The sequence below is a fragment of the Rhodococcus sp. C1 genome, assembly GCF_020809065.1.
Lineage (GTDB): Bacteria > Actinomycetota > Actinomycetes > Mycobacteriales > Mycobacteriaceae > Rhodococcus_F > Rhodococcus_F qingshengii.
On record NZ_CP078080.1, the window covers coordinates 5,345,215 to 5,402,885 of the forward strand.

Annotated in this window: 52 protein-coding genes; 23 read left to right on the forward strand and 29 right to left on the reverse strand. The window is 62.9% G+C overall.

Annotation, left to right across the window (positions count from 1 at the left end; translation table 11 throughout):
* Positions 1–17 precede the first annotated feature (17 nt).
* The 3 genes from KTR60_RS24595 to KTR60_RS24605 all read right to left on the reverse strand — a co-directional run bounded on the left by KTR60_RS24595 (position 18) and on the right by KTR60_RS24605 (position 3,222).
* Positions 18–1,196 (reverse strand): acyl-CoA dehydrogenase family protein, encoded by a 1,179-nt coding sequence (locus KTR60_RS24595; RefSeq protein ID WP_003940250.1) that lies wholly within the window; start codon positions 1,194–1,196, stop codon positions 18–20.
* A 171-nt stretch (positions 1,197–1,367) separates the two neighbouring features.
* Complete coding sequence (locus KTR60_RS24600) at positions 1,368–2,237, reverse strand: alpha/beta fold hydrolase (RefSeq protein WP_019745379.1); 870 nt, start codon at positions 2,235–2,237, stop codon at positions 1,368–1,370.
* 76 nt (positions 2,238–2,313) lie between these two features.
* Positions 2,314–3,222 (reverse strand): IclR family transcriptional regulator, encoded by a 909-nt coding sequence (locus tag KTR60_RS24605; protein WP_003940451.1) that lies wholly within the window; start codon positions 3,220–3,222, stop codon positions 2,314–2,316.
* A 138-nt stretch (positions 3,223–3,360) separates the two neighbouring features.
* On the opposite strand from KTR60_RS24605, the gene KTR60_RS24610 reads away from it, so the two are divergent.
* From KTR60_RS24610 to KTR60_RS24620, 3 genes are all read left to right on the forward strand, one after another.
* On the forward strand, positions 3,361–4,236 hold the full coding sequence (locus tag KTR60_RS24610; RefSeq protein ID WP_003940045.1) for a TIGR03619 family F420-dependent LLM class oxidoreductase: 876 nt from the start codon (positions 3,361–3,363) through the stop codon (positions 4,234–4,236).
* Between the two features lie 32 nt (positions 4,237–4,268).
* Entirely contained in the window at positions 4,269–4,760 is a 492-nt protein-coding gene (locus KTR60_RS24615; protein ID WP_003939809.1) for a nuclear transport factor 2 family protein, read from the forward strand.
* Between the two features lie 129 nt (positions 4,761–4,889).
* Positions 4,890–6,137, forward strand: a complete 1,248-nt coding sequence (locus KTR60_RS24620; protein ID WP_007729446.1) for an Nramp family divalent metal transporter — start codon at positions 4,890–4,892, stop codon at positions 6,135–6,137.
* A gap of 56 nt (positions 6,138–6,193) precedes the next feature.
* On the opposite strand, the gene KTR60_RS24625 is transcribed toward KTR60_RS24620, so the two are convergent.
* Positions 6,194–7,789 (reverse strand): acyl-CoA synthetase, encoded by a 1,596-nt coding sequence (locus KTR60_RS24625; RefSeq protein ID WP_058226583.1) that lies wholly within the window; start codon positions 7,787–7,789, stop codon positions 6,194–6,196.
* Positions 7,790–8,159: 370 nt separating this feature from the next.
* Between KTR60_RS24625 and KTR60_RS24630 the strand changes: the two genes are divergently transcribed.
* Both KTR60_RS24630 and KTR60_RS24635 read left to right on the forward strand, forming a co-directional pair.
* The gene (locus tag KTR60_RS24630) at positions 8,160–9,098 is read left to right on the forward strand and encodes a 3-oxoacyl-ACP reductase (protein WP_007729451.1); all 939 of its coding nucleotides are present in this window, start codon (positions 8,160–8,162) and stop codon (positions 9,096–9,098) included.
* A 27-nt stretch (positions 9,099–9,125) separates the two neighbouring features.
* The gene (locus tag KTR60_RS24635; protein ID WP_007729453.1) at positions 9,126–9,869 is read left to right on the forward strand and encodes an SDR family NAD(P)-dependent oxidoreductase; all 744 of its coding nucleotides are present in this window, start codon (positions 9,126–9,128) and stop codon (positions 9,867–9,869) included.
* A gap of 21 nt (positions 9,870–9,890) precedes the next feature.
* On the opposite strand, the gene KTR60_RS24640 is transcribed toward KTR60_RS24635, so the two are convergent.
* On the reverse strand, positions 9,891–10,796 hold the full coding sequence (locus tag KTR60_RS24640; RefSeq protein ID WP_003940342.1) for an amidohydrolase family protein: 906 nt from the start codon (positions 10,794–10,796) through the stop codon (positions 9,891–9,893).
* Positions 10,797–10,921: 125 nt separating this feature from the next.
* Here KTR60_RS24640 and KTR60_RS24645 point away from each other — a divergent pair, with 125 nt between their 5' ends.
* The 3 genes from KTR60_RS24645 (at position 10,922) to KTR60_RS24655 (ending at position 13,666) form a co-directional block, all read left to right on the forward strand.
* The gene (locus tag KTR60_RS24645) at positions 10,922–11,449 is read left to right on the forward strand and encodes a nuclear transport factor 2 family protein (protein ID WP_065351435.1); all 528 of its coding nucleotides are present in this window, start codon (positions 10,922–10,924) and stop codon (positions 11,447–11,449) included.
* A 4-nt stretch (positions 11,450–11,453) separates the two neighbouring features.
* Positions 11,454–12,587, forward strand: coding sequence for a 12-oxophytodienoate reductase (locus KTR60_RS24650; protein WP_228401345.1), 1,134 nt, complete (start codon positions 11,454–11,456; stop codon positions 12,585–12,587).
* Positions 12,588–12,667: 80 nt separating this feature from the next.
* The gene (locus tag KTR60_RS24655) at positions 12,668–13,666 is read left to right on the forward strand and encodes an MDR family oxidoreductase (RefSeq protein ID WP_065351436.1); all 999 of its coding nucleotides are present in this window, start codon (positions 12,668–12,670) and stop codon (positions 13,664–13,666) included.
* A 5-nt stretch (positions 13,667–13,671) separates the two neighbouring features.
* Here the strand turns inward: KTR60_RS24655 and KTR60_RS24660 are convergent, their stop codons facing one another.
* Positions 13,672–14,223, reverse strand: a complete 552-nt coding sequence (locus KTR60_RS24660; protein ID WP_054188389.1) for a ribonuclease H family protein — start codon at positions 14,221–14,223, stop codon at positions 13,672–13,674.
* A 45-nt stretch (positions 14,224–14,268) separates the two neighbouring features.
* Between KTR60_RS24660 and KTR60_RS24665 the strand changes: the two genes are divergently transcribed.
* The 3 genes from KTR60_RS24665 (at position 14,269) to KTR60_RS24675 (ending at position 16,499) form a co-directional block, all read left to right on the forward strand.
* On the forward strand, positions 14,269–15,222 hold the full coding sequence (locus KTR60_RS24665) for a DNA-3-methyladenine glycosylase family protein (protein ID WP_042448519.1): 954 nt from the start codon (positions 14,269–14,271) through the stop codon (positions 15,220–15,222).
* A 17-nt stretch (positions 15,223–15,239) separates the two neighbouring features.
* On the forward strand, positions 15,240–15,890 hold the full coding sequence (locus KTR60_RS24670; RefSeq protein ID WP_003940212.1) for a pyridoxamine 5'-phosphate oxidase family protein: 651 nt from the start codon (positions 15,240–15,242) through the stop codon (positions 15,888–15,890).
* A 111-nt stretch (positions 15,891–16,001) separates the two neighbouring features.
* Positions 16,002–16,499 (forward strand): hypothetical protein, encoded by a 498-nt coding sequence (locus KTR60_RS24675; protein ID WP_003940625.1) that lies wholly within the window; start codon positions 16,002–16,004, stop codon positions 16,497–16,499.
* Positions 16,500–16,506: 7 nt separating this feature from the next.
* Here KTR60_RS24675 and KTR60_RS24680 read toward each other — a convergent pair whose 3' ends face one another.
* The 5 genes from KTR60_RS24680 to KTR60_RS24700 form a co-directional block, all read right to left on the reverse strand.
* On the reverse strand, positions 16,507–16,896 hold the full coding sequence (locus KTR60_RS24680; RefSeq protein ID WP_003940184.1) for an ArsR/SmtB family transcription factor: 390 nt from the start codon (positions 16,894–16,896) through the stop codon (positions 16,507–16,509).
* Between the two features lie 60 nt (positions 16,897–16,956).
* Positions 16,957–18,153 (reverse strand): acetyl-CoA C-acetyltransferase, encoded by a 1,197-nt coding sequence (locus KTR60_RS24685; RefSeq protein WP_064114110.1) that lies wholly within the window; start codon positions 18,151–18,153, stop codon positions 16,957–16,959.
* Positions 18,154–18,193: 40 nt separating this feature from the next.
* Positions 18,194–18,646 (reverse strand): MaoC family dehydratase, encoded by a 453-nt coding sequence (locus KTR60_RS24690; RefSeq protein WP_003940415.1) that lies wholly within the window; start codon positions 18,644–18,646, stop codon positions 18,194–18,196.
* A gap of 67 nt (positions 18,647–18,713) precedes the next feature.
* Positions 18,714–19,460 carry a GntR family transcriptional regulator gene (locus tag KTR60_RS24695; RefSeq protein WP_042448526.1) on the reverse strand — a complete coding sequence of 249 codons (747 nt, stop codon included), beginning with the start codon at positions 19,458–19,460 and terminating at the stop codon, positions 18,714–18,716.
* A gap of 31 nt (positions 19,461–19,491) precedes the next feature.
* Positions 19,492–20,643, reverse strand: coding sequence for an acyl-CoA dehydrogenase family protein (locus KTR60_RS24700; protein ID WP_003940468.1), 1,152 nt, complete (start codon positions 20,641–20,643; stop codon positions 19,492–19,494).
* Positions 20,644–20,843: 200 nt separating this feature from the next.
* On the opposite strand from KTR60_RS24700, the gene KTR60_RS24705 reads away from it, so the two are divergent.
* From KTR60_RS24705 to KTR60_RS24715, 3 genes are read left to right on the forward strand one after another with little or no spacing between them, the layout of a single operon-like run.
* Positions 20,844–21,719, forward strand: a complete 876-nt coding sequence (locus KTR60_RS24705) for an HpcH/HpaI aldolase/citrate lyase family protein (protein WP_228401346.1) — start codon at positions 20,844–20,846, stop codon at positions 21,717–21,719.
* Complete coding sequence (locus KTR60_RS24710; protein WP_030537188.1) at positions 21,716–22,714, forward strand: MaoC family dehydratase; 999 nt, start codon at positions 21,716–21,718, stop codon at positions 22,712–22,714. Before KTR60_RS24705 ends, KTR60_RS24710 begins: the two co-directional genes overlap by 4 nt.
* Positions 22,715–22,745: 31 nt before the next feature.
* Positions 22,746–23,966, forward strand: coding sequence for a CoA transferase (locus tag KTR60_RS24715; RefSeq protein WP_064114217.1), 1,221 nt, complete (start codon positions 22,746–22,748; stop codon positions 23,964–23,966).
* A gap of 66 nt (positions 23,967–24,032) precedes the next feature.
* On the opposite strand, the gene KTR60_RS24720 is transcribed toward KTR60_RS24715, so the two are convergent.
* On the reverse strand, positions 24,033–25,190 hold the full coding sequence (locus tag KTR60_RS24720) for an acyl-CoA dehydrogenase family protein (RefSeq protein WP_003940617.1): 1,158 nt from the start codon (positions 25,188–25,190) through the stop codon (positions 24,033–24,035).
* A 195-nt stretch (positions 25,191–25,385) separates the two neighbouring features.
* Here KTR60_RS24720 and KTR60_RS24725 point away from each other — a divergent pair, with 195 nt between their 5' ends.
* From KTR60_RS24725 to KTR60_RS24745, 5 genes are all read left to right on the forward strand, one after another.
* Complete coding sequence (locus KTR60_RS24725; protein WP_174519483.1) at positions 25,386–26,849, forward strand: MFS transporter; 1,464 nt, start codon at positions 25,386–25,388, stop codon at positions 26,847–26,849.
* Between the two features lie 134 nt (positions 26,850–26,983).
* A complete protein-coding gene (locus tag KTR60_RS24730; RefSeq protein ID WP_064114216.1) occupies positions 26,984–28,114 on the forward strand; it encodes a thiolase family protein in 1,131 nt (376 codons plus the stop codon).
* A 54-nt stretch (positions 28,115–28,168) separates the two neighbouring features.
* Positions 28,169–28,933 (forward strand): SDR family NAD(P)-dependent oxidoreductase, encoded by a 765-nt coding sequence (locus KTR60_RS24735; RefSeq protein WP_064074255.1) that lies wholly within the window; start codon positions 28,169–28,171, stop codon positions 28,931–28,933.
* 41 nt (positions 28,934–28,974) lie between these two features.
* Complete coding sequence (locus tag KTR60_RS24740) at positions 28,975–30,630, forward strand: class I adenylate-forming enzyme family protein (RefSeq protein ID WP_167349881.1); 1,656 nt, start codon at positions 28,975–28,977, stop codon at positions 30,628–30,630.
* A 53-nt stretch (positions 30,631–30,683) separates the two neighbouring features.
* Entirely contained in the window at positions 30,684–31,589 is a 906-nt protein-coding gene (locus KTR60_RS24745) for an NAD(P)H-dependent flavin oxidoreductase (protein WP_202427117.1), read from the forward strand.
* Here the strand turns inward: KTR60_RS24745 and KTR60_RS24750 are convergent.
* From KTR60_RS24750 to KTR60_RS24775, 6 genes are read right to left on the reverse strand one after another with little or no spacing between them, the layout of a single operon-like run.
* A complete protein-coding gene (locus KTR60_RS24750) occupies positions 31,586–32,482 on the reverse strand; it encodes a LysR family transcriptional regulator (protein ID WP_003939949.1) in 897 nt (298 codons plus the stop codon). The two genes, KTR60_RS24745 and KTR60_RS24750, sit on opposite strands and share 4 nt — an antisense overlap.
* 3 nt (positions 32,483–32,485) lie before the next feature.
* Complete coding sequence (locus tag KTR60_RS24755; RefSeq protein WP_007729501.1) at positions 32,486–33,388, reverse strand: LysR family transcriptional regulator; 903 nt, start codon at positions 33,386–33,388, stop codon at positions 32,486–32,488.
* A gap of 30 nt (positions 33,389–33,418) precedes the next feature.
* Positions 33,419–34,231, reverse strand: a complete 813-nt coding sequence (locus KTR60_RS24760) for an enoyl-CoA hydratase/isomerase family protein (protein ID WP_030537193.1) — start codon at positions 34,229–34,231, stop codon at positions 33,419–33,421.
* Positions 34,228–34,989, reverse strand: coding sequence for a crotonase/enoyl-CoA hydratase family protein (locus KTR60_RS24765; protein WP_065351440.1), 762 nt, complete (start codon positions 34,987–34,989; stop codon positions 34,228–34,230). Before KTR60_RS24765 ends, KTR60_RS24760 begins: the two co-directional genes overlap by 4 nt.
* Before the next feature lie 37 nt (positions 34,990–35,026).
* The gene (locus tag KTR60_RS24770) at positions 35,027–36,073 is read right to left on the reverse strand and encodes an MBL fold metallo-hydrolase (RefSeq protein ID WP_228401347.1); all 1,047 of its coding nucleotides are present in this window, start codon (positions 36,071–36,073) and stop codon (positions 35,027–35,029) included.
* Complete coding sequence (locus KTR60_RS24775; protein ID WP_075834441.1) at positions 36,070–37,629, reverse strand: long-chain-fatty-acid--CoA ligase; 1,560 nt, start codon at positions 37,627–37,629, stop codon at positions 36,070–36,072. The genes KTR60_RS24770 and KTR60_RS24775 overlap by 4 nt, the downstream gene beginning before the upstream one ends.
* Before the next feature lie 187 nt (positions 37,630–37,816).
* On the opposite strand from KTR60_RS24775, the gene KTR60_RS24780 reads away from it, so the two are divergent.
* Positions 37,817–38,761 (forward strand): LysR family transcriptional regulator, encoded by a 945-nt coding sequence (locus tag KTR60_RS24780; RefSeq protein ID WP_042923979.1) that lies wholly within the window; start codon positions 37,817–37,819, stop codon positions 38,759–38,761.
* Here KTR60_RS24780 and KTR60_RS24785 read toward each other — a convergent pair.
* Positions 38,695–39,585: a LysR family transcriptional regulator gene (locus KTR60_RS24785; RefSeq protein ID WP_042923977.1), complete on the reverse strand. Its 891-nt coding sequence runs from the start codon at positions 39,583–39,585 to the stop codon at positions 38,695–38,697. The two genes, KTR60_RS24780 and KTR60_RS24785, sit on opposite strands and share 67 nt — an antisense overlap.
* Positions 39,586–39,767: 182 nt before the next feature.
* Here KTR60_RS24785 and KTR60_RS24790 point away from each other — a divergent pair, with 182 nt between their 5' ends.
* Positions 39,768–41,438: a chitobiase/beta-hexosaminidase C-terminal domain-containing protein gene (locus KTR60_RS24790; RefSeq protein ID WP_007729525.1), complete on the forward strand. Its 1,671-nt coding sequence runs from the start codon at positions 39,768–39,770 to the stop codon at positions 41,436–41,438.
* 50 nt (positions 41,439–41,488) lie between these two features.
* Here KTR60_RS24790 and KTR60_RS24795 read toward each other — a convergent pair whose 3' ends face one another.
* Positions 41,489–42,679 (reverse strand): acyl-CoA dehydrogenase family protein, encoded by a 1,191-nt coding sequence (locus KTR60_RS24795; RefSeq protein ID WP_042448558.1) that lies wholly within the window; start codon positions 42,677–42,679, stop codon positions 41,489–41,491.
* A gap of 310 nt (positions 42,680–42,989) precedes the next feature.
* Here KTR60_RS24795 and KTR60_RS24800 point away from each other — a divergent pair, with 310 nt between their 5' ends.
* Positions 42,990–44,210, forward strand: a complete 1,221-nt coding sequence (locus KTR60_RS24800) for an acetyl-CoA C-acetyltransferase (RefSeq protein ID WP_007729531.1) — start codon at positions 42,990–42,992, stop codon at positions 44,208–44,210.
* A 5-nt stretch (positions 44,211–44,215) separates the two neighbouring features.
* Here the strand turns inward: KTR60_RS24800 and KTR60_RS24805 are convergent, their stop codons facing one another.
* The 5 genes from KTR60_RS24805 to KTR60_RS24825 all read right to left on the reverse strand — a co-directional run bounded on the left by KTR60_RS24805 (position 44,216) and on the right by KTR60_RS24825 (position 49,918).
* Positions 44,216–45,412, reverse strand: coding sequence for a CaiB/BaiF CoA transferase family protein (locus KTR60_RS24805; RefSeq protein ID WP_058226591.1), 1,197 nt, complete (start codon positions 45,410–45,412; stop codon positions 44,216–44,218).
* A 72-nt stretch (positions 45,413–45,484) separates the two neighbouring features.
* On the reverse strand, positions 45,485–46,225 hold the full coding sequence (gene fabG / locus KTR60_RS24810; protein WP_003940214.1) for a 3-oxoacyl-ACP reductase FabG: 741 nt from the start codon (positions 46,223–46,225) through the stop codon (positions 45,485–45,487).
* 42 nt (positions 46,226–46,267) lie between these two features.
* The gene (locus KTR60_RS24815; RefSeq protein ID WP_007729538.1) at positions 46,268–47,434 is read right to left on the reverse strand and encodes an acyl-CoA dehydrogenase family protein; all 1,167 of its coding nucleotides are present in this window, start codon (positions 47,432–47,434) and stop codon (positions 46,268–46,270) included.
* Between the two features lie 120 nt (positions 47,435–47,554).
* The gene (locus tag KTR60_RS24820) at positions 47,555–49,075 is read right to left on the reverse strand and encodes an acyl-CoA synthetase (RefSeq protein WP_003940405.1); all 1,521 of its coding nucleotides are present in this window, start codon (positions 49,073–49,075) and stop codon (positions 47,555–47,557) included.
* Between the two features lie 45 nt (positions 49,076–49,120).
* Positions 49,121–49,918 (reverse strand): enoyl-CoA hydratase, encoded by a 798-nt coding sequence (locus tag KTR60_RS24825; RefSeq protein ID WP_003939812.1) that lies wholly within the window; start codon positions 49,916–49,918, stop codon positions 49,121–49,123.
* Between the two features lie 109 nt (positions 49,919–50,027).
* On the opposite strand from KTR60_RS24825, the gene KTR60_RS24830 reads away from it, so the two are divergent.
* Positions 50,028–51,458, forward strand: a complete 1,431-nt coding sequence (locus tag KTR60_RS24830) for a coniferyl aldehyde dehydrogenase (RefSeq protein ID WP_228401348.1) — start codon at positions 50,028–50,030, stop codon at positions 51,456–51,458.
* 36 nt (positions 51,459–51,494) lie between these two features.
* Here KTR60_RS24830 and KTR60_RS24835 read toward each other — a convergent pair whose 3' ends face one another.
* From KTR60_RS24835 to KTR60_RS24850, 4 genes are read right to left on the reverse strand one after another with little or no spacing between them, the layout of a single operon-like run.
* Positions 51,495–53,417, reverse strand: coding sequence for an SEC-C domain-containing protein (locus KTR60_RS24835; RefSeq protein WP_228232246.1), 1,923 nt, complete (start codon positions 53,415–53,417; stop codon positions 51,495–51,497).
* A 35-nt stretch (positions 53,418–53,452) separates the two neighbouring features.
* Entirely contained in the window at positions 53,453–55,345 is a 1,893-nt protein-coding gene (locus KTR60_RS24840) for an SEC-C domain-containing protein (RefSeq protein ID WP_228401349.1), read from the reverse strand.
* Positions 55,346–55,363: 18 nt separating this feature from the next.
* On the reverse strand, positions 55,364–56,041 hold the full coding sequence (locus tag KTR60_RS24845; protein WP_192712196.1) for a GAP family protein: 678 nt from the start codon (positions 56,039–56,041) through the stop codon (positions 55,364–55,366).
* A gap of 49 nt (positions 56,042–56,090) precedes the next feature.
* Positions 56,091–57,644: an acetolactate synthase large subunit gene (locus KTR60_RS24850; protein WP_228401350.1), complete on the reverse strand. Its 1,554-nt coding sequence runs from the start codon at positions 57,642–57,644 to the stop codon at positions 56,091–56,093.
* Positions 57,645–57,671: the final 27 nt, after the last annotated feature.

Genomic DNA, 57,671 nt, shown 5'->3' on the forward strand with positions numbered 1-57,671 from the left:
CGAAAGTATTTGTGGGACTAGATCATCGAGCGGTGGATACCCTGCGGTTCGCCGCCGAGCTGCGAGAGCGTCGACGCATGGAAGATGGAGCCAGGTACATGGATCGCGTGCGCGAGACCGGCATGAGCGTCACGCCAGAACCGCTGCATCGGCGTGTTCAACTGCAAAGCCCCACCACCGGAACGAGCAAAGATCTCGTCCACCGCACGCACCGCCCGCCACGCAGCAGCAGTCTGCGTACGCCGACCGATCGCACGAAGCTCGAACGAAACTTCCTGCCCCTTCTCCGTCATGTCCCAGAAACGATCCACCGTCTCCAAGATCGCAGCCCGAGAAGCAGCGATCTCGGCCGCCGCCTCACCGATCGCGAACAGCACGTACGGATCTTCCTTGATCGGAACACCACTGACCGTCACACGCTCACGCTGCGCCGCCATGTTGCACGCCAACGCACCCTCGGCGATACCGATCAACGACGAGGTGATCCCCAACGGGAAAATGCACGAGAACGGGAACTTGTACAACGTCTCCGTACGACCCGCTTCCTTCCACGCCGTCCCGTCGTACACCTTTCCGGCGTCGATCGTGCGGTAAGTCGGCAGGAACGCGTCCTTGACGATCAGATCCTTCGACCCCGTTCCGCGCAGGCCCACGACATTCCAGCTGTCCTGGTCGATGTCGTAATCGGAGCGCGGCAGCAGTACGTGCAGGTGCTTCGGCGGCATCAACGGCTTGCCGGACTCGTCACCGACCATCGCGCCGATCATGATCCAGTCACAATGATCGGTACCCGAGGAGAACGACCAACGACCGTTGAGGATGTACCCACCCTCGACCGGCCTCGCCACGCCCATCGGCGCATACGGTGACGCCATCCACGTATCGGGATCGGTTCCCCACACCTCTTCCTGAGCCTTGCGGTCGAAGAACGCAAGCTCCCACGGATGCACACCGACGATGCCGCTGACCCAGCCCGTGGCACCGTCCATCGCGCCGATAGCCATTGCCGTCTCGGCGAATTCACGCGGATGCGCCTCGAGGCCTCCGAACTCCTTCGGCTGGAACATCCGGATGACGCCGGAGTCGCGCAAGCGCTTCGCGCTGCCGTCCGTCAAGCGCATCAGCTTGTCGCCCTCGACCCCGTCGGCGCGGATCTCGTCGGCGAACTGTGAGATGTTGTCCAGAACCTGACCCATGATTTTTCCGGCTTTCTGGTTTCGCTACCCGGCGAGTGCCTGGGCAGAATGAAAATCTGTTGGTGAAACGGTGGCAGGTAGCCCACCGAAGTGCAGAAACGCTTCCCGGTGAGTGGGAGCACCCCTGTGCGCCTTTTTGGTAGTGGGGGCTACCAAAAAGGCGCACGGGCCTTACTTGCCTTCTGGACGCGTCAGAAATGCCAGAACGGACGCGACCCAGGCGTCGCGAGCTTCGATCATCGTCCAGTGTCCGCAGTTGGGGAAGATGTGAACTTCGCCGTTGGGGATGTCGCGCATCGGCAGAATCGCCATGTCCACGGGGCTGACGCGGTCGTCGCGTCCCCAGGTCAACAGCGTCGGCGCCTTGATCTTGTTCAGCTGCGCCCAGTACGGCACGGCGGTCGACGCAGCGGCAGCCGCGCCCATGGCGGCCATGGCCTTGCTGCTGTACATACGACGGGCGATCTCGAGCGTCGTCGGCTCGGTGGCCAGGGCCCAACGCTCTTCGATGAGCTGCTCGGTGACGACGGCACGGTCGAAGACCATCGAATGCAACCAGCGGACCAGGGCTTCGCGGGTGGGGTTGTCGGTGAACTCCATGAGGAGTTTGATGCCTTCACCGGGCCCCGGCGAGAAGGTGTTCTTTCCCATGCCGCCGATGGTGACGAGCTTGCTCACCCGGTGCGGCTCGTCGATCGCGACCTTGGTGGCGACGATGCCGCCCATGGAGTTACCGATCATGTGGACCGGGCCGAGGCCGAGGCCGTCGAGGAACATCCCGACCGACGCCTGCGCCATCATCATGGGATGGTCGGGGCCGGGATCGCTGACGCCGAATCCGGGAAACTCGAGAACGTAGCAGTGGAAGTGCTCCGCGAAGTCCGCGAGAACGCCGCGGTAGTTACGCCAACCGGTGACGCCGGGGCCCGATCCGTGCAGCAGCAGGAGCGGCGGGCCGTCGCCGGCTTCGTGGTACCGGAGCACACCGAGATCGGTCTGCAGTTCCTTCAGAGTTCCCTCGTAGCTCAGTTCAGTCGTCATGGTCCGAACGGTGCCATCAGTACCGCTGAGCTGCTATGACTCGTCCCGATCAGCGAGACAAGTCGATCAAAATACGTCAGATCCAGTGGTCGGACGACGCTGCCAGCAGGCGATCCATCGTCTCCGCCGAGAACGTATTGGTCGGAACGGGAGGCGTTTTGCGGCCGCGGCGAGGAGCACCCAGTTCGGGGTACAGCGTCCGTGAGACCTCGCGAGCCGCGTCGACGACCAGCGGAGCAACTCGCTCGAGCTGAGCGGTCCGCATGTCACCACACAACGCGATGCTGCCGACGGGACCCTCGTGTCCGCGAATTGCCGAAGCCACACAAGCGACTCCACGCGCCGACTCCCCGCGTTCGAAGGCCAGTCCCCGACGCTGACGGATGCGGTTCAGTTCCTGGTGGAGCACAGCGACGTCGGTGATCGTGTTCTCGGTACAGCGGGGAAGAGAAGACCCGAACAGAGCGTCGACGCGCTCGGGGTCGATCCACGCCAGCATCGCCTTGCCACCAGCCGTCGAATGAGCGAGCACTCTGCCGCCGACGCGGGACGGGAGCGCCGCGGCGAATCGTCCGCCGACCTTGTCGAGATAGACGCTCTCGCGTCCGTCGAGCACCGACAGGTGAACGACCATGCCGGTCTGCAGGTGCAGTTCGTGCAGAAGCGGTGCAGCGGCTTCGCGGATCTGGCTGTGGCCGCCGTCGCCACCACCGAGGCCGAGCGCGCGACGCCCGAGGCAGTAGCCGAACGATGCGTGATCGACCCAGTCCAGCTTGACCAGCTGATCGAGAATGCGGTGGACCGTGGAGCGCGGCAACTGAGTACGGCACGCGACCTCTTCCAGCGTCAGCCGCGCGGCGCGGCCGTCGAAGGCGTCGAGAATCAGTGTCATCCGCTCGACCATCGACGGCGGCAGATCCTTCTTGGGTTGCCCACCGGCAGTCTGGACGGTGGACAGTGTGTCGTTCATGTCAACAATGGTCATGGACGCCTCCCGAAAACTGGAATTGATTCTACCGACTATAACCCAGGTCACAGTTTCTGGAAAGTGAATCGATCTTTTCGATCCCGATCAGCGGTAATTCACCTGCCACCGGGCGAGTGGGGACGCTATAAACGCCCGATGCACCTGGGAATCGTCACACCGGTCCTGATTCAGCACCCGAGCACGCGCTCGGAGTGGGAGGCAAGTGCTGACATCGGCGAGATCGCCACAGTGGCCGCCACGGCGGATCGACTCGGTTTCCATCATCTGACCTGCAGTGAACACGTGGCGGTCCCCGAGGAGATTGCCGCCGAGCGCGGCGGAACCTACTGGGATCCGCTCGCCACCCTTGGTTTTCTCGCCGCGCGTACATCAAGAATCCTGCTGGCGACCCAGGTGCTGGTGTTGGGCTACCACCACCCCCTCGAGATCGCCAAGCGTTACGGAACGCTTGATCGCGTCAGCAATGGACGCCTGATACTCGGCCTCGGGGTGGGGACTCTGAAACAAGAATTCGATCTCATAAATGCTCCATTTGCCGACCGAGGAGCGCGCGCTGACGATGCCTTGGCCGCACTTCGGGCATCACTGTCGACGCCGACTCCGGAGTATCACGGCGAGTTCTACGACTACTCCGGATTTGTCGTCGAACCCCACGCCGTCCAGAAACGGGTGCCGCTGTGGATCGGCGGCCGGACCAAGAGATCGCTGCGCCGGGCCACCACACACGGCGACGGGTGGGTGCCGTTCGGGCTGCGATTCTCCGAACTGAAGGAAATGCTCGACGCCACGACGCTCCCCGACGGATTCGACGTGGTGCTTCCCGCCGGTGCGCCGCTCGATCCTCTCGGCAATCGCGAATCCACCCTTCGCGCCTTGACTCGCGTCCGTGACGCCGGGGCGACCATCGCCAGCTGCTCGGTCGGCGCTCGAAGCGTCGAGCACTACTGCGAACAACTCGAAGAACTTCACCGAATCGCCCTCGCCGAGGGCTTTTCTTTCACCACTTCCTGATTCCCCGACAATTCAATGCAAAGGACGTACCGATGACCGACTCGACCGCCCTGATCGAATCCCTGCTCGCCCGAGTGGAATTGCTCGAGGACAAGCTCGCGATCACCGAACTGCTGACCACATACAGCCCTGCCGTCGACAGCGGATCAGCCGACGAGGTCGCGAACCTGTGGCTCGAGGACGGCGTCTACGACGTCGATACCGGTGCGATGCACGGCCGCGGCGAACTGCGCGCGATGGTTCACAGCGCCTCACACCAGAACTGGATCATGAACGGCGCGGCCCACATGATGACACCCGCGCACATCCGCATCGACGGCAACAAGGCCGTCGCGACCTGCCATTCGCAGTTGGTCATCAAAGACCCCGAGAACCCGACGGGATTCAAGGTCCTCCGCATCACCGCGAACCGCTGGGAACTGATCAAGACGGACGGCGAGTGGAAGGTCGAACTGCGTACCAACGCCCTCCTCGACGGCCGACCCGAGGCTCGCGCTCTCCTGGCTGCCGGCGTGACGGCCTAACCGGCCTGTGCGCGGTTAGGGACCCTCTGCGGTCGCTGACCGCGCACAGCTGTTGAAAGTTCGGCTCCCCGAACTCTATAGTTCACTTATTCGAACCAACAGGTCCGAGTACGTGTGACCAGGAGACCGATGAGCACCAGTACGCAAGAGCCGACGACTCCGCGCCGACGACCCACGGGGAGATCCATCGCCCTGCTCGGTCCGGCGTTCGTCGCGGCAATCGCGTACGTCGATCCGGGCAACGTCGCCGCCAACCTCACCGCCGGCGCCAAGTACGGCTACCTCCTCATCTGGGTACTCGTACTCGCCAACGCGATGGCCGTCCTCGTGCAGTATCTGTCCGCGAAACTCGGTCTCGTCTCCGGCAGATCCCTGCCCGAAATGCTGGGTCAGCGCCTGCGTAAGAACAACCGCCGCGCCTTCTGGCTCCAGGCCGAGATGATGGCGATCGCGACCGACGTCGCCGAAGTCATCGGCGGCGCCATCGCACTCAACCTGCTCTTCAACATCCCGCTCTTCCTCGGCGGACTGATCACCGGATGCGTGTCGATGGTCATCCTGACGATCCAAAGTCGGCGCGGACAGCGCACTTTCGAGTTCGTGGTCATGGGATTGCTGGCCATCATCACCATCGGCTTCCTGACCGGGCTCGCCTTCACCGACGTCTCCGGCAGCGAGGCCGTCGCCGGACTGGTCCCCCGCTTCGAAGGAACCGAGACCGTACTGCTCGCCGCCAGCATGCTCGGAGCAACGGTCATGCCGCACGCGATCTACCTTCACTCCGCATTGGCACGTGATCGCCACGGCCACATCAAACCCGGCCCACGGTTGCAGCGATTACTCAAAGTCACCCGTTGGGATGTCGTCGTCGCGTTGATCATCGCCGGTGGCGTGAACATCGGCATGCTGCTGCTGGCCGCTTCGGCGCTGCGCGGAGTACCCGGCACCGACACCATCGACGGCGCGCATGCCGCGATCGAGAATTCGCTCGGCCCGGGCGTAGCCGTGGTGTTCGCGATCGGCCTCCTCGCCTCCGGACTCGCGTCGACCTCCGTGGGATGCGCGGCCGGCGCCGAGATCATGCACGGTCTTCTGGCCATTCGGATTCCGGTGATCACACGCCGGATCGTCACGCTCGTCCCGGCGCTGATCGTGCTCGGACTCGGCGTCGACCCGACGCTGGCGCTCGTGCTCAGCCAAGTGGTCTTGAGCCTGTGCATCCCCTTCGCGATCATCCCACTGGTGCGAATGACCTCGGACCCCGAACTCATGGGCGACGCTCGCAATGCCCCGCTCACGACCGTCGCGGCGTGGATTGCGGCGGGCTTGATCGTTGCACTCAACGTCGCTCTGCTGGTTCTGACGGTGACAGGCTAGAGCACCGGAGCCACCCAACGCGTCCCTCACAAACGCGCTGGACGGCTCCGGCCGGACTAGGAGACTTGCTCGGCGAGAGTGGCCTTGGCCCAGCGATAGTCGGCCTTTCCGCTGGGAGAACGCCTGATCGACGGAACGTTCATGACGGTGCGCGGCACTTTGTACCGAGCGACCTGCGACGCGCAATGCTCACCGATCTCGGCAGCGTCCGGGACGTCGAAGCCTTCGCGGGTCGTGATGACCGCAGCGACGCGCTCACCGAACTTTGCATCCGGAATTCCCGCGACCAAAGCGTCGAGCACCGCCGGGTGACTCTTGAGCGCCTGCTCGACCTCTTCCGGATACACCTTCTCCCCGCCGGTGTTGATGCACTGAGAACCACGCCCCAGCAGGACGATCGAGCCGTCGGCTTCCACGCGTCCGACGTCGCCGAGCACCGACATCCGCACCCCGTCGATCACCGGGAACGTAGCCGCGGTCTTGACCGGATCATTGAAGTAGCCGACCGGCACGTGACCACTGCGAGCGATGTAACCGGTCTCGGGCGATCCCGGCTCCAGCGGCCGCATCCTTTCGTCCACGACGCGGGTCTCGTCGCGAGCGGCGATGCGCATCAGGCCGTCTTGACCGATCTCCAGATTGCCGTCGACGCCCGACTCCGAGGAGCCGAATCCGTCGCGGATCACCAGGTTCGGAAGCATCGACTTGAGCTGCTCCCGCAGTGAGAGCGAGAACAAGGCTCCGCCGGACGAGACCATTCCGACCGTGCTGAGGTCGTAATCTGCTGCGTTTGCTGCCAATTCGTCTGCGAGCGGACGTGCCATCGCGTCTCCGACGACGGTGATGGAGACGGCCTTCTCACTTCCGGCGAGCTGCAGCGTCGTCTTCGCGTCGAACCGCGCCATGAGAATTGCGTTGGCGCCCATGAAGAATCCGGTGAACAGCGAGTACGACGCCGCACCGTGCATCAGGGGTGCGGTACTGAGCATGTTCATCGCGGGGACGTTCGGCACCGCGGCGAACAGAGCCTCGGCGGTCGTGTGCGGCGGACCGAACGGATTTCCGCCGGTGAGCGCCGCGAAGTAGAAGTCTTCATGACGCCACATGACACCCTTGGGCATCCCTGTCGTGCCGCCGGTGTAGATGACAAAGAGGTCGTCGTTGCTGCGGGGCGCGAAGTCACGAGTAGCGGGCTGCTCCGCGGCGGCGTCGGCGTATCCAACGACGTCGACACCTTCGATGTCGCGGACCACGGACTTGCCGACGACAACGACGTGCTTGATGCCGGGCGCGGCCGGGAGAACCGTCTCCACCACCGGAGCGAACTCCTCGTCCACGATCAGTGCTACCGACTGCGAATCGTTGTACAGGTAGGTCAGTTCGGCGTCGACGTAGCGATAGTTGACGTTGATCGGGACCGCACGAATCTTGAGGCAGCCGAGCAAACTCTCGACGAACTCGATGCTGTTGCGCATGTGCAGAGCAACGTGATCGCCGGGCCCGACACCGACGCTCGCCAGGTGGCGGGCGATGCGATTCGAGCCCTCGTCCAGCTCGACGTAGGTGCGACGACGACCATCGCACACGAGCGCCGTGCGGTCCGGAATCAGATCCGAGATGCCCTCGTACAGATCTGCCAAATTCAGTGACACTGCTGGTGCCTTCCTTGATGTCCGGCCCGGTGAATTCGGGGCCGACCGTACTGCGTTTTCGGTGGGAACTATCCGACCCTGGAGCCGACGAATGCGGCCGAGAACTGAGCGGATCGGTGGTGACGCAAACGCGTACGCGGTGGGATCGCCGCGTCGCCCCAAGGTGGCATGCAGCGCTCGTGACCCAGATCACCGCTCCCGCTGAGTGAGACTCCTCCTCAGTCGGCCAAACTTCTGTTCAAAACTAGAACTAATTCTGATTTCGCTCGAATGATTTTTTCGGAACCGACTACCGAACTCTCGACTTCAAATTAGAATGAATACTAATTCTGCAAGACGTACCCGACCGCCCGGATCGAAGGAGCACGACATGACGCAATCACTGAGCTTGGAAGGCAAAGTTGCCGCCGTCACCGGCGCCGGCGCCGGCCTGGGTCGCGCCGAAGCACTCGGACTCGCGGCTGCCGGTGCAGCCGTCATCGTCAACGACATGGGTGCAGCGGCCAACGACGTGGTCGACGAGATCAAGGCCGCAGGTGGACAGGCACTCGCCATCACCGGCGACGTCTCCGACTGGTCGCTCGGCGGGCGCATCATCGAAGAGGCTGTCAAGAACTTCGGATCCTTCGACATCCTCGTCAACAATGCAGGCATCCTGCGCGACAAGATGATCTTCAACCTGACCGAATCCGATTGGGACGACGTCATCCGTGTGCACCTCAAGGGCCACGCCGCCACCTCGCACGCAGCCGCAGTCCACTGGCGCGCAGCCAGCAAGGCAGCCGACGCACCGGTCTACGGCCGCATCATCAACACCTCTTCCGAGGCCTTCCTCTTCGGCAGCGCCGGACAGCCCAACTACTCGGCAGCCAAGGCCGGCATCACCGCTCTGACGCTCTCGAGCGCAGCAGGTCTCTCCCGCTACGGCGTCCGCACCAACGCGATCTGCCCCCGCGCGCGCACCGCCATGACGGCAGAAGCCTTCGGCGAGAACAACACCGGCGTCGTCGGCCTCGATCCGCTTGCACCCGAGCGCGTCGCGACCCTGGTCAGCTACCTCGCATCCCCCGATTCCGACGAGATCAACGGACAGGTCTTCGTCGTCTACGGCAAGATGGTGGCGTTGATGGAAGCACCCAAGGTCGAGAACCGTTTCGACGCAGCCGGATCCGCGTTCACCGTCGAAGAGCTCGGTGGCCAGCTCTCGTCTTACTTCTCCGGCCGTGGGCCGTACGAGACCTACGCCGCCTACAGCATCGCCGGCCTCGAAAAGATTGCACTTGCAGTCGACGAGACCGCAACAGTTTGAGCAGCACTTACGAAGAGGAGCATTTTCATGAGGTTGAACGGCAAGGTAGCGATCGTCACCGGCGGCGCCGGTGGAATCGGTCGCGCTGTCACCCGAGTCTTCGCCCGTGAAGGCGCGAAGGTCCTGTTCGTCGATATCAACGACGAGCAGGGCCAGGCCCTCGAACAAGAACTGGCCGGCTCCGGCAAGTTCCTGAACGTCGACCTTGCTGCCGCCGGTTCGGCCGAGCAGATCCGTGACGCCGCACTCGAGGCTTTCGGCAAGCTCGACATCCTGGTGAACAACGCTCACGCGTCCCGTCAGGCTCCGTTGCTCGAAACCACGCAGGACATGTTCGACCTGTCCTTCAACACCGGTTTCTACCCCGTTGTCCACCTCATGCAGGCGTGCCACGACGAACTCGCGAAGACCAAGGGTTCGGTCGTCAACTTCGCATCGGGTTCAGGTTTGGACGGAATGCCCACCCAGACGTCCTACGCTGCGGCCAAGGAAGCTGTGCGAGGCCTGACGCGCGTCGTCGCCAACGAGTGGGCGCCGGAAGGCATTCGGGTCAACGTGGTCTGCCCGTTCGCCGCCACCGAAGGCGTCGTCAAGTGGCAGGAAGCCTTCCCCGAGCGCGCAGCCGCATCGGTTGCCAAGGTACCTCTCGGACGCATCGGTGATCCCGAAACCGACATCGCTCCCGTCGTGGTATTCCTGGCGAGCGAGGATTCCAAGTACATGACCGGACAGACGTTGATGGCCGACGGCGGCAGCATCAAATTGCGCTGAGCGAAATACTTCTCGGTGGGCTCAGCTCACCGAGAAGAGTTTCGCAGCGTTGTCGTGCACGACGGCTCGCAACCATTCGTCTCCGAGATCGAAACGCGTAACCGCTTGCAAAGCCGTGAGATACGGGTACGGAATGTTCGGGAAGTCGCTACCGAACAGAATCCGGTCCTGCATGTCGACGAGCCGTGAAACGTCCGCCTTCGGGAAGGCACACTGCTCTTCCGTGAAATCGGTGAACGCCATGGTCGTATCCAGGCGGACGTTGCCGTAAGCCTCTGCCAGATCGAGGAATTCGCTGTACTCGGGCATCCCCATGTGGGCGACGATCAACGACAGGCGCGGGTACCGTGCGAGCAGCGAAGCAATGCGATCAGGTCCCGTGTACTCCCCCGGCGCCGGTCCCGAACCACAGTGGATCACGATGGGCGTCTCGGAGTCCTCGAGTTGCCCCCAGACCTTGTCGAGCAGAGGGTCGTTCGGATCGTAGTTTCCGACCTGAATGTGGGACTTGAAGATTCGCGCGCCCGACTCCAATGCCTTGCCGACGTACGACGCCGCCGACTCCTCGGGATAGAACGTGGCCGTGTGCAGGCAATCGGGCGTTTGCGCGGCAAATTCGACGGCCCACTGATTGAGCCACTCGGCCATCGCGTGCTTGTGCGGGTAGATCATCGACGTGAAAGCCCGGACACCGAACTCGCGGAGACGGTGTACCCGCTCCTCCTCGGCAAGTCGGTACGCGATCGGCCAAGGTCGACCGATCATCGGTCCCGCCGAATCGAAGTAGCCCCACACCTTGTCCATGACGCTCTTCGGCATGAAATGGGTATGGACGTCGATCACGCCAGGAACACCCAACTCGCGCCAAAAAGCCCGAACCTCGGCGATCTCCTCCGGTCCAGTCGATGGGACCTCTTCGGTACACACGTCTGACACCCCTTTCGTTCGCTCGACCATACCGAGTGCCGTCGCGCTCACCGGGACAGGTCGTTGACGGCCCGCCCGGAGCACCCGAATGTGAACCCATCTTGCCGATCACCGTTGGAGGTTGAATGTCTCAGGCCGAGTCCGAAGTGGGGTCGATCAGTGCCGTGGAGGAACTGCTCGCAATCGAGGAAATCAAGCGTGTGTTCGCCGCGCGCCTACGCTGCATGGACACCAAGCAGTGGCACGTCTACCCAACCCTGCACACCGCAGACGTCGTCAGCGAGACGTGGGGCGGACTCCCGACAGACAAGCAACCCAAGACCGGCGACACCTCGAACCAGGTAGTGGGCATCGACAAACTCACCGCGGCAATTCGGAACATGCTCGACGGCGACATCCCCCTCACCACGACGCACCACGCACACACTCCCGAAATCGTGCTGACCTCGCCCACCACCGCAACCGGCATCTGGGCGATGGAGGACATGCTGTGGTGGAACGACGGCGAGAAAGAACTGCACCTACACGGCTACGGCCACTACCACGAGAAATACCGCAAAGAAGACGGCAAGTGGCTGATCAGCTACCGAACCCTCACCCGGCTCCGTGTCGACCAGGACCCCGGATTCTTCCGATTCATGAAAGCGCTGTGACGAAGTGACCAACCCGCTGTTCCAACCGCTCCGCATCCGTTCGCTCGAACTGTCCAACCGCATAGTCATGTCGCCGATGACGCGCACGTACTCCATCGAAGGTGTGCCCGGCCGCGACGTTGCCGACTACTACCGCCGACGAGCTGAGGGCGGCACCGGACTGATCGTCACCGAAGGCGTCGCGATCGATCACGAGACTGCTGTCGACCACGCCAACGTCCCCAACCTCCACACTCCCGCTGCTCAGGCCGGATGGCGGAAGGTAGTCGGCGACGTGCACGCTGCGGGCGGCAAGATCGTGCCTCAGCTCTGGCACGTCGGACCTTTGTGGGGCGCGATGACGCAGATGGACCCCTCACTCAAGCCGATGCGCCCCTCAGGCGAGTGGGGCCCGCTCGGCGTCACCTCGTACTCCGCTGCCTACGTCGAACGCGCACAGGCGAGCACCGAAGCGATGACCGAGCAGGACATCCAGGACGTCATCGACGCGTACGTCCGTAGCGCGAAGCACGCCGTCGAACTCGGCTTCGACGGCATCGCGATCCACGGCGGTCACGGCTACCTCCTCGATTCCTTCTTCTGGGAGGGCACCAACCAGCGCGACGACGCGTGGGGAGGCGACCTGGAGCGTCGTACCAGGTTCCCGGCCGCCGTCGTCGCCGCGATCCGCGCGGCCATCGGACCGGATCTGCCGATCATCTACCGTTTCTCACAGCACAAGCAGCAAGATTTCACCGCGAAGATCGCCGAAACCCCCGAAGAGTTGGGCGTCATCCTGGGCGCGCTGGTCGACGCCGGAGTCGACGTTCTCGACGCCAGCATCAGGCGTTTCGACGTGCCGGCCTTCGAAGGCAGCGATCTCTCGTTGGCGGGTTGGGCGAAGAAGCTGACCGGCGCCGTCACGATGGCCGTCGGCAGCGTCGGTATCGGAAAGTCGCTGCGGGACAGCCGCATCGAAGGCGTCGCACCTGTAGTCGACAACATCCCACAGCTCGAGGAGCGCATCGGCAGCGGAGAGTTCGATCTGATCGCGATCGGCCGTCTCCATCTCGCCGATCCTGCATTGGCAACTACCCTGCGCGCCGGTGGCCCGCTACCGGCGTTCGATCGAGCGGTGCATGAGGGCAGCTTGATCTAGGGGCTCCGCCCCTGTGCGCCTTTCCGGTAGTTCGCACTACCAAAAAGGCGCACAGGGCCGAAGGCCTTTATGTTCGACCCATGACTACTTTCAACGCCTGGGTCGCCCGCGACAGCGACGGCACCATCGACTTCGCCCCCGAAACCGTCGACGAATCCTTCCTCCCGGCAGGTGAGGTCACCATTCGCGTCGAGTATTCGAGCGTCAACTACAAGGACGCGCTCGCGGTCACGCCGAAAGGCGGGGTGGTTCGCGATTACCCGATCGTCCCCGGTATCGACGTCGCCGGCGAGGTCATCGCCTCCGAGTCCGACGCATTCGCCCCGGGCGACAAGGTCGTCGCACATGGCTACGAGATCGGGACCGCCCGCAACGGCGGCTACGCCGAGATCGCCCGTTTGCCTGCCGAGTGGGTCGTGAAGCTCGACGGCATTTCCACCGCCGACGCTGCCGCGATCGGCACGGCAGGATTCACCGCAGCCATGAGCGTCCAAGCCATTCTGGCCAGCGGAGTGAAGCCCGCCGACGGTCCCGTCCTGGTGACGGGCGCGAGCGGCGGAGTCGGCACCGTCAGCGTCGACCTTCTGGCAAGCGCGGGCTTCGACGTGATCGCCTCCAGCGGCAAGCCCGGCGCGGCAGACCTTCTGACGTCACTCGGTGCGTCTTCGGTGATCGGCAGGCTTCCCGAGGATCCCGACGCCAAGCCTCGCCCGCTCGGAAAATCTCAGTGGGCGGCGGCCGTCGACTGCGTCGGTGGAAAGACCCTCGCTCACGTTCTGAGCACGATCAATTACGGCGGTGTTGTGGCCGCCAGCGGATTGACCGGCGGCGCCGCGCTGCCTACGACCGTGCTGCCGTTCATTCTCCGCGGAGTCTCACTGCTGGGCATGGACTCGGTATTGATGCCGATCGAACCCCGTCGCGCGCTGTGGGCCCGTCTGGGCTCCGACTTGGCCCCACGTCATCTGAAGGAGATCACGAACCTCGTTGCCGTCCGCGACGTCGTCTCGGTGATCGATCAGGTCCGCGAAGGCAAGTACACCGGCCGGGCGCTGGTTCAGGTTGCCGACGGATTCTGAACCGCTCAGAATAGTGTGAACAGATCTGCCGGTTCTTCGACCGTCGTGGACTTCTCCTTGTAAGGAGAGTTCACGGCGGTCGGTTCTTTCTTCACCGGGGCAGCAAGCGGGACCGATGCGATGTCCCCCGAGACGATGGCGCGTGCGGCTTCGCCGGCCAGCTTGTCTGCCATTTCGTTGTAGTGGTTGCCGACGTGCCCGCGCACCCAGCGAAAGCGCACCGGACCGACTCGATCGGTGATGGCTCGATCGATACTCTGCACCAGTTCGAGGTTCTTGACCGCCCCGCCGCTCGCGGTCTTCCAGCCCTTGCGCTTCCAACTGGGCAACCATTCGGAAGCGCACTTGATGGCGTACTGCGAGTCGGATTCGATGAGTAGAGGATCAGCACCGGGATGGGCGACGACGGCCTCGAACAGAGCACGCAACTCTGCAATCTGGTTGGTGCCGGACGCTTCTCCGCCGGACATGCTCGGACCCTCGTGATTGACCCACGCCCAGCCGATAGCCCCACCGGGGTTTCGCAGACAGGATCCGTCGGTGCTCACGATGATCATGGCTCGGACAATACGTTGCGCCACCGACACACGCCTTAACGGAGGATGGACGGTGGCGATACGCTGACCTCGATGACGCCGCTATCTCCGGTCGACGAAGTCACGGTGACTTCTCAGCGACCGCTCGATGCCGCGCTGACGCTCAGCCCGCATCAGCGCGGACCCGGCGACCCCGCACATCGACGGTCAGCCGACGGAGCGATCTGGCGAGTTTCCCGCCAACTTTCGGGTCCTGTGACCTACCGCATCACCCAGTCGGATCGCCACACGGTCCGGGTACAGGCCTGGGGTCCCGGCGCCACGGAATTCCTGACCGGCGCCGAAGCGCTGCTCGGTCTCGACGACGAAGCCGAAGATTTTGCCCCCGAACATCCCAAGCTCGCCGAAGCTCATCGACGCTTCCCTCATCTGCGCATCGGCCGCACCGGCCGCGTCATGGAAGCTCTCGTTCCCGCGATCCTCGAGCAACGAGTCCACGGCATCGACGCATTCGCCGCGTGGCGCCGCCTGCTGACCAAGTTCGGGGAGCGCCCACCCGGCCCCGCGCCCGACGGAATGCGGGTTCCACTCACCGCGGACCAATGGCGTCGAATGCCGTCATGGGAATTCCATCGCGCGAACGTCGATCCCGCGAGGTCCAAGACGATCGTTCAGTGCGCTCGCGTCGCCGACCGCCTCGAGCAGGCATCCACGTTCCCCAGGACCGAGGCGACCAAACGGTTGCGAGCGGTACCCGGCGTCGGGATCTGGACTGCCGCCGAAGTGGCTCAGCGTGCATTCGGCGATTCCGATGCACTCTCGGTCGGCGACTACCACCTTTCTGCCGTCGTCGGGTGGTCACTGCTGGGTGAACCGATCGACGACGCCCAGATGGTGCAGTACCTCGCTCCCCTTCAACCGCATCGATACCGCGCCGTGAGGCTTCTGCAGGTCAGCGGGCAAGCCGTCAAACCCAAGTTCGGTCCGCGAACTGCCGTTGCCGACCACCGTTGGCACTGAGCATCAGGAGTTGGAAAATGTCGACCCGATACGCACACATCGCCTTCTCCCCCGCTGCGGTGGAGCGTCAGCGGTCGACCGGAAGTTTCACCGTGTACGGTTCGAAACTCGATCAGCCCGACGAGGGCCCGATGGAATTCGATTTCCGCGCGCAGGGATTCGTGAAATCCGTGGATTCCTTCTTCATGTCCACGGTGACGCCCGACGGTTGGCCGTACGTCCAACATCGCGGCGGCCCGCGCGGATTCCTGCATGTGTTGGGCCCGAATCGAATCGGATTCGCCGATCTCCCCGGCAATCAGCAATTCGTGACGCTCGGCAATCTGGAAGAGAACAATCGCATCTCGCTGTTCGTCATCGATTACCCGACGCGAACGAGATTGAAGATCTACGGGCGCGCGCAGGTGATCGAAGCGGACGAGGACCCTGCACTACTGCAACAGCTCTTGCAAGTCCCCGGCGGCACCATGACGGCAAAAGCCCAGCGTTCCATCGTCATCGACGTCGAAGCGTTCGACTGGAACTGCAGTCGAAACATCACGCCACGCTTCGACAAGGAGCGCATGGACGAATCCCTCGCTCTGGCACGCCAACCCCTGCAAGCCGAGGTAGATCGGCTTACTGCCGAGGTCGAAGAATTGCGTGCGCGGTTGTCGAAAAACGAATGAGACTAGGCGGTTTCAGGGCACTCGGAGTCGGGTAGCCACCAAACACGGCCCGTCGCGCGGAGACGACGGGTCCCGTTGTGCCCGAGGAGGTCCGCACGATCGATCCAGACGGTGGAGTTCTGGTTAACGAACTGCACCGCCACCATTCACGACTGGTTCCACACAGACAGATTGGCCGTCCCCATGAAACTGTCCCGAACTCTCACCATGTCCGTACTCGTCGTCGCCGCAGTCGGCGCCGGAGCCGGCACCGCGGTCGCAGCGCCCCCGAATGCGGGCTTCGATCCGTCCCAACCCCTACTGACACCGACCGCAGAGTCGAACAGCCAGGCGGCGTTGATGCTCTTCCCCGGTAACGATCCGAAGCAGGCCGCGTTCGACACGATGGCCAACGAGGTCAATATCGGCTGGAACAACGGTGGTCTGCAGTCGACCCTGATCGGAGCCAACCTCGGCGTCGGAATCGGCTGCCTGTCGATCTTCCCGAACTTCATCGCCGGCTGCATCGTCGGTGGAGTCATCGGCACGGTTGCCGGAGTCGGCGCAGGAATCACCAACGGAAACCCGAACGCTGCGCCGGCCGTCGAGAAGTTCTTCGCGACTCCTTGAGTAGCGCTCAGCTGTGCGTGTGCCCGGGGGTGGGTGTCTCGTCGTGAAAATGTGTGGCGCCGATCGAATGCAGCAGCTGGTGAACGGTGTCGTCCGCCAGTTGGTATCGCATCGATCGGCCGTCGCGGGTCGCGCTCACCCACCCCTGGCTACGCAGTAGCCGCAGCGCATGTGAGACGGCTGTGCCGCTCATCCCCAGCGCCACGGACAAATCCGTGACGCAGATACCCGGTGCGTGATGAAGGCAGAGCAACAGACGCAGACGGTTGGTGTCGGAGAGAAGCTCGAAGCGACCGGACCAACTGGTGACATCGAGCCCCTCGAGTGCGGCCCTGGCGCGACGAACATCCTCGACGCTCAGCGCGCCACTGGTGTCTGCTGCGCCTGCATTCGTCAACCGACTGCCTCCGTAGAACTTCCGATCCCCCGCCGCAAGTGTACCCAGAAGCGAACCTCGTCAGGCAGACTCCACCACGGCCGCCATACCCTGGCCACCGCCGATACACATGGTCAACAGCGCTTTTCCGCCGCCGCGTCGGCCGAGTTCGTGAAGCGCGGTTGTTGCCATACGCGCACCCGTCGCTCCCACGGGGTGCCCGAGCGAGATGCCGGAACCGTTGACGTTCAGGCGATCGAGGTCCTCGAATCCCCATTCCTTCACGACGCCGAGAACCTGGCACGCAAACGCCTCGTTCAGCTCGACCAGATCGAAATCGGCAAAGCGTGCCCCGGTGCGAGCAAACAGTTTCGAGACGGCGGCAACCGGCCCGAGGCCCATCAGCGCCGGTTCACAACCGGCCGCGGCCCAACTGTCGAGGAACCCGATGGGTTCCAGCCCCAGCTCGTCCAGACGATCCTCGGCGACAACCAACATCGCTGCCGCAGCGTCGTTCTGCTGGCTGGCGTTACCGGCGGTCACGACGCCTCCCTCGGTCACCGCACGCAGCCGTGCCAGGGTTTCGAGTGAGGTATCCGGACGAATCCCCTCGTCAGCACGAAACTGTGTGACGTTCCCTTTTCGATCCGTCAGTTCGACGGCGACGATTTCGGCATCGAAGCGGCCGGATTCTCTTGCCAGTGTTGCCTTTCGGTGGCTGTCGACGGCGAAGGTGTCCGACTCTTCCCGCGTGATCCCGCAGCGTGTCGCGACGTTCTCGGCCGTTTCGATCATTCCGCTGATCCGACCGAATCGCCACTCGGGGTGCGAGCGCTCGCGGCCACGATCGAGGCGGTCGAACAGTTGCAGCCCACCGGATCTGGTGCCCCACCGCGCTCCGGTGGTGTAGTGCTCGATCCCGCTCATCGATTCGACGCCACCCGCGAGAACCACGTCGGCCGCACCCGTCTGGACCATCATGGCCGCGGAAACGATGGCCTGCAGACCCGTTCCACATCGGCGATCCGTCTGGAAGCCGGCTACCGAGATCGGCAACCCGGCCTCGAGCGCCGCCCACCTTCCGATGCACGGTGCCTCCGAATTGGCATACGACTGCCCCATCGCGACGTCGTCGATGCGGGACGGATCGATTCCGCTACGACGCACGGTCTCCTTGACGACGGTGGCAGCCAGACTTTCCGCAGGCACGTCACGAAGTGCCCCTCCGAAACGGCCCACCGCGGTTCTGACCGGCGCGACCAATGCTGCTCGTTTCACAACTGACCTCGAATCTCGTTCTGGAAGAATGGAAAAGGATTCAGGAGACCAACAGGCGCACGGTATCCGCTACCAGCGCAGGTTTACCCGCTCCTTCGATTTCGATCGTGTACCGCACGACTATCGTCGCGCCCTTCGCGGTGCGCTCGAAGGAAAGAATCTCCGCACCTGCCCGCACCGAAGAACCGACCTTGACCGGTTCGGGGAATCGCACCTTGTTGCTTCCGTAGTTCACGGTCATGGAGATTCCGTCGACACGCATCACCTGAGCGCCGAGCACCGGCAACAACGAAAGAGTCAGATAGCCGTGGGCGATGGTGCCGCCGTACGGACCCTGCGCTGCGCGCTCGGGATCCACGTGAATCCACTGGTGATCCTCGGTGGCGTCGGCGAACTTGTCGATCCGATCCTGTGTGACCGGGAACCACGCGCTGTAGCCCAAGTGCTCACCGACAGCCGTCTCTACTTCGTCGATTCCGTTGAAAATTCGCATAGTTCTCTCCTGAAAGGTGTTGAACAGCAAAGAAAAGTGCAGCGCTAATGTGCGCCGCGGCGCAGCGTCAATGTGCGCCGCGGCGCAGCGTGACCCGATACGTGTACTGCTCCGGCAAGAAATAGCTCACCGACAACTCGTTGGCAACGCCCTGCGCGTTGGAGTACAAACGGTCCACCCGCAACATGGCGTGGCCGATTTCGCAATCGACGTCCCTGGCAACGTCCGCCGTGGCCGGGGACACCGTGATCGATTGTGCTGCTTCGACAATCGGACTGTCGATCAGCGGTTCCAGCAAGCCGATCACCGTATTGGCGCTCACCGCACCGGCCGCCATGGCGGGCAGGTCGATGATCTGCCGCGCGATCGCCTCCGGCAGATGCGCCGTCGTCTGCACGAACGGAACTCCCTCGTGTATCCGCCGGAAGACCACGGTGTACACGACGTCGGTGTCGAGCCGAAGCCGACTGGCCGCCTCGATGTCCACGCGCCGGTGCAGCGGTGACACAACTTCCATCGTCGTGTCCCGCGAAAGGTTCATGAGATCTTCGATGGATCCGAGATGACGGAGATAGCGGCCGCTGTTCTCGGTCACGAACGTTCCGCGCCCGGGTACTCGGTACACGATGCCCTCGGCAACCAGATCGTGAAAGGCTCGGCGGACCGTCTGCCGACTCACGCCGTGATGCTGCGCCAGTTCGGATTCGGTGGGCAGTTGAATGCCGTCGCGGTAGGTACCGGCAGAGATCTGCTGACGAAGCTCACGAGAGAGGCGTTGGTACGCCGGCTCCGTCTCTCTTTCCTTACCGCTCATAGCGACATGATCCTACTTGCTCACCGATCCGTCACAGACCGCCGCGGGCAACCAGCTGCGAAACGATCACGTTGCGCTGAATTTCGTTGGTTCCCTCCCCGACGATCATCAGTGGTGCATCACGGAAATACCGCTCGACGTCGTACTCCGTCGAATAGCCGTAACCGCCGTGGATGCGGACGGCGGACAAAGCGATTTCCATCGCCACCTCGGAGGCGTACAGCTTGGCCATGCCTGCCTCCATGTCGCACCGCTCGCCGCTGTCGTACATCTGCGCCGCGTGCCACGTCAGCTGCCGTGCGGCCGTCAGCTTCGTTGCCATGTCGGCGAGGTAATTGCCGATCGACTGGTGCTTCCAGATCGGCTGGCCGAAGCTCTCGCGCTGCTGCGCGTAGGCAAGTGAATCCTCGAGTGCGGCCGTGGCGACGCCCAGTGCGCGGCAAGCCACCTGGATACGGCCGGTCTCGAGTCCCTTCATCATCTGCCCGAAGCCCTTTCCGGGAGTACCGCCCAGAATGGCCGACTCGGAGATGCGGTAATTGTCGAAGGACAGTTCACAACTCTCGACGCCCTTGTATCCGAGCTTCGGGAGGTCGCGGGAGACGGTCAGCCCTTCGCCGTGCTCGACGAGAACGATCGAGATGCCCGCATGACGAGGGCTTGCGCTTGGATCGGTCTTGCACAGCAAGGCGATCACGCCGGATCGGCGGGCATTGGTGATCCATGTCTTGGCGCCGTTGACGACCAGATCTGTGCCGTCGCTCTTGGCGTTGGTTGTCATGGCCTGCAGATCGGAACCTCCGCCGGGCTCGGTGAGGGCCATCGTTGCCCGGATCTCGCCGGTTGCCATTCGCGGCAGGTACTTCACCTTCTGCTCTTCGGTACCGAACAGCGAGATGAGTTTCGCGACCACCGTGTGACCGCCCATCGCCCCCGCCAGGGACATCCATCCGCGTGACAGTTCCTGCGTCACCTGCGCATAACAGGGCATGGACACCGGCGATCCGCCGTACTCCTCGGGAATCGCGAGCCCGTAGATCCCGATCTGCTTCATCTGATCGATCCACTTCTCGGGATACTCGTTCGCGTGCTCCACCTCCTGGACCGTGGGCTTGACCTCTCGGTCGACGAACCGGCGCACGGTTTCGATCAGGAATGTCTCTTCGTCGTTGAGCTTGAGCATGAATCCGCCTCGACTTGAAATAAGTTTGTACGGCCATATTTCGATATTGTTCGCGCAATGTCAATACCGCGCCTTGACATCGATACGCAGCAACTGCCAGCATCGAGGCAGTTCGGTGCACATCAACGCCGTTCACGGCAGCTCATCCACTTCACAACTGGCCGTACATTTGATTTCCAGATCGAGGTAATCGACACACTATGGACGAGAACCACTACCGCGCCACCAGACGTCGCGCGTCCCTGGTCGCGCCGGGTTCAGACGAGCGCAAGGCACGCAAAGCACTCTTCTCGAACGCAGACGAGGTGATTCTCGACCTCGAAGATGCCGTCACTTCGGCGAACAAGAACCTGGCGCGAACCCTCGTGAGCACCTTGGTGCACGAGTTCGGTAGGGCGCGCACCATCTCGGTCCGAATCAACGGCCTGACCACACCATGGGCCCGCGACGACCTGATCGCCTGCGGCGCCCTCGGAGAATCGCTGACGAGCGTGATCGTCCCGAAGGTCGAGTCCGCCGACGAACTACTCGAGGCCGAGCACATCCTCTTCACTGCCGGTGGGCACCACACCACCCTGCAAGCCCTGATCGAAACTCCGCTCGGCGTCCAGGATGCCGACTCCATCGCCCGCGCGACTCCTCGTCTCCAAGCCGCGATCATCGGATACGCCGATCTCGGTGCAGCGCTCGGCCGTTCACGCTCGGCACTGCCTGAACACTGGCTTGCCGTCCAGGACAGAATTCTGATCGCCTGCCGCGCAGCCGGCGTCGCAGCCATCGACGGGCCCTTTCTCGGCATCACCGACGACGACGCTTTCCGCCGCGCCGCGCACTGGACCAGCGCTCTCGGGTTCGACGGCAAATGGGTCATCCACCCGGCGCAGATCGACTCGGCCACTACCGCATTCACTCCTTCGGACGACGCCGTCAATGACGCCCGACGGGTACTGACCGCACTCGAAGAAGCCGAAACCCTGGGTTCGGGTGCCGCCCAACTCGACGGCCAGATGCTCGACGAAGCTGTGGCCGTGGCAGCGCGTCGTACGCTTGCCCGAGCCGAAGGAGTCACCGTATGAGCGAGCACTACGTGGGAGGCCCGTACTTCGACGAGCTCACCCATGGTCAGATCTTCGACGAAGCCCCCGCGGTGACGTTGACCAGTGGACTCGCCGCCTCCCATCAGGCGATCCTCGGTGACCGCATGCGCCTGCCTCTCGACGCACACTTGTCGTCGAGCGTCACGGGTTCCGGTGCACCAGTGGCAAATCCAGGACTGGTCACCGACATCGCCATCGGCCAGTCAACCGTGGTCACACACCACGTCAAGGCGAACCTCTTCTACCGTGGACTGCGATTCCACCGTTTCCCGGTACTCGGCGACACCCTGTACACGCGCACCGAGGTTGTCGGTCTACGCGAGAACTCGGCCAAGCCGGGACGCGGCGCCACCGGACTTGCCGCGCTACGGATGACGTCTGCTGATCAGAACGGCAACACGGTCCTCGACTTCTACCGCTGCGCCATGCTCCCCCTGAGCCCCGACCCGATCGAGGCGAGAACTCGCCACGCCGACGACCTCGGGGCGATCGGTCCGTCCGAACCGGCTCCGTACGTATCACCTGACGGTTGGGACCTCGACACGTATCGAGAGCGGGTACCCGGCAGGCACTTCGATTCCGATTTGGTGGGCTCCGTCTTCCACAGCAGCGGCGACGTCGTCTCCAGCGCACCCGAACTTGCCCGGCTGAGCTTGAACATCGCAGCGACGCACCACGACGATCGCGTCGGCGCCCACGGTCGCCTCGTCTACGGCGGCCACACCATCGGGATCGCACTCGCCCAGGCGACTCGCGCTCTGCCCAACGTGGTGACGGTTCTCGGGTGGCACTCGTGCGATCACACCGGACCCGTTCACGAGGGCGATACCCTCACGAGCGAACTGCACGTCGAAAACTCGTCGCCCCTCGAACACGGAACCGCAGTGCAACTGCGTTCGCTCGTGTTCTCCCACAATGCTTCTGCAACACAAACTCCGGTTCTCGACTGGCGTTTCACCGTGTTGATGGCATGAGCACACACTCTTCTATCACGGAGGACCACACATGACTCAGAGCCCAGGCCCGCTGTCCGGGCTTCGCATCGTCGAGGTCTCGAGCTTTGTCGCCGCGCCGCTGTGCGGACTGACGCTCTCCCAACTCGGCGCCGAGGTGATCCGGATCGACCCGATCGGAGGTGCCTCCGATTACAATCGCTGGCCCGTCACAGACAAGGGCGAGAGCATCTACTGGACCGGACTCAACAAAGGCAAACGGTCACTGTCAGTGGACATGCGCGCCGAACGCGGCCAAGAACTGATTCGCCGACTGGTCACGGCGCCGGGACCTGGCGGCGGAATCCTGGTCACCAACGCCGGCGGCCGTAAGTGGATGAGCCACGACTCCCTGGCCCAGTTGCGTAGCGACGTCATCACCCTCGAGATCCTCGGACGCCGCGACGGCAGCCCCGGAGTCGACTACACGGTCAACGCCGCCTTGGGATTTCCACAGATCACCGGCCCCGCCGACTACGCCGGAGTTGTCAACCACGCACTGCCCGCCTGGGACGTCGCATGCGGGCTCTACGCCGCCCTGTCGATCACTGCCGCAGTGCGCCAACGTGACTCGACCGGACATGGATCTCGGATCACGCTCCCACTCGAAGACGTCGCATTGGCCACCGCGGGAACCCTCGGTTACCTCACCGAGGTACAAGTGAACGGTCGCAGTCGCGAGTCCGGCGGAAACGCCGTCTACGGCACGTACGGAATCGATTTCGTCTCCAGCGACAACGAACGGTTCATGATCGTTGCACTCACTACCCGCCATTTCCGCGACCTTGCGTCGGTCACCGGCACCACGGCGGCTGTCGACGCTGTCGAAGCTGCGCTCGGAGCCGACTTCTCCACCGAAGCGGATCGCTACCGTCATCGAGAGGTACTCACTGCTCTGTTCTCACATTGGTTCCGGGAACACAGCGGCGCCGAGATCGCTGCAGCGCTGGACACATCGTCGGTTCTGTTCGAGAGGTACCGCAGTTTCGAGGAAGTGGTGAAATCTGGCGAACTGGAGAACAACCCGATGTTCTCCGCACTCGATCAACCTCGAATCGGAAGCTACCTGGCTGCCGCCAATCCTGCCTCGTTCGACGGCGCACACCTGGGTACCGGACCCGCCTCCGAGGTCGGCGGCGATTCGATCGCGGTGCTCGCCGACATCCTCGGAACCAACGCCGATCACGCCTCGACGCTGATCGCGGACGGCGTGGTCGGGGTTCCGGCGAACTGACCTACCCGGAAGATGTTTTCGGCCTCGGAACACTTGTTCCGAGGCCGACAACATGTCGAGAGTGCGTCAGAGACCAAGATCCTTCGCGATGATGGTCTTCATGACTTCACTTGTGCCACCGTAGATTCGTGTGACACGCGTGTCTGCGTAAAGACGCGCGATGGGATACTCGGTGATGTAGCCGTACCCGCCGTGCAATTGGAGGCACTTGTCGATCACTCGACCTGCCGCCTCGGTGCAGAACAGTTTCGCCTTCGCTGCGTCGGGAATCGTCAGAGTGCCGCGGTCATGACATTCGAGTGCGTTGTCGGACACCAGCTGGATGGCATCAACCTCGGTAGCGCATTCGGCCAGAACGAATTTGGTGTTCTGGAAGGCCGCGACCGGCTTGCCGAACACCTTGCGGTCCTTGACGTAGTCGATGGCAAAGCGAAGCGCTGCACTGGCAGTGGCGGCCGCTCCGAACGCGATGGTCAACCGCTCCTGAGCCAGGTTGTGGGTCAGATAGCTGAAGCCGTCGCCCTCTTCTCCGAGTCGGTCCTCGACGGGCACCTTGACGTCGACAAACGAAAGCTCCGCAGTGTCGGAGGTCTTGAGCCCGATCTTGTTGATCTTGCGCCCCACCGAGTATCCGGGCGACGACGTATCGATCACCAGAATCGACAACCCCGTGCGCCGGTTCTCCGCTGTGCTGGGCGCGGTACGGCACACCACCAGGACGCGGTCGGCAAGTACTCCACCGGTGATGAACGTCTTGGAACCATTGACCACGTAGTGCGTACCGTCCTCCGACAGCTTGGCCGTGGTCGCGATGTTCGCCAGATCCGATCCTGTTCCCGGTTCGGTCATCGCAATCGCGAACATCAGATCTCCGGAAGCGAAGCCCGGCAACCAGCGGCTCTTCTGTTCTTCGTTCGCGTACTCGAGCAGGTAGGGCAGGATCAGGTTCGTATGCACCGACTGCGAGCCGAATGACGCCCCGGCGGCAGCAACTTCCTCGGCGACGACGACGTTGAACTTGAGCGACTTCTCGCCGCCTCCGCCGTATTCTTCCGGCACCTGAATTCCGAGTACGCCCAGCTCTCCGAGTCGTCGGTAGAAGTCACGGGGCGGGTGACCGTCCTCTTCCCACTTCTCGTGGACCGGGGTTACTTCCTTCGCGATGAAATCGCGAACGGTTGCCCGGAATGCCTCGTGATCCTCGTTGAACACGGTGCGCTGCATGTATGAACTCCAGTCGGTCAAGGGGACAGGGTGATCCTGATCTCACCTTGCCTCAATGTTCCGCATTCGATCCAACACTCATCGGCTATGCGTCCGATAGGGCGTACCAATATGGCCTGACCTGGGATACATAGGCAACCGCTATCGTTCCGATCATCGACGCGACATTGCTCAAAGTGATCCAGAACACGTTGAATGAGTCAGCCGGCAAACACACCACCATCGATCGCTTCGAGGCCGCGCTTCGAGCACGATCGCATCCGCCCACCAGTCTCGAAGGGACGCCACGTGACCCCCATCGCGCCACAGCGTAACGACGTCCAGCCCGAAGCAACAGCAACGCCAGATTCGTCAGCAGTTCCCGTCTTCGGTACCCGCAAGCGTGCGTGGACGATGACCGGGCTCGTCGTTTTCCTCTACATCGTCAACTACGCGGACAAGGCAGTCCTCGGAATCATCGCTCAGCCCCTCGCTCGTGAGCTCGGACTGAAGTCTTCGCAAATCGGCATGGTCGGCTCGCTCTTCTTCCTGATGTTCTGCATCGGTGGATTCCTCGCCGGACCGCTCAACAAGTACCTGACCCTGCGTTGGGCGCTGTTGATCCTGGCCGCAATCTGGTCCGTGGTCATGCTCCCCCTCGTTCTCGGCGCCAGCCTCGCGATGTTGATCGTCTCGCGCATGCTCCTCGGATTTGCCGAAGGCCCCAGTTCTGCGCTGATGCACACCGCGGCGTACTCGTGGCACCCGCCGGCCAAGCGCGGCCTTCCCGGCGCAATGCTCGCCGGATCCGCCTCTGTCGCAAAGATCGCTCTCGCGCCGGTACTGACCTTCATCGCCGTTCATTACGGCTGGCGCGCAGCGGTTCTCTCGCTCTCCGTTCTCGGTCTCGTGTGGATGGGTTGCTGGCTGGCCGGTTGGTCCGAGGGCCCGTACACGAGCAAGGCCGTCAAGGCGACCAAGACTGCAGATACAGAAGCAACCGAGGCAGCCGGGACAGCCACGAAGGCGGTCACCGAGCCCAACGTTCCGTGGCGCAAGATCCTGCTCTCCCGCACCTTCGTCAGCTGCTGCTTCCTCATCGCGACCATCTACGCGCTGACCACCGTCGTTCTCACCTGGTTGCCGTCGTACTTCGAGGTCGGCCTCGGATACAGTGCGATGCAAGCCGGTTCGATGTTCGCGCTGCCCTCGATCGTCGGTCTCGTCCTCATGATCACCTCCGGTTCCGTCACGGACAAGTTGATCGGCCGCGGCTTCACCTCTCGTACGGTTCGCGTCATCGTTCCCTGTGTCGGCGTTCTGATCTGCGGATCGATTCTCCTGTTCCTGCCACAGATCTCCACCCCCATCGTCGCTGTCGCCATGGTCTCGATCGGCTACGGGTTCTCGGCAATCACCTTCCCGCTCATCAACGCTGCGATCTCGGAGCTGTGCCCGCCGCAGCAGACTGCCGGAACGATGGGATTCTTCCTCGCCATCATGTCGATCGGTGGCCTGATTGCTCCTTACGCAACGGGAGTCATCGTGGACAACGCTGCAACCCCGGCCGACGGTTACGCCCAGTCCTTCCAGGCAATCGGCGTCATCGGAGTGATCGCCGCGGTTCTGGTCCTCGTCTTCGCCAATCCCGAGCGCGATCGCAAGCTCATCCGAGGCTGAGTACTCCACGTATAGCCATTCGCTAACAAAGCCATTCACCGAAAGACATTGCCGGGTCGACCCGCTCGTGATCGACTCGAGACACGCCCCGACCGCACAGTCGCAGAACCGGGCACGAACAGCAGGAGAGATACATGCGAGATGCCGTCATCGTCGACGCAGTACGTACACCGATCGGCCGTCGTGGCCGCGCCCTCTCGGAGATCCATCCGGTCGAGTTGTCCGCCCATGTACTGCGTGCGCTCGCTGAACGGACCGGACTCGACGCGGCGACGGTCGACGACGTGATCTGGGGTTGCGTCAGTCAGGTCGGCGAGCAGGCCGGAAGCATCGCCCGCACAGCGGCACTCGCTGCCGGCTGGCCCGACAGCGTTCCCGGCGTCACACTGACCCGGGCCTGCGGATCGAGCCAGCAGGCAGTTTCCTTTGCTGCGGCCACCGTCATCTCCGGTCAGAACGACGTGGTCGTAGCCGGAGGCGTCGAATCGATGTCACGAGTACCGATGGGTACCGCCAGCAAGAACGGTGAGCATTTTCCGGCTTCGGTACTCGAACGCTACGGGGTGGACGGTTTCAGCCAGGGGACCGGCGCCGAGATGATGGCCCGCAAATGGGCACTCACACGAACAGCTCTGGACGAATACTCCCTCCGCTCACACGAATTCGCGGCCCGTGCCACCGATGAAGGGGCATTCACCGGGCAGATCACTCCGATCGCGGGCTTGTCCCAGGACGAAGGCATTCGGCGAGGCGGAAGTGTGGAGTCGCTCGCGAAGTTGCCCCCGGCCTTCGACGCCGACGGTGCCATCCACGCCGGCAACTCTTCTCAGATCTCCGACGGGGCGGGCGCCACACTCGTCACGACCAGCGAGTACGCCCGGGCACGCGGGTGGAAGCCGCTCGTTCGTATTCACACCGCAGTGGTCGCAGCCGACGACCCGGTCATCATGCTCACCGGTCCGATTGCCGCCACCGCAAAGGCATTGGATCGCTCCGGATTGTCCATCGACGACATCGGCGCCTTCGAGATCAACGAGGCATTCGCCCCCGTCCCGCTTGCCTGGCAGGCTGAAACCGGCGCAGCCATCGATCGTGTGAATCCGCTCGGCGGCGCTATCGCGGTCGGCCACCCACTCGGCGGATCAGGTGCGATCTTGATGACTCGCCTGGCACATCACATGCGCGACAACGGAATTCGCTACGGTCTCCAGTCGATGTGCGAGGCCGGCGGCATGGCCAATGCGACCATTCTCGAATTGATCTGACCCGACAACGCTTTCGGGCCGACACGTCATCCAGCAGGAAAGAAGAATTGATTCATGAAACTCGAGGGACTTTCCACCGCGATCACCGGCGGCGCTTCAGGCCTCGGCCTGGCAACCGCTCGACGGCTGCTCGACTCCGGAGCGCAGGTCACGTTGATCGATCTGCCTTCGTCCGACGGTAAGCAGGTGGCGGCCGATCTCGGTGCTGCCGCACAATTCGCCCCGGCCGACGTCACCGACAGCGAACAATTCGCCGAAGCACTCGACGCGGCGCACGAGCGCGGCGGCCTCCGCGGCGTCGTCCACTGCGCGGGCGCCGGGCGTCGTATGCGCATTCTCGACAAGGACGGAAAAGCCGGATCGGTCGAAGATTTCGAGTTCGTCGTCAAGCTGAATCTTGTCGGTTCGTTCAACGCACTCCGTCTCGGCGCCGAGCGGATGGCGGAACTCGACGCCGTGGACGGTGAGCGAGGTGCCATCGTCATGACGGCGTCGGTCGCAGCATTCGAAGGTCAGATCGGTCAGATCAACTACACAGCGTCCAAAGCCGGCATCGTCGGTATGACGGTCACCGCTGCCCGCGATCTCGCCAGCCGCGGAATCCGCGTCAACACCATTGCTCCCGGCATCATGGACACTCCCCTGCTGGCGCGCCTACGCGAAGACGTGCGCACGGCCCTCGAAGCCTCTGTTCCCAATCCCTCACGACTGGGTCGTCCGGACGAGTTCGGCCAGCTCGCCGTCTCGATGCTCGAGAACGGCTACCTCAACGGCGAGACCATCAGACTCGACGGCGCTATCCGAATGGCTCCCCGGTGACGGGCACCAGCGTGATCGCCAATCCACAACTGCGGCACAACATGCAATACCCGGATACCACCATGGCGTACTGGGCGCCCAGCATGGCGGCGCTCTACGGTGACCGCCTCGCCGTCGTGGACGGCGAGCGTACGTGCACCTTCCGCGAACTCGGCCAGCGCAGTGCGCAATTCGCCGGCGCACTGCGGCAAGCCGGGGTGGGCGTCGGCGACGTGGTGTTGATGCACCTCGGGAACTGCGTCGAGTTCCTCCAGGCTTACTACGGATGCCTACAGGCCGGGGCGACAGTCACATTGGTCAACCCACTGCAGCCAGAGCTCGGCCTGCGCAAGCAGATCGAGGAGACGTCCGCCGTTGCTGCAGTGACTCAGAGTTCGCAGCTGCACGTACTGCTCGCGGCCGCTTCAGGAACCTCCGTGCGTACGATCGTGATGGTCCAGGACACCGAGGGCGCGCTCGACACACCGGAGTCGGTCGTCGCGTTCGACTCCTTCATCGCCGATCTACCCACCGAATTCACCCCTGCCTCGGTTCGTAGCGACGACATCGCACACATCGCGTTCACCGGCGGAACCACCGGAGTCTCCAAAGGTGTTCGTGTTCTTCACCGCAACGTCGTCGGCAACATCACGCAGATGTGTGGGTGGAGAACCGGTCACGAGTTGGAAGCAGGTCCTGACGGTCTCGTCACGCCTCGACGCATCGACGGCCTCGACGTTCTCGGTCCGACGCCCGGGACCGGGGCGACCATCGTTGTCTCCCCTCTCTTCCACGCACATTCGTTGCTCAACACGTCGTTCCTGTTGATTTCCGGTCTCACCCAGGTGTTTGCCGGTCGGTTCGAACCCGGCCGGATGCTCGAGCTGATCGAAAAGCACGAGGCCACCTATCTCACCGGGTCTCCCGCCATGTGGCACGCACTGTCGGTTCATCCCGACGCTACGGTGCGCAACACCGACAGCGTGTGCGTCGTGTCTTCGGGTGCCGCCCCGATCGACAGTGTCACGCTCGCCGCACTCCGCCGGGCATTTCCCAAAGCGCTCGTCGTCGAAGGGTACGGGCTGACCGAGGCCACCTGTGTGGTCACGGCCGCTCCGCTGATCAACGGCTCGGAATATCGGCAGAGCAGCGTCGGCCTCCCGATCTTCGACACCGAAATCCAGATTCGCGATCAGCTCGACCGGAAGACCGTTCTGGGCGAGAACGAACGCGGCGAACTCTGGGTGCATGGACCTCAGGTCACCGACGGCTATCTCGGACACCCGGAAACCACCGCAGAACAGTTCGTCGACGGCTGGTTGGATACGGGAGACATCGCGTACCTGGACTCGGACGGATACCTCTTCATCTGTGACCGGGCCAAGGACATGCTCATCTACAAGGGATACAACGTCTATCCGCGTGAACTGGAAGAGATTCTGGTCTCGCACCCGGCGATCTCGACTGCCGCGGTCGTCGGCCGCGAAGTGGGGAGCAACGGCCAGGAACCCGTAGCCTTCGTCGTGATGATTCCGGGCGCCGAGTTCGACGCCGAGCAGATCAAGGCGTTTGTCGCCGAGCAGGTGCTGCCGTACAAGAAGATTCGCGAAGTCGTCGAGGTAGAACTCCTTCCGACATCGGCTGCCGGTAAGGTCCTCAAGACCGACCTCCGCTCGAGACTTCTCGAATCCGTCGATCAGAAAGGCGGTTCCAGGTGACGACCTTCGCAGACCTGACGTCGCAACTGCGTGTCCCGGTTCTCGCTTCACCGATGTTCATCATCTCGACTCCTGACCTCGTCATCGCGCAGTGCACCTCTGGCATCATCGGGTCCTTCCCGGCACTGAATGCTCGTCCGCAGTCGGCACTTCGGGATTGGCTCAAACTGATCACCGTGGCTCGTGAGGAACATGATCGTGAGCACCCGGAGAATCCGTCGGCGCCATTTGCCGTCAACCTCATCGTCCACCGGTCCAACAACCGCCTGGAAGAGGATCTGGCGACCATCGCCGAGTTCGAGGTTCCGATCGTCATCACGTCCCTCGGCGCTCGCACCGACATCAACGACGCAGTCCACGCATACGGCGGAATCGTTCTCCATGACGTCATCGACAATCGCTTTGCACGCAAGGCGATCGAGAAGGGCGCCGACGGACTGATCGCGGTAGCTGCCGGGGCCGGTGGTCATGCCGGTAGGCAGTCGCCGTTTGCCCTGATTCGGGAGATTCGTGAGTGGTTCGCCGGTCCACTGCTGTTGTCAGGTGCCATCGCTCATGGTGATTCGATTCTCGCTGCGCTCGCGGCCGGGGCCGATTTGGCATACGTCGGATCAGCTTTCATCGCAACCGAAGAGGCTAACGCGGATCCTGCGTACAAGGAGATGATCGTGGGTTCAGGGGCCTCCGACATCGTCTATTCCAACCTGTTCACCGGAGTACACGGAAACTACCTGCGGGGCAGCATCGTTGCCGCCGGCTTGGACCCCGACAACCTGGCCGAATCCGATCCATCCGCAATGAGTTTCGCGACCAACGACACCGATACCAAGGCGTGGCGAGACATCTGGGGCGCCGGACAGGGCATCGGAGCGATCGATGCAGTCCTTCCGACGCATGCAGTAGTAGAACGTCTCGCCGCCGAGTACTCTGCCGCGCGAGAACGTATCTGCCGACTCTAGTGCTGTGACCGGCGTTCGTCGGACAGGTACTCGTGGATCAGGTTCACGAATACCTGTCCCACCGGCGACAACGTCGAGGGGTCGAAGGCGAGACCGTACGCACGCAGAAATCTCGGCTCGCAGGCCCGTTCCACCACCTGACCAGGCATCGATTTCGCCACCGAGCGCTCGACCAACGAACCGCCGAGTCCGGCGATGACCATCGGGAGCCGCGACTCCCGTTGCTCGGTCACCACCGCGAGTTCCGTTCTGGTACCGGCCTTTCGGATCGAGTCTTCGATCGCGTCACCCATCGCTGCCCCGCGAGGAACGAATACCATGGGAATGTCCGGCATTTCCGAAAGGCGTACCGGCCCCTCGGGTAGTTCCGTTCCCGCCGGGTAGACCAGGCGGTATTCCTGCTCCCCCAATTCGACGATTTCGAGCCCTTCGCCCGCCTCGAGCGGCAGATGAGCCACCGCGAATTCGCAGTGGCCGTCCCGGATGAGACTTTCCAGATTGTCCTCACGCTCGAGTTCCGAGAATCTGACTCGTGCTTGCGGATACCGTCGACAGAACTCCGCAATCAGATCGACGATCGTCCCCGAGGTCAGTGCAGGGAAAGCCATGATGTCGAGGCGACCGACGATGGCGCCATCGGATGCCGTCAACTGTTCAGCCGCCGCAGCTACGTCTCGCAAAACCTGTCGACTCGGGCCGACCAGACTGCGACCGGCAGCACTGAGCACCATGCCGCGCCCGATGCGATGGAACAGCCTCACTCCCAGTTCACGTTCGAGCCCGCGCAACGCTTGTGACACGGTCGGCTGAGCAACGCCGAGAGCCGCTGCGGCGCCGTTGATCCCCTTGTTCTCGACCACTGCGAGGAAGTACTCCATCTGCCGGAACTCCACAGTTCACTCCTCTTCCGTGGACGGAACGGCGGAGGTGGCCATTTCCGCAGCCGTCGCGATGAATGCAGCGGCCGCCGGGGATTGCTCGCCCGAGCGATAGACGATACCGACGTCGCGTGTCAGCGGCGGATCGAAGGAGAAGGCGCAGACGTCTGTCATCTGCTGTTGTGCAACCCTTCTCGGCACTACAGTGGCGCCGATTCCGCGGCGAACCAGTTCCCACGTGGTCACAGGGTGGACACAGTCCACGACTACGTTCTCGGCGCCTTCGCTCAGTAGACCCCGGAACTGATTCGATTGATCACCGAGATCGACCACAAGCGGCAAACTGTGCAAGAGCGCTCGCGGAACCGGATCCGCCAACGGCGTTGCAAGTCGGCCGGACAACGACGCATGGGTGGCGAGCACCAACTCCTGAGTGGCAATCGGAGCCGTGACCAAACCTTCGTACCCGATACTCAGATCGGTGACGCCGACCTCGGCCGACCCTCGCCGCAACGCATTGTCGACCCCGGCCGGGCCGTACGTGTCGAGAACACGCACGACGATCTTCGGGAAGTTGGCCCGGAATCGCCGGACCAACTCGACCATCGGATCGATCGAGAACGCCGAGTACGAGACGACGTCGACACGACCGAACTCGAGTTCGCGAACGGCGGTCACTTTCGCCTTCGCGCGCTCGACGTCGGCAAGGATTCTCCTGGCCGCGAGATCGAACGTGCGGCCCGCGTCGGTAAGAACCAACCGCCTGCCCGTCCGGTCGAACAGCGTGGCGCCGAGTCGACGCTCGAGCGTACGAATTGCCTGTGACAGCGAGGGCTGCGAAATGTAGAGAGCCTGAGCGGCCTTCGTTATCCCACCGTGGTCGACAACAGCGACGAAGTAGGTGACGAAGTGCAGATCCACTCATCCATCATACGACCAGCGATCCGTCGCTCACTCCACCCGAGTTGCCCCTGGTACGGCCCACTCTCCGGTGAAGATCGGCTCCCGCTTTTCCACGAAGGCACGAACCGCGTCGGTGGCATCCGTCGCAAAATTGACCGCTTGCGCCCTCGCCTCGTTGTCCAAGGCCTCCCGCAACGAGAGGGAGGTGTGACGTTCGAGCATGGCGGCAGACTGACTCAGTGCGGCCGGCGGGCCGGCGGCGAGCCGCTGCGCCAGTGTTGACGTGTGTTCGTCCAGCTCGGCCGGTTCGACCAGATAAGTCACCAACCCGAGCTCGTAGGCTTCCTGTGCGTCGATCGTCTCGGCAAGCATCACCAGTCGCTTGGCTTGTTGGAGGCCGACCAGTCTCGGCAGGATCCACGAACCACCGAAGTCGACAGACAACCCCCGTTTGGCAAAGATCTGGCTGAACTTCGCACCCTTGGCCGCCACGACGAAGTCGCAGAGCAACGCCATGTTCCATCCGGCTCCGACGGCAAACCCGTCGACCTTCGCCACCAGAGGTTTGGGAAACTCACTCAGTGCGATTGCCGTTGCGTTGATGACACGCATGCGATCGAGCGGGTGCGACGAGCCACGCTTGTCCAGATCGGAGCCCGCGCAGAAGGTCCCATCCGCGCCGGTCAGGATCACCGAGCGAATCTGCGCGTCCTCTTGAAGTTCGAGGACTGCTTCACGTAGAGCGATCCAGGCGTCGAGATCGAGAGCGTTGCGGCGGTGCGGCCGACAGAGAACAATCGTCGCGACAGCACCGTCTCGTTCGATGCTTACGGCCGCACGCTCGATCGTCTCGGCACTCATGAACCACTCCACACGGGAGAGCGCTTCTCGGCAAATGCCGTGGCGCCCTCCTTGGCATCACGAGAGGTGAAGACCGGATCGATGAATTCGCGTTGCGCGACAAAGGCATCCGGATCGGTGTACTTGGCGGACATTGCCAGTACCTGCTTGGTCGCGCGAACAGCCAGTGGACCGTTAGCCGCTACTCGGGCCGCAAGCTCGCGTGCGACGGTCAGCGCGTGTCCCGGTTCGGCGAGCCGATTGACCAAGCCGTGATGATGCGCCACGGTGGCACTGAGTGGATCCCCCGTGATCGCGATTTCCATGGCCAACTGATACGGAAGAATTTTCGGCAGACGTAGGAGTCCGCCGGCGGCCGCGGCAAGTCCCCGCTTCACTTCGGGCAGGCCGAATTTCGCGTCCGTGGACGCCACGATCAAGTCGGCCGCCAAGGCCAGTTCGCAACCGCCGGCGAGTGCCCAACCTTCGACGGCTGCGATCAGCGGCTTCGACGGCGGTGCCTCGGTCAGACCGGCAAAACCACGACCCGGTAGCGATGGCCGCTCTCCGCGCGCAAATCCCTTCAGATCCATACCGGCGCAGAAGGTTCCACCAGATCCGGTCAGAATGCCGATGGTGAGATCGGCCCGTTCCTCGAACTCGTCGATGGCCGCAGCCAAGGCTTCGGCAAGTTCGAGATTGACCGCGTTCTTGGCCTCGGGACGATTGAGGGTGATGACGGCAACGCCGTCGGCGAAGTCGGTGAGCACGACGCTCATGTTCGGTTCCTACTTCCGTGATGAGATTCTTGAAAGGTCACTGCGCGCGAATGCTCCAGCGCACGGGTGTGCCGCCGGACGGTGTCACGATCTCCCGCTTGGCCAAAACAACAAGATGAGCATGGGTTTCGCGGACTGCCAAGCGAAGTAGTCGCGGCGACATCTGTTCGAACGGGCGAGACCAGGAGATCGTGCGTGAGAGTTCCCAGGCCGTGGATTCAGGCTCATCCTGCACCGCAGCCACGATCTCCGCCAATCGCTCCTCGTGGTGCCCCATCAATTGACGTGCACGATCGGCGATCCCACGGAATCGATATTCATGTGCCGGAAGCACTTCGCACTCGCCCAGTGTTGTCGTCGCCTCGAGCGAGAGAAGATAACGATGAAGTGGGTTCTCGAGTTCACCGGGAATCGTGGAGATGTTCGGGCTGATCCTCGGCAGCACGTGATCGCCGCTGAACAACAAGCCTCTGTCCTCTTCCACGAAACAGAGATGTCCGGGAGTGTGCCCCGGTGTCCATTGGGCGCGGAGATTCCAACCGGGTAGGTCGAGTGAATCCCCTTCTCCCAGAATAATGTCGATGGTTTCGTGCTCGGCGAACCGCACCAGGTCGACCCGAGACGCGTCGAGCACTTCGGCCGGTGCGCCGAGTTCGGACAACTGCAGGTTCCAGCCACTGATGTCGTCGCGGGTCTGTTCGGGCCCGTGGTACCCGAGGAGCGTCGCGTCGGCCACGTGCATCGCAAGCGTTGCGCCGCTGACCTGCCGAAGACGCGGCGCCAGGCCGAAGTGATCGGGATGCAGGTGCGTGATTGCCGCATAGCGCACTTCGGAAACGTGGTATCCGATCGATGCTATGCCGTCGACGAGAGCCTGCCAGGACTGTTCGTGATCCCAACCGACGTCGATGAGGGCAAGTCCGTCGTCGAGCGCGAGTGCGTAGACGAGTACGTAGCGCAAAGGGTTGTCCGGCATGGGAACAGGGATCGACCACAATCCGTCCCGCACCTGTTCGACCGGTGGAAGGACTTTGTTCGCCCATGCCTCACGTTGTGCGACACCGACGTCTTCGGTCACGATCATGATGCTTCTCCGCTCGCGTTCAGCATGGTCCGCAGGCTCGACTTGAGCAGTTTTCCGCTCGCGTTGCGAGGTAGGGAGTCCACGAAATGGATCTGGCGAGGTTTCTTGTACGACGCCAACTTCGCTGTGCTGAAAGCGATCAACTCGTCGACGCTCGGCACGTCGGCACCGTCGACCAGTTTGACCACTGCGGTCACGGATTCACCCCAGCGCTTGTCGGGAACCCCGACCACCGCGACCTCGGCGACCGAGGGGTGCTCGGCCAGAATGGATTCCACCTCGATCGGATAGACGTTCTCTCCGCCGGTGATGATCATGTCCTTGAGTCGATCGGTGACGAACAGATACCCCTCGTCGTCCAGATGGCCGGCGTCCCCCGTTCGGAGGAAACCGTCGTGGGTGAACAATTCGGCGGTCTCACGGTCACGTCGCCAGTATCCGCGAGTGTTGTTTCTACTGCGCGCGACGATCTCACCGGAACTATTGGGCGGCAATTCCTCACCAGTGGTGACGTCTCGAATCGAGATCTCGACGCCGATCATCGGCTTGCCCGCAGAGCGAAGCAACTCCGAACGCGGCCCGCTCACATGATGGTCGTAAGCACGAAGGACGGATACCGAACCCGTCGTCTCGGTCATCCCGTATCGCTGAACGAATTTGCAGTTCAAGACAGTCATCGCGTGGGCGAGGAGCGCCGGAGTGATCGGTGACGCCCCATAGGCGACCACCTCCAGGCTGGTCAGATCGAAACTGTCGAGAGTCGGCAGATCTACCAGCGTCTGAATGACTGCAGGCACCAGAAATGCGTGGGTGACGCGGTGGGTCGCGATGGCATCAGCGACCCGAGCAGGCGCCATGTCTCCGAGCAGCACCAAAGGCACTCCGGCCGACAAGCATGTACTCATCCAGCCGGCACCGGCGATGTGAAAGAGGGGAAGTGCATCGAGTGCGACTGCATTCGAACCGAATTCGTAGACATCGAACCCCTCGGGCTCGTTGTACAGATTCCGGTGCGTGGCCACGACGCCCTTGGGCCGGCCGGTTGTCCCGGACGTGTACAGCTGCAGAACTGCTGCGTCCGGATCGTGCCCGTGTCCGGGGTCGACACCGGTCCCTGATGCCACGAACTCCGCCCAGGTTCGCGAATCCGGCAGGACCCCTGCAGCTCCCACGGTTATGACCTCGATGTCCGGCAACGCTGCGGACATCGCCGCCGCCCCCGCGGCGAACTCGTCATCGACGATCAAGACGTCGAGCTCCGCGTCCTCGGCGATGTCGACGAGTTCGAGTGGGTTGAGCCGCCAGTTCAACGGTATGAACACAGCGCCTGCCTTCGCACATGCGATGAAGGTTTCCGCACCTTCGAGCCCCATACGCAGTAGCGCACCGACACGAGCACCCGTTGTGGTCACTTCTGCCAGCGCACTCGCCAAGGTGCTGGTCTCGCCATCCAGCTCAGCCCAAGTCAGCGTTCGGTCGCCGCACGTGATTGCCGGATCGGACGGCCGTGTCGACGCCGAGTGGCGTATCCGGTTGGGTAGGTGAAGCTCGCTCACATCACGCTCCTGTGTTCCAGGTACTCACCGAGCACGAACCGCGGTCGGTGGTACTGGAACAGTCGACCATCGCTATGGCCTGCGCCACAAAGACGAGAAGGCGCACAGAGCCATAGCTCAGACCTATGTCAGCAGGTCGCAGCAAGTCACCGCCGCCAAGGGTCCGTCATCTGGGAGAATTCGTCAGATGCAGGCACCCGGGATGGACATACGCAGCGCGCAGTATCTCGTCGCGGTCGTCGATCACGGCAGCGTCACTGCCGCCGCGGACGTCCTGCGTATCTCGCAACCGTCCCTCTCGCAGGCCGTGCGCAACCTCGAACGAGCTCTCGGAGCCACACTCTTCGAGCGCACCACTCGCGGTCTGGCTCCCACCACGGTCGGACTGGCAGTTGCCGATTCTGCCCGTACGTTGCTCGCCGACGTTGCTCGGGCCGAGGCCGCGGTGGCTGCGGTAACCGCTTTGCGCGCCGGGGAACTCGCCATAGCAGTTCAGTCCGATCTCGCCATCGACCCTGTTGCAGAGGTCGCCGGACGCCTCCATCTGACGGCACCCGGAATTCGGTTCTCGACGAACGCCTCCGCCAACGCACAGGACGTGCGTGCGCTCGTGAGAGCAGGTACGTGTGAACTCGGGTTTCTCGAGACCCACCCGGGTGCCGAAGTCTCCGACGGGCTTCGAGAAATTGCCGTGAGCACCCAGGAAACGGTCTTGTCGATCCCCATTCGCCTGGCCACAGACCTTCCCGATCCGGTTCCGCGCACCGTGGTCGCGCGCCTGCCGATGGTGGTCGAGGCATCCGCAGTTCGGCGCGGGCACTCGATCGACGACGATCTGGAACTCACCGACGTCGTCGTGGAAGTGCCAGATCGCCTTGCTGTCCGGGAAATGGTCGGGCAAGGTGTAGGCGCCGCGCTGCTGCCCAGATCGATCGCCGAACAAGACTCCCCGGCATCTGAGGTTCGCTCGCTTTTCCCACCGATCACCCGGCAGACGATCTTGGTCTACCGCGACGGCCCGCTCTCACCGGCCGGGTCTGCGTACATCGAGAACATCTCCCCACGTCACAAGCCCTCTACGAACAGCCTGCCCAACGGCGAGAGCGTCTCCGGATCGAACTCGACGCCGTAATTCAGTGAGATCGGCGGCTCCACCGGAAATGTCTCCGCGCCGGACGCGACCGATCTCTCGGCCAACGAACGCTCCATGAATGCCATGCCCAAACCAGCAAAGACGAACGCGCCGACGGTCTCCCGCTGCGCCAACTCCGTCGACATCCGAGTCCGGGCCCCGGCGGCCTGCAGAGACGACTCGATGGCAAGGCGAGCCCGCGAGTGTTTGAGCACACCCACCACGGGGAGATCGGGCAATGCCGTCAATGACACCGGCTCTCCCGCAGCGGGTTTCACACCATTCGGCCAGACGTCGGGATGAACCCCCGACGGCACTGCCAGCCAGTACTCGTTCACCCCCAACACTTTCGTGGACAGCGCCGACATGTCGGGTGGCCAATAGCTGAAGACCACCTCGCACGCGCCGTCTGCCAACACCTGCTCAGACGTTGCACCCTGCGGCAACTCACCGACCCGAACGGTCACGGCAGGCCACCGCTCACGAAAGTCTGCCACGATGCGTGCGATCGGACCTTCGAGACCATGTGCCGCGGAGCAGATGTCGAGCCGGCCACGAGGCTCGTCGGCCGTACCGATCGCGACGTCGAACGCGGCCGCGCTGCTGCGAGTCATCTGCCTCGCCGGCCCTACCAACGCCCGACCTGCTGCCGTCAGCACCAAACCGCGACCGACACGGTGAAACAGTTCGACTCCGAGTTCGCGCTCGAGGCCACGAATACCCTGCGACAGCGACGGCTTGGTGACCGACAGATTCTGCGCAGCCGTCGACAAGGACTCACCACCGGCAACGGCAAGGAAGTACTCGATCTGACGTAGGTCCACTCCATCGACTTTGCCATAAACGCAGACAGGTATACCGGTACCAAGCACTGCAGGGTGTTCACACACGCTTCATTAATCGGACATTCAGGACACACCTTCTTCTACCCGGCGCCACCTACCGTAATTGGTCCAGACCAATTACGGATAGGTCTGAACCACCGCGTCGAAGACAAGGAATCCTCGTGAGACGTACGACCATCGCGATAGCAGCCGTGACAGCGGCTCTCGCCGTTCCCGGCATCGCCCCCGCCGAATCCCACGCCGAACCCGGCTGGGGCAGTTCGTCCTTCGAATGGGGCAGCTCTTCGGGCGAGAACAACACGCCGCCCGCAGCGCCCGGCGTCAGCGTCCCCGGCGGACGGTACGAGCACCCCGTCGACCTGACCTTCACCGCCGAGCGCGGCGCCACCGTCCGCTACACCGTGGACGGAACGACACCCACCACCGACAGCCAAGCTGCCACGCCGGGACGTCCGCTGCACATCGCACAGGACACCAACGTCACTGTCGCAGCTTTCCGCGGCGATCACGCGAGCGCGGCCGTCTCGTTCGGCTACCTGATCAAGACCTCGGAAAAGCCGCTGGCTCAGGTCGTCGTGATGTCCGACGTCCACGTCGGCGATCACGCGAACAACGACAAGAAGTACGAAAGCTTCTTCGACACAATCGGTTCCATCTTCCCGAAACCCGACGCCATCCTCTCCAACGGGGACATGATCAACGACAACGGAGACGGCAAGGGGCCCGACCACAAGATCGTCGCAGAAATCTTCCAGGCAAACCTCGCCCGAAAGGGCATGAACGACACACAACTCCTGATCTCCAACGGCAATCACGATGCAAGTCTCGCGGCGATCAGAGCCGGATACCCGGCGGAGTGGTTCCCGGATTCCGGTGGCGGATACTACGAATCCGACGTCAATGGTGTCCATCTCTTCACGGTCAACACCGAAACCTACAACAATGATTCAGCGCAACGCAATTGGCTGAAGTCCCGCCTGACCGAAATCACCGCGGAGTCCGGGAACCTGACCAAGCCGATCCTGGTCCAGGGACACCGGCCGGCAAGCAACACAGCCATGGACGGCCAGCAGGCGTCGAACCCTCGATTGACCGAAGACCTGAGTGCCTTCCCTCAGGCAATCTTCTTCTCCGGGCACTCACATCTGAACAACAACGACGACCGGTCGATCCATCAGCGTGACTTCACGTCGGTCAACGACGGCTCGATGTCGTACATCGAAATCGATCACGGCTACCAGATGGTGACCGAGTCCGGTCTCGCGAACCGTTTCGAATCACCCACTGCCCAAGCGCTCTTCGTCGAGGTCTACCAGGACCGCACGGAAATCAACCGAATCAACATGGCCGCAGACAAGCACGACATCTACGCCGGTGGCGCGTGGTCAGCCAACTGGCAGCCGCCGTACTCGAGCGCGGGCACGCTGAGCGGTTCGGGGTGGACGGTCGAACTCGACGGGTCGACCAACCAGCAGATCAAGGACAACTTCCGCTACACCTCGGGCGCACGGAACACGCACGCGCCGGAGTTCACCTCGAGCACTCCGCTCTCGGTGACGACCGGCGAAAACGGTGCGACCGCACTGAGGATCGCGCAGGCCAAGGACGATCAGATGGTGCACCACTACGCCGTCGAGGTCACGGACACAGCCACCGGAGCGAAGGTGGTCTCGTCGAAGGTGCTCTCGGACTTCTACTTCATGCCGCGGCCGAACAGCCTCGACATTCCGATTCCCGATGCCGCAGCGGGCACCGCATACGAAGCCCGCGTCGAAGCCGTTGACGCATACGGCAACCGGTCACCGGTGACAACCCTGGCCTTCACCCGCTGACCCGACACGACAAAGCGGCACCGCGCATATTCGCGGTGCCGCTTCTCGGCTCAGTTGTACGTGCGAAGCAGGCCCTTGCTGATGATCTGCTTCTGGATGTCGCTGGTGCCTTCACCGATCAGAAGGAACGGCGCCTCACGCATCAACCGCTCGATCTCGTATTCCTTGGAATAGCCGTATCCGCCGTGGATACGGAAGCTGTCCTGGGTGACCTCCGAGCAGAATTCACTCGCCAGATACTTCGCCATACCCGCTGCGACATCGTTGCGCTCACCCGAGTCCTTGAGCCTGGCAGCGTTGACCATCATCAGATGCGCCGCTTCGACTTTGGTGCCCATCTCGGCGATCCGGAACGCGATGGCCTGATGCTCGGCGATCGGCTTGCCGAAAGTCTCGCGTTGCTTGGCGTAGGTGACAGCCAGTTCGAAAGCGCGCTGGGCAATTCCGCAGGCACGCGCGGCGACGTTGACCCGGCCGACCTCGACGCCGTCCATCATGTGCCGAAATCCCGAGCCAGGGGTGCCACCGAGAACCTCCTTGGCTCCGATCTCGAAACCGTCGAAGATCATCTCCGTGGTGTCGATTCCCTTGTAGCCCATCTTCTCGAGCTTGCCCGGAATGGTCAGGCCCGGGAGTACCTCGCCGAAACCTGCGGGCTTCTCGATCAATATCGTCGTCAGATTGTTGTGCGGCTTCTCCGCGCCCTCGTCCGTCTTGACCAGGACTGCCACCAAGGTCGAGGAACCCCCGTTGGTCAGCCACATCTTCTGGCCGGTGATCACGTAATCGCCGGAGTCCGTCCGCTTCGCCTTGGTCGATATGGCAGCAACATCGGAACCGAGGGCAGGCTCCGACATGGAGAATGCGCCGGTGAGCTCTCCGGAAGCCAAACGCGGCAGGTACTTCGCCTTCTGTTCCGGCGTCCCGTGCGCCGAAATCATGTGAGCCACGATGAAATGCGTGTTGATGACACCGGACACGCTCATCCATCCACGGGCCAATTCTTCGACGCACAGCGCGTAGGTGAGCAATGATTCGCCGATACCCCCGTACTCGGGGTCGATGGTCAGTCCGAACAGACCCATGTCCTTCATCTGCTTGACGATGTCGGTCGGGTACGTATCCGAGTGTTCGAGTTCCTGCGCCGCGGGGATGACCACACGATCGACGAACTCGCGTACCGCCCCGACGATATCGGTCTGAGTTTCGGTCAATCCCGCCGTCTGCGCCAAACGAGTCACTGTTCCACCTGTCAGTCGGTACTTCGTGCCCTCCCGGTCGACGAAATTGATTCGACTCCAGGAACTTTCATCCCACCGCGACGTGTGTGCGGCAGAGACGCTGCATCCATTCAATCCCCGAACGGTATATGTGTCAAAGTCGATTTCGCATACGAACCGTATGGCGGAAACTATGTCCGAACAGGTCGTTCCTGCTGTTGACAACCGCGCCACGCGTGCTGGATATTCGAGTGGCCAGGTCGCGGTGGGCCCTTCGATCGGCCCGTTCACGCGACGCATTCCCCACCTCTCCTCGAGACAGGCGCATTCCATGCACGACGCAGTCATCTGTGAACCCGTTCGCACCCCGGTGGGCGGATTCGGCGGAGTCTTCAAGGACGTTCCCGTCACCACACTCGCCGGCACTGTTGTGCGTGGCCTCGTCGAACGAACCGGCATTGCGTCCACCGATGTCGACGACGTCATCTTCGGTCAGGGGTACGCCAACGGAGAGGCCGCGGCCATCGGGCGAATCGCGGCACTCGACGCCGGTCTCGACGTGTCCGTTCCCGGAATACAACTCGATCGCCGTTGCGGTTCGGGATTGCAGGCGATCATCTACGCCGCGATGCAGGTACAGACCGGGATGAGTGATCTGGTCATCGCCGGCGGCGCCGAGAGCATGAGCGGAACCGAGTTCTACTCCACCGACATGCGTTGGGGCACAAAGCGCCCTTCCGTCGAGTTCCACGACCGATTGGCCAAACCGCGCACGAACTCCGGCGGAGTCAACTTTCCGGTGGAAGGCGGCATGATCGAGACCGCCGAGAACTTGCGCCGGGAGTACTCGATCACCCGCGACGAGCAGGACCGATACGCGGTGCGATCGCACGAACGGGCCGTTCACGCCCAAGACAGTGGGTACTTCGACGACGAGACCATTCCCGTTTCGGTGCCCGGACGCCGTGGTGAGCAGACAGTCGTCACCCAAGACGAGCATCCGCGCCGAGGGATACAACTGTCCGATCTTGCTGCACTGCGCCCCATTCGAGGTCGCGTCGACCCTGAAGCAACAGTCACCGCCGGAAACGCCTGCGGCCAGAACGACGCCGGAGCCGCGGCCATCGTCACCACTGCGGCCAACGCCGAACGGCTGGGCCTGCGGCCGTTCGCGAAACTGGTCAGCTGGGGTGTGGCCGGTGTGGAGCCGAACCGGATGGGCATCGGACCGGTGCCTGCCGTGGCGAAGGCTCTCTCCCGTGTCGATCTGTCGCTGGACGACATCGACCTCATCGAAGTCAACGAGGCCTTCGCGGCCCAGGTTCTCGCGTGCGCCAAAGCCTGGGGATTGAGCGCGCAGGACATCGAGGAGCGCTTCAACGTCAACGGTTCCGGAATCTCGCTCGGACATCCTGTCGGCGCTACCGGTGGACGGATCCTCGCCAATCTGCTGCGCGAACTCGACCGGCGCCAGGCACGGTACGGGATCGAAACCATGTGTATCGGTGGCGGACAAGGGATTGCCGCGGTGTTCGAGAACCTGCGACGCTAGAAGCGTTAACCGATCGATCCGTCGCGGCGAAGTTCCGCGATCCGGTCGCCCGTAAGTCCCAACTCGGCCAGCAGAGAATCCGTCTGCTGGCCGAGTGCCGGAACGTCACCCATGCGCATTTCGACATCCGAATACGTCATCGGAGGCAGCACGGCATCGATCGGACCGTTCTCGGTGCCCACGGACCGCCATCTGGCACGCTTCTCCAGCTGCGGATGTTCCAGCAGACCGGCCATGTCGTTGAGTGCCGCGGCCGGAACACCAGCGGCGGCCAGACGCTGATCCAGATCTGTCGTCGAGTACAGACGCGTCAGAGAGCCCACCAATTCGTCTACCTCGCCACGGTTTTCGACGCGCACGATGTTGGTGCGATAATGCGGATGATCGACCAGATCCTCTCGCTCGAACACGTCCACCATCAGCGCTCGCCATCCACGGTCGTTCTGGACGCCGATCAGGATTTCGCCGTCGGCCGTGGGATACGAATCGTAGGGAACGATCGCGGCATGGCCGAGACCGACACGTGGAATCTGCTTGTCTGCATACATTTTCATGTACATCGGATGGCCCAGCCACTCGACGGTGGAATCGAACATCGAGACCTCGACGAGCGCTCCCTTGCCCGTTCGCTCTCTACGGAACAGGGCGCTCAGAATCGAAGTCAGCGCGTACATTCCTGCCGCGATGTCGGAGACCGGGATGCCGGTCTTGGTGGCCGTCTCCGGTGTGCCTGTCACGGAGATCATTCCGGTCTCGGCTTGGACCAACATGTCGTAGGCCTTGCGCTCACGCCGCGGGCCGGCACTGCCGTAGCCGGACATGTCGATCACGATGAGCCGTGGGTATTTATCGCGCAGTTCCTCCGCGCCGAACCCCAGTCTCGCGGCTGCGTCGGGAGCCAGGTTCTGCAGGAACACATCGGCTCGCGCGACCAGATCGAGAAGGATCTGCCGGCCGGCTTCCGACTTCACATCGACGGCGATCGATTCCTTGGAACGGTTGAGCCACACGAAGTGTGATGCCTGACCGTGAACCGCCTGGTCGTAGTGACGCGCGAAGTCACCCTCGCCGACGCGTTCTATCTTGATCACCCGCGCACCCATGTCCGCGAGATGTCTGGTGGCGAGCGGTGCCGCCACCGCCTGTTCGAGTGCAACTACGGTGATTCCGTCGAGCGGAAGATCCGAGTTCGGCTGTCCCATGTCAGTAGTCACCCCAGAAGTTTTACACCCAGAATTCTCACACTCTGAATTCTTGCACTCGAACAGGACGGATCAGATGTGGCGGCCGCCGGTGATCTCGAGAACCGTGCCGGTCATGTAGCTCGAGAGGTCGCTCGCGAGGAACAGCACAACCGAAGCAACTTCCGAAGGCTCGGCTGCGCGCCCCATCGGAATCTCGGCAAGCTTCTCGTTCCAGATCCGTTCGGGCATCGCCTCGGTCATCGCCGTGCGGACCAGTCCGGGCTGAACGGCGTTGACGCGAACGTTCTTGAACGCGACCTCTTTTGCCGCGGCCTTCGTCAGACCGACGATCCCGGCCTTCGCGGCCGAGTAGTTGGTCTGCCCGAGCATGCCCACCTTGCCGGAGATGGACGAGATGTTCACGATCGCGCCCGTCTCACGCTCGCGCATGCGGGCGGCGGCAGCGCGTGTTCCGTTCCAGGCGCCCTTGAGGTGAACGGCGATCACGTCGTCGAAGTCCTGCTCGGTCATCTTCCGCATCGTGGCGTCGCGCGTCATGCCGGCGTTGTTGACCATGACATCGACTGGACCGAAAGCGCTTTCGGCCAGATCGAGCATGGCCTCGACCTGTCCGGAGTCACGCACGTCGCAGGAAGCGAAACGGGCGACCGACTCTCCACCGAGTTCGGCGACCGCAGCCGTTCCCACGGTTTCGTTGATGTCGCCGAGAACGACGGTCGCGCCTTCCTTGATGAAGGTGCGCGCAATTTCGAGCCCGATGCCCTGGGCTCCGCCGGTCACTACCGCAACCTTGCCGTCCAACAATCCCATGTCCACTCCGTTCGTGAGGTTAAAGCTCGTCTGGAAAATGTGTCAGCGCTGGTTTTGCTTTTTCGCTTGCGCCACGAGCCCACCACCGAGAATCAGACGCTGGATCTCGCTGGTTCCCTCGTACAGGCGCAACAGGCGAACTTCACGGTAGATGCGTTCGACCGGAACACCGCGCATGTACCCGTTGCCCCCGTGGATCTGCACGGCGAGATCTGCGACCTTGCCCACCATCTCGGTGCAGAAAAGCTTTGCCGCCGAAGGCCCGAGACGGCGATCCTCACCGCTGACGTACCGCGCGGCCACCTCGCGCACCATCGCGCGCCCTGCCATCACACCGGCTTGCTGGTCTGCCAGCATCGCTTGAACCAGCTGGAAGTCGCCGATCGCGGTGCCGCCCTGTTCCGTGACCACGGAGAACGCGACAGATTCGTCGAGCGCTCGCTGTGCTGCTCCCACCGAGAGCGCCGCGATATGGACTCGTCCGCGCGCGAGAGACGTCATCGCTGCGCGGTATCCGGTGTCCTGGTCGCCACCGACGAGGGCCGACTCGGGAACTCGGACGTTGTCGAAGGTGACCTCGGAGGTCCAAGCACCTTCCTGACCCATCTTCTTGTCCTTGGGACCGACCGTGACACCTGGCGTGTCAGCCGGAACCAGGAACACTGCAATTCCCGGACCATCGGAATCCGCCGGGCGAGTGCGCGCGAACACCACGAACAGCTGCGCCAGTGGAGCATTGGTGATGAACCGCTTGTTGCCGTCGATCACCCAGTCGGATCCGTCCAGCACTGCCTTGGTCCGAAGGCCGGCCGGGTTGGAGCCCGCGCCCGGTTCGGTGAGAGCAAAGGAAGCCACGACATCACCGGAGGCGATGCGCTCGAGCCACTGAGCCTTCTGCTCGTCGGTACCGAAGCCGACCAGCACCTGCCCGGCAATTCCGTTGTTGGTACCGAACATCGAACGCAGCGCCAGAGACGTGTAGCCGAATTCCATTGCCAGTTCGACGTCTTGGGTGAGGTCGAGTCCGAGCCCACCCCATTCCTGAGGGATCGCGTAACCGAAGAGCCCGATAGCTGCGGCCTTCTTGCGTATGTCCTCAGGAATGGCGTCGGTGTCGGCAATCTCCTGCTCACGCGGAACTACTTCCTTACGGATGAACTCCCGCGCAGTCGCCAAGATATCTGCGAAGTCATCTGCGTCGACCTGCATTCCCACCACTCACCTTGCTGTTTCCGAAGTCCATGCCGTCCCCCGAAGTCAATACCGTGAGGCAATCGGAGTCAAAGACCTGAAAACGAACCGAAGGTAAGGCAGAACCTATAGCAAGCTTCAGACGGTGCGCAGTTCCCGCTTCAGTAGCTTGCCGCTCTGGTTGCGCGGAAGCTCGGCCACGAAACGGACATGCTTGGGCACCTTGAACGGAGCGATTCGCTCCTTGACGTGGGCAATCAACGCCTCGGGCGTCAACTCGTCGTTGCCGTCCTTTAGCACGACGATCGCGGTGACGGCCTCGATCCACTTCTCGTCGGGCGTACCGATCACGGCAACTTCTGCCACGGCGGGGTGCGTGTAGACCGCATCTTCGACCTCGCGTGACGCCACCAGGATGCCGCCGGTGTTGATGACGTCCTTGATCCGGTCGACGACCGTGATGAAACCTTCTTCGTCCCGCACGACCAGATCGCCCGAATGGAACCAGCCGTCACGGAAGGCCTCGGCGGTGGCTTCCGGATTCTCCCAGTAGCCGTTGCACAGCTGCGGTGAGCGGTAGAGAACCTCGCCGGACTCACCGTCGGCGACATCGTTTCCGTCGGCGTCGACGACGCGGGTTTCGACGAAGAACACCGCGCGACCACAGGAAGACGGGCGATCAGCATGCTCGCTGGGCTGGAGAACTGTTGCCAGTGGGCCGATTTCGGACTGGCCGAAGCAGTTGTAGAAACCGATGTCCGGGTAGCGCTCGCGCAGACGATTGAGCACGGTGACCGGCATGATCGAGGCGCCGTACTGCGCCTTCTTCAGCGACGACAGATCGCGGGTCTCGAGGTCCGGATGGTTGGCCAGCGGTACCCACACGGTCGGCGCCAGGAACAGCGATCCGATCTTTTCGGCTTCGACACGGCGCAGGATTTCCGGGATGTCCGGCGCCTGCATCAGACTGACCGTCGCGCCGACGGACAGGTACGGCAGCATGAAGACGTGCATGCCCGCGGAGTGGTACATCGGCATGCAGATCAGCGGGTTGTCGTTCTTGTCGAGGCCGAGCGCGATCACCGAGGACACGTACTCGTGAACCAGTGCACCGTGAGACATCATGGCGCCCTTGGGCTTCGAGGTGGTGCCCGAGGTGTACAGGAGTTGCGCCAGATCGGTCGACGTCGCACGCGGTTCGAAGACCGGCACCTCGCCTGCCTCACCGATCGTGACGACGGACAGTTCCGCGTCCCGCAGTGCGATCACGTGATCGAGATCGAGGTCGGAGCGTACCGAGTCGAGTGTCGGCGCCAATGCCGGATCCACCAACACCGCGCGGGCGCCTGACTGCGCCACGAGGTACCGGAGTTCCTCCCCCTTCAGTGCGTAATTGACGGGAACATGCACCAAACCTGCTCGTGCACAGGCAAGAAATCCGATTGCATAGGCGTCGGAGTTGGTTCCGTATGCCGCGACGCGGTCGCCGTGTTCGAGCCCCAGACCGAGCAAGTAGGCGGCGACCCGCGTCACCGCGTCGTCGAGTTCGCGGTAGGTGCGAGTGCGATCTTCGAAGACGACGGCTACACGGTCGGGGTACTTGGCTGCCGAGCGCCGAAGCACTCCGTCGACAGTGTTGGTGCGTGGATCCAGGCTCATGCGCCTCAGGTTATAGGACGTCCAACTAAACCGGAAGAGCGATCGTTACTTATTGCGCCATTCGGGCTTTCGCTTGTCCACAAAGGCCTGCATACCTTCCTGAGCGTCGCAGGTCACGGCGTTGGTTGCCATAGTTTCCGCCATCGCCTCGTACGCCTGCGCTTGCGGCAGATCGATCTGGCGATAGAACGCCTGCTTACCGATCTTCACCGTCAAGGGGCTGGCCGTCGTGATCTTGGCGGCCAGTTCGCGCACCTCTCGGTCCAGGTCTTCGGGCGCGACGACGAAGTTCACCAGACCCCAGTCCGCAGCGGTGTCGGCGTCGATCGTCTGCCCGGTGAGCAACATCTGCATCGAGCGCTTGCGCCCTACTGCCCTGCTCAGCGCCACCATGGGCGTCGAGCAGAACAGTCCGATCTTGACGCCCGGCGTGCCGAAGACAGCATTCGACGCAGCAACAACCAGATCACACGACGCGGCCAGTTGGCAGCCCGCCGCGATAGCCGGGCCCTGTACTGCGGCAATCACCGGCTGCGGAATCCGCTGTACGGTCTCCATCATCTCGGTACAGCCGTCGAAGATCGCCCGCTCGTCCTCGAGGGTTCTCCCGATCATCTCCGTCAGATCGTGTCCGGCGGAGAACACCGGGCCTTCGGCGCGCACGATCACGACCCGCACGCGCTCGTCTACAGACAATTCGACAAGGGCAGCCGTCACCTCACGCATGGTCTCCGCCGAGAGCGGATTGCGCCGCGCCGGCCGATCGAGCGTCAGGAAACCGAGTCCCACCGATTCCTCGACGGAAATCTTCACTGCAGTGTCTTCTACCTGTGTCTGCGACATGTGTTCTCTCTACCAATCGAATCCGTCCCGGTCAACGAGACGAAAAGGACATCCACTCGCACCGCGTCGATACGGTCCGGTCAATACTTCGCCACTACGAGGAGTGCCCATGAGCACCGATGCCGCCGTCACCACTGATCTCGAAGAGATTCTGCGCGCTCAGCAGGAAGCAACTCGAGCCGCTGGTCTTCCGTCCGCGCAGACACGACGCGAGCGCATTCAACGCGTCGTCGATCTCCTGGTGGCAAACCACAAGGATCTGACCGAGGCGATCAACGAAGACTTCGGCGGTCGAATCCCGGCCTACTCGGTGATGAATGACGTTCTCGGGTCGATGGTTTCACTCAAGCACGTTCGTGATTCGCTCGAAGAGTGGATGATTCGCTCACCGAGAGCTACCGGAGCGATGCAGGACCAGTTGGGTGCCACGGCGTACGTGTCGTACCAGCCGAAGGGTTCGATCGGCATCATCGGAACCTGGAATGCTCCCCTTTTCACTCTCCTGAGCCCGCTCGCCTGCGCCCTCGGAGCAGGAAATCGCGCCGTTCTCAAACCGTCGGAGATCGTGCCCAATACTGCGGCCGTCCTGGCCGAGGCGGCGCGTCGAACTCTCGACCCCGTGGAGGTCGCGGTGGTGACCGGCGGCCCGGAAGTCGCTGATCGGCTGACGTCCCTGCCTTTCGACCACCTCGTCTTCACCGGCAGCACGACCGTCGGAAAGCTGGTCATGGCCAATGCTGCGAAGAACCTGGTGCCGGTCACCCTCGAACTCGGCGGCAAGTCACCGAGCGTCTTGAGCCGCAGTGCCGATATCAGCTCTGCTGCTTCGCGTTTGGCTATCGCGAAGTCCACCAACGCCGGTCAACTCTGTGTCTCTCCCGATCTGATCTACGTTCCGCGCGAGAACACGGAAGCATTCATCGACGCGTTCACCGACCAGTTCACGGGACTGTTTCCCACGATTGCCGACAACAAAGACATGGTCTCGATAGTCAGCGATCGTCACCTCGCACGCATCGAGGGGTACATCGCGGACGCCGAAGAACGTGGGGCACGAATCATCACCGTTCCCGACGAAGAACTCTCCGCAGACACTCGTCGTCGCCCACTGCGAATCGTGGTCGACCCTCCGACCGACGCGCAGATCATGAAGGAGGAGATCTTCGGGCCGGCCGTCGTCGTCTTGCCGTACGACCAACTCGACAACGTCGTCGCCGACATCAATTCACGACCGAAACCGTTGGCGCTGTACTACTTCGGAACCGATCTGGACGAGAAGGAATCCGTACTCGAACGGACCGTCTCGGGCGGCGTCACCATCAACGACGCGATGTCTCACCCCGGGCTGAGCGACGCACCCTTCGGCGGCGTCGGAGCTTCGGGCATCGGGCACTACCACGGCCGTGAGGGTTTCCTCGAGTTCAGTCACGCGCGAACGGTATTCGAAGCAGCGCAGCATGACCCACGCGGTGAATGGGGAATGCTCCCGCCGTACGGTGACGGTTTCGAGCAGATGATGTTGGCTCAGGTAACGCCCTAGGGCCTCCGGCCCCGTGCGCCTTTTTGGTAGTTCGCGCTACCGGAAAGGCGCACCGGCAAGGCCGCGGCTGAGGAACTCCACCAGCTGACCCGGCTCGGTGTCCTCGGACTCGATCAGTTGGATCAACTCCTTCTTGTCTTCTACCGCAAGCGGTTCGATGCCACCGAACGTGCGCATCGTGGACCCGGCCGGAAGAACACGAGCACACACGAGCGTGCCTGGCTCGAGGTTCAGCGAGCCCCACTCGTCCGTGACCTTCACCAGATGGCCGTTGCGGACGTCGCTGAGGGTCACCAACTGTCCCGGCTCCGTCGAGGCGACCTTGTACACCGAGCGCGGAATCGACAACCACTGATCGGCCAGTTCGCGTTCGTCGGCAGGCAGCAGTTCTCCGCGGCGCTCGACAAAAGCTGCGAAAATACCCGCATCGAACAAGGCAGCGTCGACGGCCAAACCACCTTCGACGGCCAGCGTCAGTGCTTCTTCGCTGTTGAACTGCTCGGCACGGATGAGCGCAAGATCGAACACGGCGTCGAAGTACTCCGGCGTGCGCGAGAACAACTGAGCCTTGACGTAGAGCCAGCTGGCCCGGTCGTCGAACGTCACCTCGGACTTACCGAGATGGCAAACCTTGAACTTTCGACCGGAACCGCACCAGCACTTGTCATTTCGTCCGAGTTCGGGGTGCTCGGCCGGGGCGTAGCGCTGAAGAACCTCGTGCAGAACCTCGGACTCGCCACCCTCGATTCGGCCCAGCAAAGCCAGCGCGCGCGTCACATCGCTTCGATCGGCGGCCAGTAGCGCCAGATCGAAGATCGCGGGAGTCCAGTCGGGATCGAGATCGTGCGCTGATTCGTACGACGCCTCAGCGGCCAGGATCTTGCCGAGACGATCCGAAGCCTTGCCCGCCAGCCAGTGCGCTGCCGGCTTGACACGACGCGACCCTTTTTCGGCGAGAGCAGTTGCAACAGAATGCAATACGGAATCATGATCGTCGAGTTCGGACAACAGCTCCAACGCTGCCGCAGCCGCGGGCGGCTCGGCGAGGCCTGCGAAGGCCTGCGGATCCTCCTTGATCTTCTTGCGCGCCCAGTCCGAGACATCGTCGACGCCTTCGGCTTTCGCGGCCATGACCACATCGACGAAGGCGATCACCGACGCTGCTTCTTCGGGGTGCAGATTCTCGCGGACCTCGAGCATGCGAGCCCGGTTCGCCAGGTGGTACGCCTCGAAATCGAATCCGTCGACCGCAACGTAATCACCGTCGCGGACGTAACCTGCCGCCTCGAGCATCTCGCCCAGCGGTGCGGTCGGCTGACGGAACAGCGACGGCTCGTCGAGCATCAATTGCCAGACAATGGCATCGAGGGTGTCAGCACCGGTGTCGGCGAGGACCGTCCCCAGACTCTCGCCGAATCCGGGTGCGGGATCCAGTACCTCGGGGATGGTGCAGAGTGTCAGCTCACGGTCAGCGACGAACAATCCGATCAAGTCACCTACCGAGCACTCGGCAAGGGTGTCGGTGTCGAGCAGAAAGCCTTCGTCGTGTGGGAACTCCGGATCTTCGATCCCACGATCAGCCAAAAGATCGTCGTCGGTCCCGCGGTGCACGACGCTGATGCCGTGGATTTCGTCGTCGTCACGATCGAGGAAAACCCGCAGCATCATCAGATCGGGGTTCGCGTCGAGAACGCCGGACCTGATTTCCGCTTCGGTGAGCCGATGGGTCAACACTCGATGCTCGAACAACGTGTCGAGGGCGGCGTACCGTTCCTCACTCAAGTATCCGAGCAGCGGGTCCTCGACGTACTCGACGAATTCGGTCATGTCCTCGGCTGTACCGTGCCCGGCGTCAGCCAACAGGGTGCCCCAGTCCGCCGCTGTCTGCGGGCCGTGCTCACGCAACAACTCCATCGCGGCTTCGGCGATCAAGTCATTGGCATCCATCGGTTCGTTCACCTATCCAACTTTAACGGGGTCGACTCGATACATCGTCACCGGTCATCGGTCGAGTGATCGGCGCCTCCGCGCAACTCGCGCACCAGTTCTTCGGCCTCGAGATCTTCTGAAGCGAGAACCTCGAGTACCCTCGCGGCCTGCGATTCCGTAGCCATGACCACAACACCCACCGCAAACGCGCCAGTGGGGGCCGTCAGGACCCGAGCACTGATCACATCACCTGGCTCGCCTTCGACCGAGTGAGCAACCGTGACGGTCTCCTTGGACCCACGATCGAGCAGCACGACGCCGGTGTCGGACGTTTCGATCACCTCGTACACCGACCTCCGGATTCCGGGCCACTGTGCGGCTGTCACAACTTCCGCCTCCGGAAGTAGTTCGCTGCGTCTGGCCAAGAATTCGGCAAAGATTCCACCCTCGAACAGAGCGACGTCCAGTGCCGATCCGTCGAAGATCGTGGCCGCGATCAGTTCGTCCTCGGAGAGATTTTCGTTTTCGAGATCGTCGAGCCCGGTCACGATGTCGACGAATTCGGAGGCAAACGCAAACAGGCATGCCTTCTTGTACAGCCACCGACCGTCCGCCTTGACGGATTCATCGGCCTTTCCGAGGTGGCAGACCTTGTACTTGCGGCCGGAACCGCACCAACACTTGTCGTTTCGCCCGAGTTCCGGGTGATCGGCTGGGACGAAGTCCTGCAGTACGGCGTAGAGATTCTCTTCACTTCCGCCGTCGATCCGCCCGAGCAGTGACAGCGCCCGGGTCGCATCGCCGCGGTCCGACGCGAACTGAGCCAGCTCGAACAAGGCCGGACCCCAACCGGATTCGGCAAGGAGCGCTTTCTCGTAGTGCGCCTCCGCTTCGAGGACGCGCCCCAGCCGATCGACAGCCTTACCGGCGAGCCAATGAGCCGCCGCCCTGACCGACCGTGGCCCTCGCTCGGCCAGTTCGGAGGCAAGCGCTCCGAGGATTGCGTCGGTCACCGGGTCCTGATTCCGAAATCCGAGATCGAACACGGCCACTGCAGCACCCGGATCTGCCAGTGAGACAAAAGAGTCCGGAGCAGCGCTCACATGACGGTGGGCCCAGTCCGCGATATCGAAGTCGGCGATGACCGCGTCGGTGTATCCGCGGTCCGCCAGATCGACAAACGCAACGGCAGAGACTGCCTCGTCGTGGGTCAGGTCGTAGGTACTGGCCACCAAGGCTGTCCGAATCTGCAGGTCGTAGGCGTCGAAGTCGAATCCCCGCCGAGCCAGTAGCTCACGCTCGTGCTCGTAACCTGCCACCTCGAAGATCTCACCCAGCGGCGCAACAGGAACCGTGAAGAGTGACGGATCCTCGATCAGGAGTTGCCAGCACACAGAATCCAGGGCCTCGACTCCGTCCTCCTCGAAGAGTTCGCCGAGCGCCGGAGCAAGATCGGGTTCGTCCTCGATCTCGACCAGACGAAACGCAAGTGTTCCGTCTTCGACAGCCAAGCCGACGAGATCACCGTCGGCGCACTCGCCGAGGGTTCCGGCCGGAAGTACCACAACTCGTCGACTCCGGAAGGGAGCAGCTCCGCGTTCGGAGGCTGCTTCTTCCGCCAGGGCCACCCGGATCGCCCCGTCGTCGTCGCCGAATGCCAAGATCGGTTCCAGGTCGGGGCTCGCGTCAAGGATGTCCGACGCAATTTCGACTTCGCTGAGCCGGTGAGTGAACACGAGCCCTTCGAGGACCGTGTCGAGAGCGACGTACTTTCCGTTGGGCAGGTACCCGAGCATCGGTTCGGACAGGTACTCGAGTACATCGGCCAACTCGGTCGCAGTTCCGTACTCCTCGAGATGGGTCGCCCACTCTTCGAGACTCAGCGGGCCTTGCTCGCGCAGAACAGCCAAAGCAGCGGAGGCAATGGAACCGGCAGCGTCGTCGTCGAAATCAGTCACCCGCCAATGGTAGGCGACCTATTGCAGCCCACTGAGCCCCTCGCCCAGCACGGTCGCACCGAGGATCGTCAGGATGACCGTCATCATCACCGCGTTGTTGGCGGTCATCCATGCCTTCGCGGACGCGAGGATCTCGTCGGCACGCTTGCCGGAGAACACCTTCACCAGGATCGGCGACGCGATGCCGACGCTCGCGATGACCGTGAAGATCACCGCGGCAACAATCTGTTGGGCAACGACATTCGTGGCGACCGCGATAGTGGCCGCACCGGATACCGCCAGCGCTGCATTCTTGGGATTGACCGCCGCGGACAAGAACGCCAACCCGAACGCCTTCCGCGGAGTCAACCCGTCGACGCTCTTCATCCACTTCGGAACTGTCGGCTCACTCCCGTTTCGCGGACGCGCGCGCCACTGCTTGTATGCCAAGCCGAACAGGACCAGACCCAACACGATTCGTACGACGCTCGACCACACGGAAGTCCGCGACGACTCCGACTCCGCAAACGAATAGTCCGCGATCACGATGGTCACCGCGACGACTGCCGAGATTCCGAGGACCCACCCGAGTAGAAAAGATGCCGCCCCTCGATGTGCTCCAGCGGTGATCATGACGAGCACGATCACCGCCATGGGCATCGAGACGAAAAGCAGGCCGAGGGCAATCGGAAGAGACAGACCGATCGCAGCTAGCACCGAAAACCTCCAGTTGAATGCACGATCGACGATCGATTCGAGGTCGAAATCACGACGTCGGAGGCAGCATGACCTCGATGAGATGCGGGCCGGGTTCCGCCAGCGCTGCGGCAAACTGTTGGGCCAACTCCTCCGCTGTGTTCGCCCGCGACGCGGGCACTCCCAACCCCTCGGAGATCTTGACGTAGTCCATGTTCGGAGATGACAGATCCAGCATCGACTGTGCGACGACGCCGCCACCTTCTGCGCCGACTCGTTGCAGTTCGCCACGCAGGATGGCGTATGCGCGATTGTTGAGCAGAATCGTCGTGACGTTCAACATCTCTCGCGCCTGCGTCCACAACGCCGTGATGGTGTACATCGCGCTTCCGTCGGCTTCGAGATTGATCACCGGTCGCTCCGGCGCTGCCACAGCGGCGCCCGTCGCCACCGGGATGCCCTGGCCGATGGCACCTCCGGTGAGCGTGAGCACGTCGTGGCGCGGCGCTCCGGCAAGGGCAATCGGGATCGCCCAACCGGAAGTCGCCGCCTCGTCGGAGATGATGGCGTCGCCTGGCAGCAGGGCGCCGATCACGTCGGCCCAATTTCGAACGTCCAGAGGCCCGCTCGGCAGCGCCGGCCGATTCGCTTCCTGCAAAACAGGTTCGACTCCCGGTGCCACGAGTTCGGCCACTGCCTCCAGTGCACCGGCAACATCGTCGCCGACGCTTGCCAGCGTTGTCACCGCAGCACCCTCCGGTGCCAGATCGCTCGGTTTTCCGGGATACGCAAAGAACGAGACCGGCGAAACCGCTCCGGCCAGAACCAGCTGAGTTGTTCCGCGAAGTTGTTCGGTGGCGTGCTCGGCGAAGTATCCCAAGCGCTCGAATGACGGTAGCCCCGCACCTCGTTGAAGCCTGGCTGGAAAAGTCTCGATCAGAATCTGGGCACCGGTCGCGACCGCAATTCGGGAAGCGGCGCGCAGCCCAGCTTCGGAACAGGCTGCGCCGCCCAGCAGTAGCGTGGCGCGACCCTCGGCATTGAGCGCGCCCACCACCGAGTCGATCTGTGTTGCAGAAACTTCCGCCCGCCCCGGTATGTCCCGAGGACCCGCAAGAACTCCACCTTCGCCCCACGAGACGTCGGCAGGGAGGACAAGTGTGGCAATGCGTCCGGGCGGATTCAACGAGGCGGCAACGGCGTCGGCCGCGTCGCTACCGACGGTCGCGGTGGATTCGGAACGTCGACTCCACCCCTCCAACCATTCGGTCAGCGCATCGATGTTCGATTCGAGAGGAGCGTCGAAACCGTGGTGGTAGGTCGCGTGGTCCCCGACGATGTTCACGATCGGTGTGTGGGCGCGGCGCGCGTTGTGAAGGTTCGCCAGTCCGTTCGCCATACCGGGGCCCAGATGGAGCAGCGTCGCGGCAGGCTTTCCGGCGATCCGTGCGTAGCCGTCCGCGGCACCGGTCACGGCGCCCTCGAACAAGCCGAGTACCGCCCGCATCTGCGCAACGGAATCGAGTGCGGCGACAAAATGCATCTCGGACGTTCCTGGATTGCCGAAGCACACCTCGACGCCCGAGTCGACCAGGCTTTGGATGAGCGACTGTGCACCGTTCATTTCGATCACCTCTTCTTCATGAAAAGC

Coding starts and splice junctions, on each gene's coding strand:
- KTR60_RS24800 (WP_007729531.1), top strand. CDS start 42,990: ATGCACGACGCAGTCATCTGTGAACCCGTTCGCACCCCGGTGGGCGGA.
- KTR60_RS24695 (WP_042448526.1), bottom strand. CDS start 19,460: ATGAGCGGTAAGGAAAGAGAGACGGAGCCGGCGTACCAACGCCTCTCT.
- KTR60_RS24765 (WP_065351440.1), bottom strand. CDS start 34,989: ATGAGCGTCGTGCTCACCGACTTCGCCGACGGCGTTGCCGTCATCACC.
- KTR60_RS24735 (WP_064074255.1), top strand. CDS start 28,169: ATGAAACTCGAGGGACTTTCCACCGCGATCACCGGCGGCGCTTCAGGC.
- KTR60_RS24770 (WP_228401347.1), bottom strand. CDS start 36,073: ATGATCGTGACCGAAGACGTCGGTGTCGCACAACGTGAGGCATGGGCG.
- KTR60_RS24820 (WP_003940405.1), bottom strand. CDS start 49,075: ATGAGCCTGGATCCACGCACCAACACTGTCGACGGAGTGCTTCGGCGC.
- KTR60_RS24805 (WP_058226591.1), bottom strand. CDS start 45,412: ATGGGACAGCCGAACTCGGATCTTCCGCTCGACGGAATCACCGTAGTT.
- KTR60_RS24730 (WP_064114216.1), top strand. CDS start 26,984: ATGCGAGATGCCGTCATCGTCGACGCAGTACGTACACCGATCGGCCGT.
- KTR60_RS24710 (WP_030537188.1), top strand. CDS start 21,716: ATGAGCGAGCACTACGTGGGAGGCCCGTACTTCGACGAGCTCACCCAT.
- KTR60_RS24760 (WP_030537193.1), bottom strand. CDS start 34,231: ATGAGTGCCGAGACGATCGAGCGTGCGGCCGTAAGCATCGAACGAGAC.
- KTR60_RS24825 (WP_003939812.1), bottom strand. CDS start 49,918: ATGTCGCAGACACAGGTAGAAGACACTGCAGTGAAGATTTCCGTCGAG.
- KTR60_RS24700 (WP_003940468.1), bottom strand. CDS start 20,643: ATGCTCAAGCTCAACGACGAAGAGACATTCCTGATCGAAACCGTGCGC.
- KTR60_RS24610 (WP_003940045.1), top strand. CDS start 3,361: ATGCACCTGGGAATCGTCACACCGGTCCTGATTCAGCACCCGAGCACG.
- KTR60_RS24615 (WP_003939809.1), top strand. CDS start 4,269: ATGACCGACTCGACCGCCCTGATCGAATCCCTGCTCGCCCGAGTGGAA.
- KTR60_RS24705 (WP_228401346.1), top strand. CDS start 20,844: ATGGACGAGAACCACTACCGCGCCACCAGACGTCGCGCGTCCCTGGTC.
- KTR60_RS24690 (WP_003940415.1), bottom strand. CDS start 18,646: ATGCGAATTTTCAACGGAATCGACGAAGTAGAGACGGCTGTCGGTGAG.
- KTR60_RS24620 (WP_007729446.1), top strand. CDS start 4,890: ATGAGCACCAGTACGCAAGAGCCGACGACTCCGCGCCGACGACCCACG.
- KTR60_RS24655 (WP_065351436.1), top strand. CDS start 12,668: ATGACTACTTTCAACGCCTGGGTCGCCCGCGACAGCGACGGCACCATC.
- KTR60_RS24600 (WP_019745379.1), bottom strand. CDS start 2,237: ATGACGACTGAACTGAGCTACGAGGGAACTCTGAAGGAACTGCAGACC.
- KTR60_RS24720 (WP_003940617.1), bottom strand. CDS start 25,190: ATGCAGCGCACCGTGTTCAACGAGGATCACGAGGCATTCCGGGCAACC.
- KTR60_RS24715 (WP_064114217.1), top strand. CDS start 22,746: ATGACTCAGAGCCCAGGCCCGCTGTCCGGGCTTCGCATCGTCGAGGTC.
- KTR60_RS24605 (WP_003940451.1), bottom strand. CDS start 3,222: ATGACCATTGTTGACATGAACGACACACTGTCCACCGTCCAGACTGCC.
- KTR60_RS24725 (WP_174519483.1), top strand. CDS start 25,386: ATGAGTCAGCCGGCAAACACACCACCATCGATCGCTTCGAGGCCGCGC.
- KTR60_RS24665 (WP_042448519.1), top strand. CDS start 14,269: ATGGACGGTGGCGATACGCTGACCTCGATGACGCCGCTATCTCCGGTC.
- KTR60_RS24630 (WP_007729451.1), top strand. CDS start 8,160: ATGACGCAATCACTGAGCTTGGAAGGCAAAGTTGCCGCCGTCACCGGC.
- KTR60_RS24745 (WP_202427117.1), top strand. CDS start 30,684: ATGTTCATCATCTCGACTCCTGACCTCGTCATCGCGCAGTGCACCTCT.
- KTR60_RS24595 (WP_003940250.1), bottom strand. CDS start 1,196: ATGGGTCAGGTTCTGGACAACATCTCACAGTTCGCCGACGAGATCCGC.
- KTR60_RS24660 (WP_054188389.1), bottom strand. CDS start 14,223: ATGATCATCGTGAGCACCGACGGATCCTGTCTGCGAAACCCCGGTGGG.
- KTR60_RS24645 (WP_065351435.1), top strand. CDS start 10,922: ATGTCTCAGGCCGAGTCCGAAGTGGGGTCGATCAGTGCCGTGGAGGAA.
- KTR60_RS24815 (WP_007729538.1), bottom strand. CDS start 47,434: ATGCAGGTCGACGCAGATGACTTCGCAGATATCTTGGCGACTGCGCGG.
- KTR60_RS24830 (WP_228401348.1), top strand. CDS start 50,028: ATGAGCACCGATGCCGCCGTCACCACTGATCTCGAAGAGATTCTGCGC.
- KTR60_RS24635 (WP_007729453.1), top strand. CDS start 9,126: ATGAGGTTGAACGGCAAGGTAGCGATCGTCACCGGCGGCGCCGGTGGA.
- KTR60_RS24740 (WP_167349881.1), top strand. CDS start 28,975: ATGCAATACCCGGATACCACCATGGCGTACTGGGCGCCCAGCATGGCG.
- KTR60_RS24670 (WP_003940212.1), top strand. CDS start 15,240: ATGTCGACCCGATACGCACACATCGCCTTCTCCCCCGCTGCGGTGGAG.
- KTR60_RS24780 (WP_042923979.1), top strand. CDS start 37,817: ATGCAGGCACCCGGGATGGACATACGCAGCGCGCAGTATCTCGTCGCG.
- KTR60_RS24850 (WP_228401350.1), bottom strand. CDS start 57,644: ATGAACGGTGCACAGTCGCTCATCCAAAGCCTGGTCGACTCGGGCGTC.
- fabG (WP_003940214.1), bottom strand. CDS start 46,225: ATGGGATTGTTGGACGGCAAGGTTGCGGTAGTGACCGGCGGAGCCCAG.